Below are 55,483 nucleotides of genomic sequence, written 5' to 3' on the forward strand. Positions count from 1 at the left end.
AGTTGAAAGGCTTGCGTCGGCGGTTCGGCGGCGGCGTTCAGCGTGATGCGCCTGCCCTCGCGCAGATAGACCGGGCCGCTGCCCAGTTCGGCCAGCGTCACCTCGATCCCGCGCTCGGCCAGGGCCGCCAGGGCGCGGTCCAGCGGCCGCAGGTCGGGGCGCGAGCGGGCGAAATGTTCGGCGGCGCGGTCCACGGCGTCGATATAATTGTCGCAATAGTGAAAGAAGTCCCGCACCTCTTCCCAGGGCGAGGGGGTGGCGTTCTGCGCCCCCGCCCCCAGCGCCTCGTCCAGCGCCGCCAGCCGCTCTTGCCCCTCGCGATGGGCGCGGTAAAGGTCCAGAAAGGCGCGGGCCAGCGCCGGGGCATTGGTCGCGGCCAGCCGCAGGTCGGCGCGCGGCGGCGCGGCGTCGAACAGCGGATCGGCCAGCGCCTCGGCCATGTCCATCACCATGCGCTCGGCATCGCCCACGGCCATGGCGCCCAGATCGACCGAAAATTCCGACGCCAGCTTCAGCAGCACCCCGGCGGAAACCGGGCGGTGGTTGTTTTCCATCTGCGACAGATAGGGCAGCGACACGCCCAGCCGGTCGGCAAAGGCGCGCTGGGTCAGGCCGGCACGGGCGCGCGTCTCGCGCAGGGCGACGCCGGCATAGATCTTTTGTGTGGCCATGCGAGACCCCCTTTTTGCAAAGCAGCCATACGCTTTGCAAAGGTGGCGCGGCAAGGGGGATCAGCGCCCGGCGATGACCTGTCTTTCCCGGATGATCACCCAAAGCGCGAAGCCGATCGAGGCGATGGCCGAACTGGCCATGATGATCAGCAGCGGCGCCGCGCCCGATTCGGCGTCCAGCAACGCCCCGGCCAGGGCGGCCAGGCCCGCGCCGCCGGCCACCGCCATCGCGCCCCCCAGCCCGCTGGCGGTGCCGGCAAGTTCGGGGCGCACGCTCATCATCCCGGCATTGGCATTGGGCAGGACCATGCCGTTGCCCAGCCCCATCAGCCCGACCGCGCCGAAAAACACCAGCGGCGTCAGCCTGTCCATCAGGTCCACCGCCAGCGCCAGCAGCAGAAAGACCGAGCAGAGCATCGCGCCGATCAGGATCATCCGGTTCATGCCGATCCGGGTCGAAAAGCGCGCCGACAGGTAATTCCCCAGCGCATAGCCGATCGAGGGGCCGGCGAACCAATAGCCGACCTCGGCCGGGGACAGGTGCAGCACCACCTGGCCCACGAAAGGCGCGCCGCCCAGATAGGCATAGAACGACCCGGCGCTAAGCGTCGCCGCCAGCGCATAGCCCCAGAATCGCTGCGACCGGGCCAGCACCGGATAGGTGGCGATCTGCTGGCGCAGCGGCACGCCGCCGCCGCGCGCCGTCTCGTTCAGGTCAAAGGCGCAAAGCGCCATGACCGCCAGCCCGATCAGCCCCATGGCAACGAAACTGGCGCGCCAGCCCAGGGTCTCGTCCAGCACGCCGCCAAGCGTGGGCGCGATCATCGGCACCAGCGACATGCCCATGGTGACATAGCCGATCATGCTGGCCGCCTGTTCGGCCGGGACGATGTCGCGCACCACGGCACGGCTGATCACGAAGCCGGTGGTGGCCACCGCCTGGATCAGCCGGAAGACCATGAACCAGGCGGCATCCCTGGCCAGCAGCGCCCCCACCGTCGCCACCAGGAAGATGGCGAAAGAGCCCAGCACGACCGGCCGCCGCCCGAACCTGTCGCTGATCGGCCCGCAAAGCAGTTGCAGCACCGCGCTGACCCCCAGAAAGGCCGAGACCGAAAGCTGCATGAAGCTGTATTCCACGCCGAAATCCCGCGCCATCGCCGGCAGCGACGGCAGGAAGATGTTCATGGAAAGCGCCCCCGCCGCCGAGATCGAGACAAGGGTCACAATGCTGGGCCGGCGCGGCGCGGAAAGGGGGGGACTGTTCATGCAGGCAGTTTTGCCCGGCCCGCGTGCAAAGGCAATCGCTTGCCTGCGCCAGCATGCCGCATCAGTTCGGGCCGGTGCCAGGGCCCTGGAAGATCAGGAACGCGCCGAACCCGATGCAGGCAAAGCCCGCCGCGACGTTCCAGGTCAGCTTCTCGCCCAGCCAGGCCCAGGAAAACAGCACAAAGACCGACAGGCTGACCACCTCCTGGATGGTCTTGAGCTGGGCGGCGCTGAAATGGCCATAGCCCAAGCGGTTCGCCGGCACCTGCAACAGGTATTCGAAAAAGGCGATGCCCCAGCTTGCCAGGATGACCAGGAAAAGCGGCACCGCCTTGAACTTCAGATGCCCGTACCAGGCGACGGTCATGAACAGGTTCGACAGGATCAGCAGGCCGATGGTGACGAAAGGCACCGGCAGGTTCATTCAGGGCGATCCCAACTGCGATGTTTTTCCAGGTTGCCGAAGCGGGTAAAGCGGCCCTCGAAGGACAGCTCGACCGTGCCGATGGGGCCGTGGCGCTGCTTGCCGATGATGACCTCGGCCTTGCCGTGGCAGGATTCCATGATCTGCTGCCAGTTGGCCATCTTGTCCAGGTCGTGGTCGGCGGGCTTTTCCCGCTCGCGGTAATATTCCTCGCGAAAGACGAACATGACGATATCGGCGTCCTGCTCGATACTGCCGGATTCGCGCAGGTCCGAAAGCTGCGGGCGCTTGTCCTCGCGCGCCTCGACCTGGCGCGATAGCTGCGACAGCGCGACGACGGGGATGTCCAGTTCCTTGGCGATGGCTTTCAGGCCCTGGGTGATTTCGCTGACCTCGTTGACACGGCTGTCCTTGGCCGAGGCGGCGCGCAGAAGCTGGAGATAGTCCACGATCAGCAGGTCCAGCCCCATGGTGCGCTTGAGCTTGCGGGCCCGCGCCGCAAGCTGGTTGATCGGCAGGGCCGGCGTGTCGTCGATGTAAAGCGGGCAGTTCTGCAAGTCATGCGCCGCCTTGACGAAGCGGCGGAACTCGTCCTCGGTCATGTCGCCGCGGCGGATCGCCTCGCTGGGCACTTCGGCCGCCTCGGACAGGATGCGCGCGGCCAGTTGTTCGGCCGACATCTCCAGGCTGAAAAAGCCCACGACGCCGCCCGCCACCGTGCCATGGCTGCCATCGGGAAATTCGCCCAGGCGATGCACCTTGGCGACGTTGAAGGCGATGTTGGTGGCCAGCGAGGTCTTGCCCATGGACGGCCGCCCGGCCAGGATGATCAAGTCCGAACGGTTCAAGCCGCCCATCTTGCCGTCCAGGTCCACAAGCCCGGTCGAGATCCCCGACAGCCCGCCGCCGCGGCTGAAGGCGGCATTGGCGGCATTCAGCGCCCCGGTGACGGCGGCGAGGAAGCTTTGAAAGCCGCGCTCGGCCACGCCCTGCTCGCCCAGCTTGTAAAGGATCTGCTCGGCTTCCTTGATCTGCTCTTCGGCGGAATCGCTGACGGTGACGGTCGAGGCGCGTGCGGCGATGTCCTGCCCCAGCCCGATCAATTCGCGCCGCAGGGCGAATTCGCGGATCATCTGCGCATAGTCCCGCGCCGCATGGGACGAAATCGCCGCCCCCGCCAGCCGCGCCAGATAGGCCGGGCCGCCCAGTTCCTTCAGCCCGGCGTCATGTTCCATGAAGGCCTTGATCGTGACCGGGCTGGCCAGGGCGTTCCTGGCGATGCGCTCGGCGCAGATCTCGTAGATGCGGCGATGGACCGGGTCGTAGAAATGCCCGGCCTGGATGATGCGCGAGACGTGGTCGTAGACCTCGTTATTGGTCAGCAGCGCGCCCAGCAATTGCTGCTCGGCCTCGATCGAAAAGGGCACCGCCTGCGCGGCCGCGGCTTCGGCGATCTCGCCGGGTTTCCTGATTTCGACGGCGCGCAACTCGCTCATCCCCTGGTCTCCGACCTTCGACTCGGCTGGGGGTCGTTATCCACCTTATGCGCCCCGCGGTCCATCGGGATATGCTGTGGATAAGCTGTGGGCGGAATGCCGCGCCTGCGCCGGCGGCAAGGGCGGCATGGGTATTTGAAAAACGGAGAAAGACCAGGCGCGGCCTCCGGCCTTCACCGTTTCTTAAATACCCATGCGGCCGTGCTGCCGGGCGCTACGCCCGCAGGCCGGGCCGGATCAGGGATGGGCGGCCTGCCAGGCGCGGGGATCGGTCAGGAAGCTTTCGACCTCGGCCAGCGTCGCCTGATCGTAGAAACCCTGCGCCTTGGCCTCGGCCAGCACGTCCCACCAGGTGCAAAGATGGTGCAGCTTGACCCCGTGATCCGCCAGGCGCTGGGTGGTTTCCGGGAAGATGCCGTAATAAAAGATCACCGCCGTATGGCCGCAGGTCGCGCCGGTCTCGCGGATCGCGTCGACGAAGCTCAGCTTACTGCCGCCGTCGGTGGTCAGGTCTTCGACCAGCAGCACGCGCTGGCCCTCGGTCATCGTGCCCTCGATGCGGGCGTTGCGGCCGTAGCCCTTGGGCTTCTTGCGCACATAGGTCATCGGCAGTTCCAGCCGCTCGGCCACCCAGGCGGCAAAGGGGATGCCCGCCGTCTCGCCGCCGGCCACGTTGTCGAAGGCGGCGAAGCCCGCCTCGCGCAGCACGGTTGCGGCCAGGAAATCCATCAGCGTCGCGCGGATGCGCGGAAAGCTGATCAGCTTGCGGCAGTCGATATAGGTCGGCCCCTTCAGCCGCGAGGCATAGGTAAAGGGCTCGGCCGCGTTGAAATGCACCGCCTTGATTTCCAGCAGCATGCGCGCGGTCAGCCGGGCGATTTCCTCATGCGGGGGGAAGGGCAGGGTCATGCGGGATCCTCGACGTGCCAGTAAAGCGGGAAGCCGGGGTCGAAGACGGTGACGGTCTCGTCGCCGGCGGGGATATGGGTCGGATATGCGGCGGGCGTATCGCGCCGGACCAGGCGGATGCGGTCCTGGTTCGGCTTCATGCCGTAGAAAGCGGCGCCGTTGAGTGCGGTGAAGCCTTCGAGCCGGTCGAGCGCGCCTTCGTCCTCGAAAACCTGGGCCAGGATCGACATGGTGTTGGGCGCGGTGAAGCAGCCGGCGCAGCCGCAGGCCGATTCCTTGGCGTGGTCCGGGTGCGGCGCCGAATCGGTGCCCAGGAAGAAGCGCGCATCGCCCGAGACCGCGGCGCGGCGCAGCGCCAGCCGGTGCGTTTCGCGCTTGGCGACCGGCAGGCAATAATAATGCGGCCGGATGCCGCCCGCCAGGATGTGGTTGCGGTTGATGACCAGGTGATGGGTGGTGATGGTGGCGCCGATGTCGTCGTTGCCCGCGACGTAATCCACCCCGTCCGAGGTGGTGATATGTTCCATCACCACCCGCAGGCCGGGCGTGGCGCGGCGGATCGGGTCCAGCACCCGGTCGATGAACGCGGCCTCGCGGTCGAAGATGTCCACCGCCGGGTCCGTCACCTCGCCATGGAAGCAGAGCGGGATGCCGGCCTGGGCCATGGCCTCCAGCACGCCGCGCACCTTGTCGAAATCGCGCACGCCCGAGGCCGAATTGGTGGTCGCGCCGGCCGGGTACAGCTTGACCGCCGCGATGATGCCTGCCGCATGGGCGGCCAGCACATCGGCCGGGTCGGTGGTTTCGGTCAGGTAAAGCGTCATCAGCGGACGCAACGTCATTTTCGGCCCCAGGGCCGCGCGGATGCGGTCGCGATAGGCTGCGGCCTGCGCCCCGGTCACCACCGGCGGCACCAGGTTCGGCATGATGATCGCGCGGCCAAAATGGCTGGAAAATGAAGCCACTGCCTGCAACATGGCGCCATCGCGCAGGTGCAGGTGCCAGTCGTCGGGGCGTCGGAGCGTCACGGATTTGGTCATGGTTTTCCCTCTATACCGGGTGCTGCAACAACGCCATAGGGCAAAGAACCACCATAAGCCGGGCCTTGGCATTTCCTTGCCGCGGGGGCAGCCTGCTTCGCCTGTTCTTCGTTCAAGGGAATTCGTGATGAGTTTCGGTATGATGAATTTTTCGGCCATGCAGGCGCAGCTGCTTTTGTGGCAGCAGATGACGCGGCTGACCTGGGAATCGCAGATGGTAATCGCGCTGCGCACGGCGGGAATGATCGGGCTTTTGCGCCAGGACGCCGCCGAGCCGCAGCGCATGGTGATCGAAAAGGCCGATGCCGCGTCCGAGGCGCTGCATGCCGCGCTGCGCGCTGCCGGGCGGGGCGAGCGCGCCGACCGGGTCATGGCGGCGGCGCTGCGCCCCTATCGCAAGCGCACCCGCGCCAATGTGCGGCGGCTGTCGGGCAAGGGCTGAGGCGGGGCCAAAACGGAAAAACGCGCCCCGACGAGGGCGCGTTTTCGGTTTCATGGCAAGGCCTGGGGCTTAGATCAGCTTGCCCATGGCGACCGCGGTGTCGGACATGCGGTTCGAGAAGCCCCATTCGTTGTCATACCAGGTCAGGATGCGGCAAAGCTTGCCCTCCATCACCTTGGTCTGGTCCATGTGGAAGACCGAGCTGTGGCTGTCGTGGTTGAAGTCCGAGGAGACCAGCGGCTCGTCGGTATAGCCCAGGATGCCCTTGAGCGGGCCGTCGGCGGCGGCGCGGATGGCCTGGTTGATTTCCTCGACCGAGGTGTCGCGGGCGGCTTCGAAGACCAGGTCCACGACCGAGACGTTCGGGGTCGGCACGCGGATGGCCACGCCGTCCAGCCGGCCCTTGAGTTCGGGCAGCACCAGGCCCACGGCCTTGGCCGCGCCGGTCGAGGTCGGGATCATCGACAGCGCCGCGGCGCGGGCGCGATACAGGTCCTTGTGCATGGTGTCCAGCGTCGGCTGGTCGCCGGTATAGCTGTGGATCGTGGTCATGAAGCCGCGGGCGATGCCGATCGTATCGTTCAGCACCTTGGCGACCGGCGACAGGCAGTTGGTGGTGCAGCTTGCGTTCGAGACGACCCGGTCGTCCTTGGTCAGCGTGTCGTGGTTCACGCCGAAGACGATGGTCTTGTCGGCATTGTCGCCGGGGGCCGAGATCAGCACCCGCTTGGCGCCGGTCGACAGGTGCGGCTGCACCTTTTCCTTGGAGGCGAAGATGCCGGTGCATTCCATGATGACGTCGATGTCGCCCCAGGGCAGATCGGCCGGGTTGCGGATCGCCGTGACCTTGATCGGGCCGCGGCCGACGTCGATCGAATCGCCCGAGACCGTGACCTGAGCCGGGAAGCGGCCGTGGACCGAGTCGTAGCGCAGCAGATGCGCATTGGTTTCGACCGGGCCCAGGTCGTTGATCGCCACGACCTCGATATCATTGCGCCCCGATTCGATGATCGCGCGCAGCACGTTCCGACCGATCCGGCCAAAGCCGTTGATCGCTACCTTGACAGCCATAGGTTTCCTCCCGCCGCTGATGATGTTGCGTGCAGGAAATAGCCCGCATCTTTGGAGAAATGCAAATGCATGACGCCCGTCACGGCGAAAACTGGGCCCAAAGGGGGACCTGAGGGGGGCGAGTGCGGCGTATAGCCGCAACCGCGGGCCCGGCGCAGCGGCCGGGGCGGGGCGGATCCGCAAGGCGCGGCCCCGGCCGAATGTGCGGGCGAATCGCGCCACGGGCACCGCGATGCGCGGCGCAGCAAGGCCCAGAACGCGGCCTGCGGGCCAGAAACAGCAGGCCGCCGGACCGGCCGGAAACCCCTGATCCGCGCCGCGGCCGTCGGGGATTATCCCTGCTGGGAGGCTTTCGCGCGCATGGTCAGCGCCAGGTCCTCGATCATGTCCTCCTGGCCGCCGACCATGCCCTGCCGGCCCAGTTCGATCAGCAGATCGCGGGCGGGGATGCCATAGCGCTGTTCGGCGCGTTCGGCGAACAGCAGGAAAGAGGAATAGACCCCCGCATAGCCCAGGATCAGGGAACTGCGGTCCACCCGGATCGGGCGTTCCATCATCGGCACCACCAGGTCCTCGGCCGCGTCCTGCACCCCGAAAAGATCGACCCCGGTGGCGATGCCCATGCGGTTGAAAACCGCCACCAACTGCTCGGTCGCGGCATTGCCGGCGCCGGCGCCCAGCCCGGCAAGCGCCCCGTCGATCCGGCCCGCCCCCGCCTGAACCGCCGCAAGCGAATTGGCGATCGCCATGCCCAGATTGTTGTGGCCGTGGAACCCCACCCCGGTTTCGGGCCGCAAGGCGTCGCGCAGCGCGCCGATGCGGGCGGTCACGTCGGCGGGCAGCAGATAGCCGGCGGAATCGGTGCAATAGACCGTGCCCGCGCCATAGCTTTCCATCAGGCGTGCCTGCTCGGCCAGTTTTTCGGGCGATGCGCGATGCGCCATCATCAAAAAGCCGACCGTGTCGATCCCGGTTCCTGCGGCGTGGCGGATATGCTGCTCGGCGCAATCGGCCTCGGTGCAATGGGTGGCGATGCGCACGCCCGAGATGCCGCAATCCATCGCCTGTTTCAGCATGTCGACCGTGCCGATTCCGGGCAGAAGCAGGGCGGAAACCTTGGCCTGCTTCATCCTGGGGACGACGGCGCGCAGATAATCCAGATCGTCATGCGCGGCGAAGCCGTAATTCACCGACGAGCCGCCAAGCCCGTCTCCGTGGCTGACCTCGATCCAGGGGATGCCGGCTTCGTCGGCGGCGCAGGCCACCGCGACCATCTGTGCGGTCGACATCTGGTGGCGCAGGGGATGCATCCCGTCGCGCAGGCTCATTTCGTGCAGGATGACCTTGCGTTCGCCGGTGGTGTTCATGGCTTTCCCCCTTGGCCGCGTGCCGGCAAGGCGATGCGGCCTTCCGCGGCCTCGACCGCGAAAAGCTCGGCCGTGCGCAGGGCTGCTGCCGTCATGATGTCAAGATTGCCCGCATATTTGGGAAGGAAATCGCCCAGCCCCTCGACCTCCAGGAACAGCGACACCCGCCGGTCGTCGAAGACCGGCCCGTTCACCAGCCGGTAGCCGGGAACGTATTTCTGCACCTCGGCCAGCATGGCCTGGACGCTTTCGGTGATCTTCTGCTGGTCGGGCGCGCCTTGGGTCAGCACATGCACGGTGTCGCGCATGATCAGCGGCGGCTCGGCCGGGTTGACGATGATGATCGCCTTGCCCCTGCGCGCGCCGCCCACGGTTTCGACGGCGGCGGCGGTGGTGCGGGTGAACTCGTCGATATTGCGCCGCGTTCCCGGCCCGACCGAGCGCGAGGAGACCGAGGCGACGATTTCGCCGTAATCCACCGGCTGCACCCGGCTGACGGCGGCAACCATGGGGATCGTCGCCTGTCCGCCGCAAGTGACCATGTTCACGTTCATCCGCGCGGCGCGGACATGCTCGGCCAGGTTGACCGGGGGCACGCAGAACGGGCCGATCGCCGCCGGGGTCAGGTCGATCATCATCACGCCCAACTGGTTGAGAAGGCGCGCGTTTTCTGCATGCGCATAGGCCGAGGTCGCGTCGAAGGCGATGCGGATGTCGTCGTCAAGCACATGGGGCAGGGCGCCGGCCACCCCTTGGGCGCTGGTGCGCAGCCCCATTGCGGCCGCGCGTTTCAGCCCCTCTGATTGCGGTTCGATCCCCACCATCCAGCGCGGCTCGATCCATTCCGAACGCGCCATCTTCATCAGCAGGTCGGTTCCGATATTGCCGGGACCGATGATGAGGGCGCCGAGTTTGCGGCTCATTTTCCTGGTTCCTTCATGCAGGCGGCTTGTTCAGCGCGGCTGGCTGTCGCGGATGGTCTGGCGCTGCCGGCCAAGCCCTTCGATGCCCAGTTCCACCACGTCGCCGGGTTTCAGCCAGACCGGATCGGGTTTCATTCCCATGCCGACGCCGGGCGGCGTGCCGGTGGCGATCACGTCGCCGGGCATCAGGGTCATGAAGCGGCTGACGTAAGAGACGATGGTGGCGGGGTCGAAGATCATCGTGCCGGTATTGCCGGTCTGCCGACGCTCGCCATTCACATCCAGCCACATGTCCAGGTCGTTCACGTCCGCGATCTCGTCGCGCGTGACCAGCCAGGGGCCAAGCGGGCCGAACGTGTCGCAACCCTTGCCCTTGTCCCATTGCGGCGACTGCATCTGGAAGGCGCGTTCCGAGATGTCATTGGCCAGGCACCACCCCGCCACATGGTCAAGCGCGCTTTCGCGCGTGACGTTGCGGGCAATGGTGCCGATGACGATGGCCAGTTCGACCTCCCAGTCCAGCTTGCTGCCGCCTTGGGGCATGATGGTGTCGTCGTCGGGGCCGCAGATCGCGGTGACGGCCTTCATGAAGATGATCGGCTCGGGCGGAATCGGCAGGTTGGATTCGGCGGCATGGTCGGAATAGTTCAGGCCGATGCAGATATATTTGCCGATCCCCTCCAGCGGCGGGCCCAGCCGGGGATTGCCCTGGACCAGCGGCAGCCGGGAGGCATCGACTGCCGCAAGGGCCGAAAGCGCGGCAGGAGAGATATCCGCCCCCGTCAGCCGCGCCTTCAGGGCCGACAGGTCGCGCAATCCGCCCGCCGCGTCGATCATCCCCGGCCTTTCCTGGCCGGCGGGGCCAAATCTGCAAAGTTTCATCGGCTATCCTTTCTTTGTGGCGCCGCAGGTCGCACTGCGGCAGGGGTCAGATGGCAAGGAAACCGCCATCGACCGGCAGAACGTGGCCCGTGGTCATCGCCGCGCGCGGACCGGCCAGAAAGGCCACCGCTTCGGCAACGTCGCCGGGGCTGGCAAGGCGGCGCATGGGCGTGAACAGGCCGACCCTTTCGACAAAGCCGGGATCCGCCTTCAGCGGCGCGATCAGATCGGTATCGACCCAGGTCGGGGCCACCGCATTCACCCTGATGCCATGGCAGGCCCATTCCGCCGCCAGCGCGCGGGTCAGGTTGACCATCCCGCCCTTGCTGGCCTGATACGACAGATTGGCGTAAAGCCCGCCCGACAGGCCCATGATCGAGGCGACGTTGACGATATTGCCGCCTTTGCGGGGGATCATGATCCGCCCGGCCGCCTGCGCGCACAGGAAGCTGCCGGTCAGGTTGACGGCGATCACCCGGTCCCAGTCCTGGGGCCGGCAGTCCAGCGTCGGGCCGCGAATGGCGATTCCGGCATTGTTCACCAGCAGGTCCAGCCCCTCGCCGGCCTGGTCGATCTTGGCAAAGACCCGGCCCACCGCCTGCGGGTCCGCGACGTCCAGGGCCATGGCCGTGGCGCCGGTTTCGCCGCAAGCCATGTCGAGGGCATCTTCGTCATGGTCCAGCAGGATGACGCGGTAGCCTTCGCGCATCAGCGTCACGGCGCAGGCCCGGCCGATGCCGCCGGCGCCGCCGGTGATCGCCGCGACGGGCGCAATCTGGCCGGATTCGTCCTGCATGTGGCTGCTTTCCCTTCGTTAGGCCGGATGACCCGATCCGTTGCGGGCAGCCTAGCGGCAAGGTGGCGCTTGATCCTGACTTGTGGCGCTGGAAAACAGCAAATAAAACCGTTCATCAAATTAAACCGTCACAACTGTTCAGGATTCGCGCATGGTGCTGGATGAAATCGACCGCAGGATACTAGAGGCGCTGCGGCGTAACGCGCGGGCCAGCCATGTGGAACTGGCCGCGCAAGTAGGCCTGTCCGCCTCGGCCTGCGCGCGGCGGATCCGCATTCTTGAACATGAGGGCGTGATCCGCGGCTATACCACGATCCGCGACGTGTCCGCGGCCAAGGCGCGCCGGCCGGTCTTTATCCAGGTAAAACTGGCGACTCCCAACGCGGAATCGATGCGGAAATTCGAAAATGCCGCGCGAAAATGCGAAGAGGTGCGCGAGTGCTTCCTGATGACCGGAGAGGCCGACTACCTGCTGCGGATCGAGATCGACGGCCTTGACGACTTCGAATCCGTGCATGCCGAGGTGCTGTCGCGCCTGCCCGGCGTCTCGGGGATGCTCTCAAGCTTCACGATCCGCAGCGTCTTTTCCTATCTTTGAACGCCGGAGCCTCTGGCGGAACGGTGGGAATCACCCCCGGTGCGGGCGGTTGGCCCGACCCTGTTCCCCGAGAATAACGGTTCATCCAGGGGTAGAAATGTTCCGCCGGTAACGTCGGGCAGGGAACACCTGATTCAGGGAAAACCCCCCGAAGCTTTCCCAATTAATCGCTATATGGCTGTAAAACATGCGATTTATGCTGAGCAAAGCACCTTCTCCTAGCACCTTTCCCGCGCCTCGCTTTTTGATGAAACGTTTTATTGACAAGGCCGTTCTGCCCGCCTTAGGTTAACGGCGTGGCGGTAGTGATGGGCACTTCGGAAGGAGGGGTGTCTGCGGGGCCGCGGTTGCGGGCCGCCAAGCCACCAACAGGGGAGGATATGGAATGGCTTTGGGTTTTGGCCGTCTTTTGGGCGGGACTTTGCTTGCGTCCCTGGCCTTGGGCGGGACGGCTTTCGGTTGCGAACTGAAGATCGGCTCTCCGGCGGTTCTTTCGGGGCCTGCGGCGCAATGGGGCCTTGCCCTGCGCGGCGCGCTTGAATTTGTCGCCAAGGAAACCATGCAAGAAGAGCGGCTTGTCATCGACGGCACGCCCTGCACCGTCACGCCGGTGGTGATCGATTCCAAATATACCGCCGAAGGCGCCGCCTCGGCCATGAACGCCCTGGCGGCCGAGGGGGTCAAGGTCGTCGTCGGTGCGGTCGGATCGCCCGAAGTGACCGGGATGAAGCCGGTGGCGACGCGCAACCGCATGGTTGCCATGGTCAACAGCTTTGCCAAGGACGCCATCGGCCCGCAATGGCCCAACGTGTTTCATATCGGACCCGGACCGTCGGGCTGGGCCGGCCCGATCATCGACAAGGGGCTGGAGCTTTACGACTTCGACACGGTCGCCATCGTCGCGCCGAACGATCAGGGCGGCACCGATATCGCCAGCGTGAACGCCCAGGTCTTCAAGGAAAAGGGCGTCACGGCGGTCGAAGAATATTACCAGCGCGGAACGACCAATTTCGCGCCGATCATCACGCGGCTGATGGGGGCAAATCCCGGTGCCGTCGATCTGGCGTCCTCGCCCGCGGGCGATGCGGGGATCATCGTGAAGCAGTTGCGCCAGGCCGGCTTTACCGGGCCGATCTTCCGCCTTGGCGGGCCGGGCACCGAAGAGATCGGCCGCGTGGCCGGGGGCTATGGCGTGCTTCAGGACTTCATCTGGTTCGAGCCGGTCGCCATGGACGAAAACCTGCGCGCGCTTGAAGAAAAGCATCTCGAACTGATGGGCAGCCCGCGCCCCGAGAACGGCGACTATTTCCGCTGGGTCTATGCGGCGCGGATGATGATCAAGGCGGTCCAGGCGGCGCAAACGGTCGATGACGCCGAAAAGATCGCCGAGGCGATGCGCAGCCTGCCGGTGGATGACGAGAATATCGGCGCCGGTCACTGGATCGGCCAGGGCTTCTTCGGGATCAACCAGGAAATGTCCTATCCCTTTGCCATCGGCCTGATCCAGGGCGGCGAGCAAAAGGATTTCATCCGCGCTGAAGCTGTCAGCGAAGGCTGACAGGCCGGGGAGGAACCATGGAAGGCTTCATTGCAACGGGGCTGATCGGCATCAGCCTGGGGTCTCAATATACCCTGCTCGCGCTTGGGTTCACGCTGATCTTCGGCATCCTGGGCGTGGTGAATTTCGCGCATGGCGGCTTTTACGTAATGGGCGGCTATGTCGCCTATTACTGCACCGCCATGCTGGGCCTGCCCTATCCGGTCGCGCTGGTGATCGCGGTGGGCAGCACCGCGGCGCTGGGATGGCTGTTCGAGGTGCTGATCCTGGAACGGGTGATCGAGGATCACCAGGCCACCTTGATGGTCACGATGGGGTTCTACCTTGTCATGGCGACGGCGATCCTGGTCATCTTCGGGGCTGAATCGCCGGAATTCTCGTTCCCTCTTTCGGGGGTCTGGCGGGCGGGCGGGATCTATTTCCCCTATGCGAACATGGTGGTCCTTGGGGTCTGCCTCGCTGCAATCGCCTTGGTTTACTGGCTGGTCTATCGCACGAATGTCGGCCGCGCCATGCGCGCCATGGCCGAGGATCGTGCGGTGGCGGGCGCGCTGGGGATGCGGACGAAAGTCCTGTTTCCCCTGGCCTTCGCCCTGGCGACCGGCCTTGCCGGGCTGACCGGGGCGCTGGTGACGCCGATCCTGGCGCTGGCGCCGCATGTCGGCGACCCGGTCCTGGCGTTTTCATTCCTGACCGTGATCCTGGGCGGGCTGGGCAGCGTGACGGGCGCCACCGTCGCCGCCTTCATCGTCGGGCTGGTCGAGGCTTACGCCGCCGTCTACCTGGGCGGCTCCAAGGGCGCGCTGACGCTGTTCGTCCTGGTGCTGATCATCCTGGTGATCCGGCCGCAGGGCCTGCTGGGCAAGGAGGTTCGCCGGGCATGACCACCGCCACAGCAACAGTTTCCGGCTATCTGAAGCAGAAAGCCCCGTTTTTCAGCGGCCATGAATGGATCACGCTCGGGATCGTTCTTCTGGCCTTTGCCATCCCGACCCTGACCGCCAATCCGCAATTCCTGTCGCAGGCCAACCTGATCCTGATCGCGGCCACGGCGGCGCTTGGCGTCTATATCATGCTGCGGCTGGACCTGATGAGCTTTGCCGTCCCCTCTTTCATGGCGATCGGCGGCTATACCGTGGCCGTGCTGTCGCTGCGGCTTGGGGTGACGGATGTGATCGTGCTGGGGCTTGCGGCTTTCCTGGTGCCGGCGCTTTGCGCCATTCCGCTGGGCTGGCTGATCCTGCGGCTCAAGGGCGTCTATTTCGTGCTCGTGACCTTCGTGCTGACCGAGATCGTCCAGCTTCTGCTGTTCGAGGCAGCGCCGCTGACCGGGGGATCGAACGGCCTGGTGGGCATGCCGGCCGTCCGCTTCTTCGGCATCGAGCTGTGGGACAATTCCCATGTGCTGCTGACCACCACCGGGCTGGCCTTTGCGGGCTTTCTGATCACCGCGATCTTCACGCGGCGCTTTCGCTACGAATTCGCCGCCATCGAAAAGAACGACGTGCTTGCCGAAAGCCTGGGGCTGGCCTGCTGGAAATACAAGGCCATGGCTTTCGCGGTCGCCGCGGGTGTTTCGGGCCTTGCCGGCTTTGCGCTGGTCAACATGCTGATGACGGCGCATCCGACCTCTTTCGCGCCGATGTCCTCGGTCAATTACATCACCTATACGATCGTGGGCGGCAAAGGCTCGATCCTGGGCACGCTGGTCGGGGCGATCCTGTTGGTCTCGGCCACGGATTACTTCGCGCTGCGCGGCGAGCTGTCGCCGGGGCTGTTCGGCCTGCTCATCATCGTCGTGACCCTGCTGGCGCGGGGCGGCGTGATCGGCACCGTGACGACGCTGGTCCGGTCCTGGCGCGGCAAGGGGATGCGACCTCTGGCCGATGGTGCGGCCCGCAAGGCCCCGAAAGGGGGTGCCTGATGAACGCGGCTGCCGAAATCCAGGGCGAGGCGCTTTATGCCGAGCGGATGTCCAAGGCCTTTGGCGGGCTGAAGGTCTTTCACGACGTCAGCTTCACCCTGCCGCCGGGCGGACTTCTGGGGGTGATCGGGCCGAACGGCGCCGGCAAGACGACGATGATCAACATCATCTCGGGCCGCCTGGCCCCCAGTTCGGGCCAGGTCCGCCTGGGCGACACCCGCATCGACGGGCGCCCGGTCTATGACAATGCCGGCCGCGGCCTGGTGCGCAGCTTCCAGCAGACCGCCACGTTCAGCGGCTATACGGTCAGCGACAACCTGCGTTCGGCCCTGCGCTTTGCGCGCCGCGACCTGTCGGTGCTGGAGCGGCTGGCGCCGCTTCTGGACCAGTTCGGCCTGGTCGAGAACTGGAACCGCCATGCCGAGGTGCTGCCCTACGGCCTGCAAAAGATGCTGGGCCTGACCATGGCGCTGGCGACGCAACCGCGGATCCTGCTGCTCGACGAGCCGGCGGCGGGCCTGGAGAAATCCGAGCGCAGCAATATCGACGCCTATATCGGCTTCGCGCAGCGCGAGTTCGGCTGTGGCGTGCTGCTGGTCGAACATGACATGGAACTGATCCGCCGCTTGTGCCCCGACGTCATCGTGCTGGATGGCGGCAGGCTGATCGCGACCGGCTCCCCCGGCGAGGTGCTGAACCGCAAGGATGTGATCGACGCCTATCTGGGCGGCGGAGAGGAGGACGACGATGCTGAGCATTGAGGATCTTCACGTCGCCTATGGCGGAACCAGGGCGGTCGACGGCGTCACCCTGAAGGTCGAGACCGGCCAGACCGTGCTGCTGATCGGCGCGAACGGCGCCGGCAAGTCCAGCCTGATCAATTCGGTGATCGGCCTGGTGCGCCATTCGCGCGGACGGATCCATTTCGACGGGCGCGACATTTCCGCGATGTCCAGCGATGCGCGGGCCAGGGCGGGGATCGGATATTCCCCCGAAGGCCGGCGGGTCTTTGCCGCCATGTCGGTCAAGGACAACGTGCTGGCCGGCGCCGCGCGGCTTTCGGCGCGCGAACAGGCGGCGCGCTGGGACCGGATGGTCGCAGCCTTTCGGTTCCTGGGCGAACGCCAGTCGCAGCCGGCGGGCGAACTGAGCGGGGGCCAGCAGCAACTGGTCGCCATTGCGCGCGCCATGGGCGGCGCGCCCCGGCTTTTGCTGCTTGACGAGCCATTCCTTGGCCTTGCGCCGGTCTGGATCCAGCAGATTTCGGCCGCGGTGCGGCAGATGCAGGACGAAGGGATCGCGGTGCTGATGACCGAGCAGATGGCCCGGCCGGCGCTGAAGATTGCCCATTACGGACATGTCATGCGCTCGGGGCAGATCCGCCGCTCGGGCCTGACGTCAGAGATCAGGGGGGCGGCGCTGGCAGAGGAATATCTCTGATCCCCACCCGACCCTTAAAGGAGACAATGCTTTGACAAACACCGTACCGCTTGGCGGTCTGACCATTCTGGAACTGGGCCATTCCGTGGCCGGCCCCTATGCCGGGCTTATCCTGGCGGAACTGGGGGCCAGGGTCATCAAGGTCGAAAACCCCGCGACGGGCGATTATGCCCGCGGCTGGGGCCCGCCCTTCCTGGAAGACGACGCCACCGCCTTTCACGCGCTCAACCGGGGCAAGGAAAGCGTGACGCTGGATTTTTCCGATCCTGCGCAGCTTGCGCTGCTGCGCCGGCTGATCGCGCAAGCGGATGCGGTCATCCAGAACCTTCGCCCCGGCCTGCTGGCCAAGTTCGACATCGACGTGGCCCAGTTGCGGGCCGAACATCCTGACCTGATCTGGTGCGATATCGGCGCCTTCGGCAAATCGGGGCCGCTGGCGGGCAAGCCGGGCTATGATCCGCTGGCCCAGGCTTCCTCGGGGATCATGTCGATCACTGGCGAGGCAGACCGGCCGCCGGTGCGGGTCGGGGTGTCGCTGGTCGATATGGGCTCGGGGATGTGGACGGTGATCGGCCTGCTTTCGGCGCTGGTCGAGCGGCAGAAAAGCGGGCAGGGCGCGCATGTCGCCACCTCGCTTTTCGAAACGGGGCTGGCCTGGATGACCATCCCGCTGGCCGCCCATGCCGTGTCGGGCGAGGTGCGCAAGCCGCATGGTTCGGGCCTTGCCGAGATCGTGCCCTACCAGGCTTTCGAGGCCGCCGACGGGCATGTGATGGTCGCCGCCGGCAACGACCGGCTGTTCGCCCGGCTCTGCGCGGCGATCCCCGGCCTTGCCGGCTTGGGCAAGGACGAGCGTTTCCGCCAGAACCGCGGCCGCGTGACCCTGCGCGACGAATTGATCCCGCAGATCGCCGCCGCGATCCGGCCGCTGCGCATGGCCGAGGTCGGCGCGCTGCTTGATGCCGTGCAGGTGCCCAATTGCCCGCTTTTGCGCATCGACCAGGTCTGGACCCATCCCCAGACCAAGGCGGTGGGCATCCTGACCCAGGGCGGCGATCATCGCTGGGTCGGCTTGCCGTTTTCCATCGACGACCATCGCCCCTCGTCGGGGGGCGCCGCGCCGCGGCTGGGCGCGCAGGACCAGGCCATCAGGCAGGAATTCCAATGACACCCACCTATGAAACCCTCGCGCTTGAGCGCATCGACGACCATGTCCTGCTGCTTCGGCTGAACCGGCCCCAGGCGGCCAATGCGATGAATACCCGCATGGGCGAAGAGCTGATGGACCTGTTCGAGCGCTTTCAGCTAGATGCCGAAGGGCTGCGCGCCATCGTCGTGACCGGGACCGGCGAAAAGGCATTCTGTGCCGGCGGCGACCTGAAAGAACGCAACGGCATGAGCGATGCGCAATGGCTGCGCCAGCATGCCATGTTCGAGCGCATGCTGCGCGCCATCCTGGCCTGCCCGATCCCGGTGATCGGCGCGATCAACGGCGCGGCCTATGGCGGCGGCTGCGAGATCACCGCGGCCTTCGATTTCGCCTATGCCGCGGACAATGCCCGCTTCGCGCTGACCGAGGTCACGCTGGGCATCATGCCCGGCGCTGGCGGCACCCAGAACCTGCCCCGCGCCATGGGCGAGCGGCGCGCGAAAGAGGTCATCCTGACCGGGCTGCCCTTTACCGCCGCCGAGGCCCGCGACTGGGGGCTGGTCAACCGCGTCCTGCCGCAGGCGGAACTGCTGGAGGCGGCATTGGCCACCGCGCGCCGCATCGCCGGCAATGCGCCGATTTCGGTGCGCCAGGCCAAGCAGTCGATCACCCGCGGGATGCAGATGTCGCTGGCCGACGGGCTGGCCTTCGAGATCGAGTGCTATAACCGCATGGTCAGCACCGAGGACCGGCTGGAAGGCATCCGCGCCTTCAACGAAAAGCGCAAGCCGCAATTCCGGGGGGTCTGACATGGCAGAGCGGGTTACTTTGCGCGAGGTCGGCCTGCGCGACGGCATCCAGATGGCAGCCAGCTTCCTTGCCACCGACCGCAAGCGCGAATGGGCGTTCAGGCTGCGCGATGCCGGGCTGCGCGAGATCGAACTGACCTCTTTCGTGCCGGCCAAGGTGGTGCCGCAATTCGCCGACGCGGCCGAGCTTGCACGGATCGTCCCGGAACTGGACGGGGTGGTCGCCTCGGCGCTGGTCCCGAACCTGAAGGGCGCGGAAAACGCCCTGGCGGCGGGGATCCGGCATCTCAATTTCGTCCTGTCGATTTCCGAGGCGCACAGCCTGGCCAATGTGCGGCGCACCACAGACGAGGCCATTGCCGAATTCCATCGCATCGCCGCGCTGAAGGACACGCCGGCCGGGCGCGACATGGTGCTGGGCGTCGGGCTTGCCACCAGTTTCGGCTGCACCCTTCAGGGGGCGGTCGATCCCGAGCGCGTGTTCGAAGTCGCCCGGATCGTCGCCTCGGCGGGCGCGGACGAGTTGATCGTCGCGGATACGGTCGGCTACGGCAACCCGGCCCAGGTGCATCGCATCCTGCCGCCGATCATCGACATCGCTGCCGGCCGCCGGGTGATCTGCCATTTCCACGACACGCGGGGCCTGGGCCTGGCCAATGTCGCGGCCGCGCTGGAAACCGGAGTGCGGGCGTTCGACAGTTCGCTTGCCGGCCTGGGGGGCTGTCCCTTTGCCCCCGGCGCCACCGGCAACATCAATACCGAAGACACCGCCTTCATGCTGGAAAGCATGGGCTTTTCCACCGGGATCGACATTGGCGCGCTGCTGGAACTGCGCCGCGATGTCGAAAGCTGGCTGGGCGACGAGCGCTATAGCGGCGCCATCGCCCGCGCCGGATTGCCCAAGACCTATCAGCCCGTTGAATGAAAGATCCGCAAGAATGAGCCAGGACACCGTCAGCCTCGACCTCGGCGAAGACTATCCCGAACTTCGCGATTCGATCCGCCGCATCTGCGCCCGCTATCCGCTGGACTATTGGGCCAAGCTTGAGGAGACATCGGGCTACCCTTCGGAATTCGTGGCGGAACTGACCGAAGGCGGCTTCCTTGCGGCGCTGGTCCCCGAAGAATATGGCGGCGCCGGCCTGCCCCTGCGGGCGGCGGCGGTCATCCTGGAGGAAATCAACGCCAATGGCTGCCAGGCCAGCCCCGCCCATGCGCAGATGTATATCATGGGCACCCTGCTGCGCCACGGAACCGAGGAACAGAAGCAGAAATACCTGCCCGAGATCGCCGCGGGCACGCTGCGGCTTCAGGCCTTTGGCGTGACCGAACCGACCACCGGCTCGGACACGACCCAGCTTAAGACCCGCGCGGTGCGGGATGGCGACCATTACGTGATCGACGGGCAAAAGGTCTTTACCTCGCGCGCGCTTTATTCGGACCTGATGCTTTTGCTGGCGCGCACCACGCCGCTGGACCAGGTGGCGAAAAAGACCGACGGCATCTCGGTCTTCCTGATCGACCTGCGCGAGGCGCGGGGCAACGGCATCGATATCCGCCCGATCCGGGCGCTGATGAACCACAACACCACGGAAGTCTTCATCGAGAACCTGCGCGTGCCCGCCTCGGCGCTGGTGGGCCAAGAGGGCAAGGGCTTTCGCTACATCCTTGACGGCATGAATGCGGAACGCATCCTGGTCGCGTCGGAATGCGTGGGCGACGGGCGCTATATGGTCAAGCGCGCGGTGGAATATGCCGGCGAGCGGGTGGTGTTCGGCCGGCCCATCGGCGCGAACCAGGGCGTGCAATTCCCCATCGCCCGCGCCCATGTCGAGCTTGAGGCCGCCGACCTGATGGCGCGCAAGGCGGCGGCGCTGTTCGACGGCGGCCGGCCCTGCGGCGCCGAAGCGAACATGGCCAAGCACCTGGCGGCCGAGGCGACCTGGCAGGCCGCCGATACCGCGCTGCAAACCTTTGGCGGCTTCGGCTATGCCAGCGAATACGGGATCGAGCGCAAATGGCGCGAATGCCGGATCTATCAGACCGCGCCGATCTCGACCAACCTGGTATTGGCCTATGTGGGACAGCATGTCCTTGGCCTGCCGCGATCCTATTGAGGCAGGCCATGGACAGCATCACCCTGAAGGCTGCGCAATTCGTCACCGGCTTTGACGCGGGCCAGGCGCCGGAGGCCGCCCGCCACGCCGCCCGCATCGGCTTTGTCGATTGCATCGGCTGCATGCTGGCCGGTGCGGCCGAGCCTGCCGTGGCCCTTGCATCGGTGATCGCCACGCCGATGCCGGGCAGCAACGATGCCGCGCCCGCGGTCGATGGACGATCCTATGGCGCCGGGGATGCGGCGCTGGTCAACGGCGTGGCCGGGCATGTGCTGGATTTCGACGACGTGGCGCTGGCGGGCCATCCCAGCACCGTTCTGGTGCCGGCGATCCTGGCGCTGGGCCACGAACGGCACGCGACCGGCGCCGAGGCGCTGGCCGCCTGGCTGGCCGGCTATGAGCTTTGGGCGCATCTGAGCGAGATCGAGCCCGGCCACCTGCACGACCGCGGCTTTCACCCGACGGCGGTGATGGGCACGCTGGCCTGTGCGGCGGCCGCGGCCCGGCTCTTGGGGCTGGATGTCGGACAGACCCGCCACGCCCTGGCGATCGCCGCCTCGCTTGCGGCGGGGCTGGTGGCGAATTTCGGCTCGATGACCAAGTCGCTGCATGCCGGGCGGACGGCGCAATCGGGCATCCATGCCGCGCGCCTGGCGAGCGCCGGCTATACCGGCAGCGCCGATGTGTTCGAACACCGCACCGGCTTTCTGCGCGCCTTTTCGCCATCGGGCGCGCCGGACCTGGACCCGGCCGGCTTTCGGATCGGCGAGGTGTCGCTGGCCGAAAGGTTCGGGGTCAATGTCAAGCGCTACCCGACCTGCTATGCCACCCATCGCGCGCTGGATGCGATGCTGGACCTGGTCGGGGAACACGACCTGACGCCGGAAAAGATCGCGGCGATCCATGTCCATACCGGGGCCACGCAAAAGCTGATGCTGCGCAACAGCCGGCCGCAGACCGGGCTGGCGGCCAAGTTCTCGATGGAGTTCGCCATGGCGGGGGCGGTCGTGCAGCGCCGGCTGAGCCTGGACGAGCTGACCGACGGCTTCGTGCAGCGCGCCGATGTCCAGGCGCTGCTGGAACGGGTCGAGGTCACGGCCAGCGAGGACAAGGCCGGCGGCGACCTGCCGAATGCGCCCTTCGACCTGGTCTGGGTCGACACCACCGATGGCCGCGTCCTGCGCCACGAGCCGGTCGAACATGCGCGCGGTAGCTGGCAATTGCCGCTGGAGCGGGCGGAAATCCGGGCCAAGTTCCTGGACTGCGCCAGCCGGAAACTGTCGCAGCCGCGCGCGGCGCAGCTTTTCGATACGCTTTGGGCGCTGGAAAACATCGGCGATCTGCGTGAGATAGCATTGATATGATTTCGACACCCCGGCGCATCGGGCGGCGGGGGTTTCCTTTGGGTAAAGATGTGAAGGCCAAGATGAACGACCTGCCGACAAGACAGATCCCCGGCGTCTACCATCGTCGCTTCGGCGACGTGCTGGTGACGGCCTTGTCCGACGGCTTTGTCGAGATGGGCTATGACATCTTCCGCGAGTTTTCCCGCGACGAGGTGGACCGGATGATGGCGCGCGATCACCGCATCTCGCCGCCGCGCATCTCGGTCAATTGCTTCTTGCTGCGCGGCCCGATGGGGCGGGTGCTGATCGACACCGGCTCGCAGGACAATTTCGGCCCCACGGCGGGCAAGCTGTTTGAAAACCTGGCCGCGGCGGGGATCGACCCGGCCAGCATCGAGCATGTGCTGCTGACCCATTGCCACCCGGACCATTCCGCCGGGCTGACCGACGGCCAGGACGGCCGGCGCCTGTTTCCCAATGCGCGGCTGATCGTGAACCGCAAGGAAATCGCGCATTGGTTTTCCGACGAGGAACGCGACCGCGCGGATGAGCGCAAGCGTCTGCGCTATTTCGACTGGACGCGCCAGCAGGTCGGCCCCTATCGCGACGCGGGCCTGCTGCGCGAGGCCGAGGATGGCGAAGAGGTGCTGCCGGGCATCACCCTGGTGGAATGCGCCGGCCACACGCCCGGCCATTCCACCTGGGCGATCCGCTCGCAGGGGCGGCAGATGATCGTCTGGGGCGACCTGGCCCATGTGCCCGAGGTGCAGGTGGCGCGGCCCGGCGTCTCGATGAGCTTTGATCACGACCCCGACCTGGCGGCGCAGAACCGGATCGCGCTTTTGCAGCGCATCCATGACGAGGATATGCTGGTCGCGGGGATGCATATCCATTTTCCCGGCTTCGGGTGGCTTTTGCGCGATGGCGACGGCTGGCGCGTCGCGACCGAGCAATGGGCCTTTGAGATCTGAGCGGAGCGGGAGCAGGACATGGCAAGAACCCCCACCATCCGCGAGGTCGCGAAACTGGCGAAAGTGTCGATCGGCACGGTATCGCGGGTCATAAACGAGGCTGCGGACGTGACGCCCCATATCCGCAAGGCCGTCGAAAGCGCCATCGCGGAACTGGGCTATGTGCCCAATGCCGCGGCGAAATCCATGCGCATGGGACGCAGCCGCACGGTCGGATGCATCCTGCGCGAAATCAACATCGCCCAGTTGGGCGGCTTTGTCTCGACGGCGCAGAACGCGTTCATGGAGGCGGGATACGCCCTGATGATCGCCAATTCCGAAGGGCGCCGCCCGCGCGAGATCGAGCTTTTGCGCAGCTTTTCCTCGGGTCAGGTGGATGGGGTGCTGATGGGTCCCTATACCCCCATCGAGGGCGAGTTCGAGGAGATCCTGCGCGAATTGCCGGTGCCGCTGGTCATGATCGACCGCGACCAGCCGCTGTGGTGCGACGCGGTCTATACCGACCATGAAGGCGGCACCCACCAGGCCACCAGCCACCTGCTGCGCCTTGGCCATCGCCGCATCGCCATCCTGACCGGCCCGCCCCAGTTGCATCCGGGCGGCGCCCGCGTACGCGGGTTCCTGCGCGCCCATGCCGATATGGGGGTCGAGGCGGCGCCCGAACTGATCGTGGCCGAAAGCTTCCTGCGCGATCACGCCTATCGCGCCACATCCTCGCTTCTGGGGCTGTCGAAACCGCCCACGGCGATCATCGCCGGCGGCATCGACATGCTTTCGGGCGTGCTGCGCGCCATTCGGACGCGCGGCCTGACCATTCCCGACGATATTTCCGTGGTCGGCTCGGGTCGGAACGACCTGAGCGACCTGCACCAGCCCCCCATCGGGGTCGTAAGCTGGGATCAGAACGAAGTGGGGGCAACGGCGGCGTCGCTGCTGCTTGACCTTATCACCCACGGCAAGAGGGAGGAACCGCGCCGTGTCATCATACCGACAAGTTTCAATCCCCAGGGCTCTTGCATGCCCCCGCGCCAGGCGGAAAGCCGGGACTGAACGACCCGCCGGCGGTTCCTGAACCCCGGCGCAAGCCGAGATCTGCACAAGCCGAACGCCTTGCGGGCGCGCGGAACCGGACGGCGCCTTGCCGCCCGGAACGGATGACTGCGTTTGCGTGACGCAGCACTGAATGGAGAGAATGCAATGGCCAGCGAAGTCAGACTTTTCACCCCTTTCACCCTGCGCGGCGTGACGCTGAAGAATCGCGTCGTCATCTCGCCCATGGGCACCTATTGCGCCGAGAACGGCCGGCTCCAGCCCTTTCACCACACGCATTATCCGGGCTTTGCCATGGGCGGCGCGGGGCTGGTCATGGTCGAGCAGACTTCGATCACCCGGCGCGGCCGGATCACCAACGGCGATCTGGGCATGTGGGAGGACGGGCAGATCGAGGGGATGCGCGCCCTGGCCAGCCATGTAAAGGCCTATGGCGCCAAGATCGGCATCCAGTTGAACCACGGCGGCCGCAAAAGCGCGATGCAGCGGGCATTCCGCGGCAACGGCCCGCTGACCGAACGCGACCTGGCGGCGGGCGAAGAGATCTGGACCCCCATGGCGCCCTCGGCCCTGCCCTTGGGCGAGGGCTGGCAGATGCCCGAGGAAATCACCCCGGCGCAGCTTGACGGGCTGCGCGACGCCTGGGTGGCGGCGGCACGGCGGGCGGTGCTGGCCGGGTTCGACCTGATCGAAATCCACATGGCGCATGGCTATCTGCTTCAGAACTTCCTGTCGCCCTTGGCCAATCAGCGCCAGGACGACTATGGCGGCAGCCTGGAAAACCGGATGCGCTTTCCGCTGGAGGTGGTCCGCGCCGTGCGCGAGGTGGTGCCGCATTCCATGCCGCTTTTCGCCCGCATCTCGGCGACCGACTGGATCGAGGGCGGCTGGACCATCGACGACAGCGTCGTGCTGTCGCAGGCGCTGCAAAAGGCCGGGATCGACCTGGTCGATTGCTCGTCGGGCGGCAACCTGCGCACGGGGGCGACCAATTCCAGCCTGGGCCGCGGGCCGGGCTATCAGGTGCCCTTTGCCGACCGCATCCGCGCCGAGGTGGGCGTGGCCACCGCCGCGGTCGGCATGATCCGCACCCCGGAATTTGCCGAGCGGATCTTGCAGGCCGGCCAGGCGGACCTGATCTGCATCGCCCGCCAGGCGCTGTTCGACCCGTTCTGGGCGCATCACGCCGCCGAGGCGCTGGGCGTCAACCGGGGCTTTGCCGACTGGACCCCGCAATATGGCTGGTGGCTGGAGAAATGGGCCAAGGCGCTGGCCGCCAATGGCGAAACGCCGATGGGGCCCGAGGTGTTTCCCCAGGCGGCAAAGGCGGATGCGTGACATGCCCATCCGCATCTGGCACCAATCCGTCAACGAACTGACCCGCATCGCGGCCTATAAGCAGGGCATCGAGGACCATGCCGCCCGCTTTCTGGGCGACGAGGCCCAGGTTCACGTCCACGGCCTTGCCGAGGGCACCTATGGCGAACTCAGCCCCAGCGATGCGCTGGGCAACGCGCATCTTTACCACCGCGTCCTGGGCCCCATCGTCGAACAGGCCGTCGAGGCCGAGCGCCAGGGCTATGACGCCTTTGTCATGGGGTCCTTCAGCGAACCCTATCTGCGCGAGATGCGCACGGCGGTCGATATCCCCGTGGTCTCGCTGACCGAGGCGGCGCTGCTGACCGGCTGCGCGCTTGGCACAAGGATCGGGCTGATCTCGAACGCGCCCAACGTCGCCTACATGACCCGGCTTTCGGTGGCCAAGCATCACCTTGAGGCGCGGGTCAGCGCCGTCACCTCGCTGGTGCCGGGCATGGACGAATACGCGCTGATCGCGGCGCGCGACGAGCCCGCGGCGCTGATCGAGGCCTTTACCCGCACCGCCCGCGACCTGATCGCCGACGGCGCCGAGGTGATCGTGCCGGCCGAAGGCGTCATGGCCGAGATCCTGGCCGCCCGCGGCCTGACCCGGATCGACCATGCGGTCGTCCTGGATGTCTTTGCCGCCGCCTGGGTGCAGGCGCTGGGGCTGGTGCGGCTGCGGCGCGGGCTTTCCATCACCATCAGCCGCGCCTGGGCCTATGGCCGGGGCGGCAACTGAGAACCGAACACCGGGAGGAGGAACCCGAACATGGCATCTGCCGGAAAGATGATTGGCGACTATCTGGGGGATTTCGGTGGGCGCGAGATCGCGCCGCCGGTCCGCGACAAGGCGCTGATGTGCCTGCTGGATACGCTTGGCCTTGCGATCTCGGCCCGCGGCGAGCCGACGGCGCGGGCGGCCCTGGCCCTGTCCGGGCCGCTGCCCGAAGACAGTCCCGGCAGCGCCGCCGCCTGGATTTCGGGCGCGCGGCTTTCGCCGTCCGAGGCGGCTTTCACCAATGGCGTCGCCGCGCATGCCCATTTCCAGGACGATACCGACATGCCGTCCTGGACCCATCCCGGCTCGCTGGTGCCGCCCGCGGTGCTGGCCCTGGCCGAGCGCGAGGGCGCCAGCCTGGAAACCGCCTTGCGCGGCATCGTCGCCGGCTACAGCGTCATCAACTGGCTGGGCCGCGACGAGGTGGTGGCGCGCCGGCTGATCGCCCGCGGCTTTCGCACCAGCCCCAGTTTCGGGACCATAGCCGCGGCCGCCGGGGCGGCGGTGGTGCTGGGGCTTGACCCGGCGCAGGCGGCCTCGGCGGTTTCCATCGCCGCCTCGACCACCGGCGGCACGCTGGAGCCGGTGCGGGCGGGCGCCGACGAATGGCGCGTCCAGAACGGCCGGGCCGCCCAGGGCGGGCTGATCGCGGCGCTCTTGGCGCAGGCCGGCGTGCAGGGCGCCCCCCAGGCGCTGGACGGGCCCAAGGGCTTTCTGGCCACGCTGGCCGGGATGGATACCCGCCCCGATGTCTGGGAAAGCCCGCCCGATCCCGCCATCATGCTGGAAATCCTGTGCAAGCCCTATGCCACGCTGGGCGACAACATGCCGGCGGCCATGGCGGCGCAGAAGCATTTCCAGGATGGCGTCGATCCACAGATGATCGAGGCGGTCGAGGTCACGCTGTGGAAGCCCTTCACCGAATATCCCGGCACCAATTACAAGGGCCCGTTCGAGCGGCTGGTGCAATGCCAGGCCAGCACCGCCTTTGCGGTCGCGACCATGCTGACTCAGGGCGACATCACCTATGAGATGGGCAACAGCCTGCGCGCCGATCCGGCGATCCTGAACCTCGTCTCGCGCACCACCGTCATCCCTGACGACCCGATAGGCCCGCTGGATGCCAAGGTGGTGCTGGCGATGAAGGATGGCAGCCGCCGCCAAGCGGTGACGGCGGATGTCCCGCGCGAGCTGATCCTTCTGACCCGTGAACGCGCGCTTGCGGTCTTTGACGCGCGGCTTGCGGCGGCGGGGGCACGGCCGGGCGCGGCCAGGGCGCTTGGCGAGACGTTGTTTGCCGGCGGCGGTGCCGAGGTGCCGGCGGCCCAGGCGCTGGCCGGGATCCGGGGGCTTTGGGCATGAACATGGTCCCCCGGTCCGAGATGCCGCTGCTGTTCCGCCCCTGGACGGTGCGCGGCGTGACCTTGAAGAACCGCATCGTCGTCTCGCCCATGGGCACCTATAGCGCCGAGGACGGCCGGCTGACGCCGTTCCAGTTCGCGCATTACCAGCGCATGGCGATGGGCGGCGCCGGCCTGGTCATCATGGAGCAGACCTTCGTCACGCGGGCGGGGCGGGTCTCGAACGGCGATCCGGGGCTTTGGGCCGACAGCCATATCGAGCCGATGGCGCGGCTGGTCAGCGAGATGAAGCGCTATGGCGCGAAAACCGCCATCCAGATCAGCCATGGCGGCCGCAAGGGCGGCCAGCAGCGCGCGCATGAGGGCAACGGCCCGATCGGCGAGCGCGATCTGGCCGCCGGAAGCGAGCGGCTATTCCCGATGGGTCCCTCGGCCCTGCCGCTGGCCGAAGGCTGGCTGATGCCCGTCGCGATGACCGAGGCGCAGATCGAGGGGGTGATCGACGCCTTTGTCGCCGGGGCGCGCCGCGCCATCCTGGCCGGCTTCGACCTGCTGGAGCTGCATCTGGCGCATGGCTACCTGTTGCAAAGCTTCCTGTCGCCGCTGGCCAACCAGCGCCAGGATCGCTGGGGCGGCAGCCTGGAAAACCGCATGCGCCTGCCGCTGGCGGTGGTGCGGGCGCTGCGCGGGGTCATGCCGGATTCGATGCCGCTTATCGCCCGGCTTTCGGTGACGGACTGGATCGACGGCGGCTGGACCGAGGACGACAGCATCGTGCTGGCGCGCGAATTGCGGGCGGCGGGGGTGGACCTGATCGACTGTTCCTCGGGCGGGAACATGCGGGCGGGGGCCACCAATTCCAACCTTGCGCGCGGACCGGGCTATCAGGTGGCGCTGTCCGACCGGCTGCGGCGCGAAACCGGGATGCCGACCGCGGCGGTCGGGATGATCCGCAGCGCCGGCCATGCCGAGCGGTTGCTGCAAGAGGGCAGGGCGGACCTGATCTGCATCGGTCGCCAGATGCTGTTCAACCCGTTCTGGGTGCGCCACGCCGCCTGGCAGATGGGCGTCGATCCCGGCTTTGCCGATTGGCCCGAACCCTATGGCTGGTGGCTGGACAAATGGGCGCGCTCGCTTGCCGCGGCCGGAGAGGATCCGCTGGGCCCCGAGCGTTTCCCGCCGGAGGAGTCGTGATGATGAACTGGGGCGAGGAATTCGCGCCTTTGCGGCAACGCCATGGCGAACGCATCGGCATCGTCGACGATGAAGGCCAGCACCGCATCGCCGAGGTGCTGGACCGGGCGGCCGGCATCGCGGACGAACTGCGCCGCCAGGGGCTGGGACCGGGCGATTTCGTCGCGACGGTGTTTCACAACTCGGCCCTGGCCGCCGCCGCCAGCTATGGGGTCGCATTGGCGGGCATCACCGAAGTGCCCGCCAATCCCGCGCTAAGCGAGGCGGAACTGGCGCATGTGCTGGCTTGCAGCACGGCGCGCCTTGCGCTGGTGGACGGGTCGGACCAAAGCTTGCCCGCCATGTCGGTGCGGCTGCTGGACGTGCGCGCCATCGCGCCGCGGCCCCTGACCGCGCGGGGCTGGCCGGATGTCGCGCCGGACGCGCCGTCGCGGATCGTCTTCACCAGCGGCACCACCGGCCCCGCCAAGGGGGCGATCCACAGCCATCGCGGACGCTGGACCGGCGCCTTGATGCTGCGCGCGGCGCTGCCGCTGCTGCCGGACGGCGCGAACCGCATCCTGCTGATGACGCCGTTTTCGCATGGCAGTTCGCTGCTGACCTTTGCCTTCCTGGCCCACGGGGCCAGCGTGCATCTGCTGCGCGGCGTCGATCCCGAAACGGTGCTGCCGCTGCTCGCCTCGGGGTCGATTACCGAGATTTTTGCGCCGCCCACCGTGCTGGCAAAGCTGACCGCCGCCGCCGCCGGGCCGGACCATGCCGGGCGGCGCTGGCCCCTGCGCACCATCCTGACCGGCACGGCGCCGCTGACGCCGCTGATCTATCGGCGCGCGGTCGAATGCTTTGGCCCGATCATCCGCGTCACCTATGGCAAAAGCGAGATCTTCAACCCGATCACCGTCCTTGATCCGGCCGAGACCGCCGAGGTCTATGCCGAGGGCCAGGCGGCGGGTGAGGGGCTTTGCGTCGGCTGGCCGGCCAGCGGGGTGCGCATCGCCATCCGCGACGAGACGGGGCGCGCCCTGCCGCCGGGTGAAACCGGCCGCATCCACCTGCTCAGCCCGCATCTGTCGCAGGGCTACATGACGCTTGACGGCCCGCGCATGCTGGCGCCGGGCGAATATCACGATACCGGCGATCTTGGCCGCATCGACGCGCGCGGGCGGCTGTTCCTGGTCTCGCGCCAGTCGGACATGATGAAGACCGGCGGCTACAAGGTCTCGCCCGACGAGGTCGAGCGCGCGCTGGCCCCGCATCTGCCGGAAAGCGAGCTGATCGTGCTGGGCTATCCTTCGGATTACTGGGGCGAAATCGTCACGCTGGTGGCCGCAAGCCCGCCAGCGGACTGGCTGGACCGGCTGGAACCGGCGTTGAGGGAGCTGACCGGCTACAAGCGGCCGCGGCTTTTCGTCGCGATGGGGGAATTGCCGCGCAACAGCATCGGCAAGATCGCCCGCGCCCAGCTTCGCCGCTGGATCGGCGCGCATTACGATCTGGTGGAACAGCCGCGGCCGCAACTGCGTCCCCGCCATGCCGGAGCCGAGCAATGACCGGGTTCGAGCAGGTCCCCGCCGTCTATCACCGCCTGGTCGGCGATTGCCTCGTGACCACGATCTGCGACGGCTACATGGCCTATGACACGCTGGAAATCATGCGCGACGCCGATCACGCCAAGCTGCGCCGCTTCCTTGAGGCCGAGACCCGCGTCTGCCCGCCGGTTGTCTCGATCAACACCTTCCTGATCCGCGACGGGGCGCGGGTCATCCTGGTCGATTGCGGCTCGGGCGCGATCATGGGGCCGACCTGCGGCCTGCTGCCGGAACTGATGGCGCATCTGGGCCTGGCCCCTGGGGCGGTCACGGATATCCTGCTGACGCATGTTCATCCCGATCATTCCTGCGGGCTGACCGATCCCGAAAGCGGGCGCAAGCTTTTTCCGAATGCGCGCCTGCACCTGCACCAGGCCGAGATCGACCACTGGTTCGACGATGCGGCGCGGGCCCGCGCCACCGAACGGCAGAAGCGGGTCTATTTCGACGCGGCGCGCGTCCAGCTTGAGCCCTGGCTTGCCGACGGTTCGGCCCGGCCTTTCACGGCCGAGCATGAAGTGCTGGCCGGGATCACCGCCTTGCCCTCGACCGGGCATACGCCGGGGCATTGCTGCTATGTCCTGCGCTCGCGGGGCGAGGCGATGATCGTCTGGGGCGATACCGTCCATATCCCCGAGGTCCAGTTGGGCGATCCCGATGTCGGGATGATCTTCGACAGCGACAGCCCCGCGGCGGCGCGGTCCCGGCGGCGGATCTTGCAGCTTTGCGTCGACCAGGACCTGCTGGTCGCGGGAATGCATATCCATTTTCCCGGCTTTGCCCGGATCCGCAAAGGCCATGAGGGTGCGTTCCGCTTTGTCCAGGAACAATGGTTCCACGCGCCCAATCACGGGCACGACCCCGCGATCTGGCAACCGCCCCGCGCGAAGGAGGAAGAATGACCACGATGCAGATCTGCCACGCGCCCCAGCCGGGCGGCCCGGACGCCCTGCGCTTTCTGGCGGTGCCGCGCCCGGAACCCGGCCCCGGCCAGGTGCTGATCCGGGTCGGCGCGGTGGGCGTGAACCGGCTTGATGCGATGCAGCGCGCCGGGAACTATCCGCTGCCGCCCGGCGTCAACCCGGTCCTGGGGGTCGAGGTCGGCGGCGAGGTGGTCGCGACCGGCCCCGAGGTCCATGGGATCGCCGTGGGCATGCGGGTCGCGGCGCTGCTCGAAGGCGGCGGCTATGCCGAATTCGCCTGCGCCGACCACCGCCATGTCGCCCCGGTGCCGCAGGACTGGGACGACATCCGCGCCGCCGCGGTCATCGAGACCTTCTGCACCGCCCATGAAACCCTGTTCGAACTTTCGCGCCTGGCCCCCGGCGAGCGGGTGCTGATCCATGCCGGCGGCTCGGCCGTCGGCAGCACCGCGATCCGCATGGCCCAGGCGGTCGGGGCCGAGATCGCCACCACCACCGGCCGCGAGGACAAGGCCGATCGGTTGCGGGCGATGGGCGTGCCGCATGTGCTGAACTATCGCCAGGGCGATTTCGCGGCCGCCCTGCGCGAGATCTGGCCCGAAGGGCTGGACGTGGTCGAGGATTTCGTCGGCCCGGCCAATCTGGCGCGCCATATCGACCTGCTGCGCTGGCGCGGGCGGATCGCCCTTGTCGGATTGCTGAGCCAGGGCATGGCCGAATTCGACGTCGCCAAGGTGCTGACCCGGATGATCCAGTTGCGGGGCTTTACCCTGCGGCCGCATTCGGCGGCGGAAAAGGCGGCGGTGGTGGCGCGGTTCCGCCAGCGCTGGCTGCCCGAGCTTGCCGCCGGCCGCATCGCCCCGGACATCCATGCCGTGCTGCCCTTTGGCGATGCCGTCCAGGCGCACCGCATCCTCGAAGCTGCCGACAATTTCGGCAAGATCATCCTGCGGATGTAATCCACCGATAGGAAAGGCCACCACGATGCTGCTGTCACAGATAAGATCCGCCGATGGAGCCGTCCGGGTCCTGGCGCGCGAAGAGGGCGAGCCCGCCCGCGAACTGCCCCAGGCCGAAAGCCTTTATGCCCTTGCCATGCAGGCCATCGTCCAGGACATCCCGCTGGCCGGGCTGATCGCCGGCCTGGCCAGGGGCGCGGCCCACGATCTCCAGGAGCTTGCGCGCGCCGGCCGCTACCTGCCGCCGCTGACCCATCCCGATCCGGCGCATCTGCATCTGACCGGCACCGGGCTGACCCATCTGGGCTCGGCCGCGACCCGCGCCGCGATGCATGGCAAGATGCAGGACGAAACGGAGTTGACCGATTCCATGCGCATGTTCCGCATGGGGCTTGAAGGCGGCAAGCCGGCTGCCGGAGAGGTGGGGGCGCAGCCCGAATGGTTCTACAAGGGCAACGGCCATAACCTGGTGGCGCCGGGTGCCGCGCTGGTGGCGCCCGCCTTCGGCGAGGATCTGGGCGAAGAGCCGGAAATCGCCGGCATCTACCTGATCGGCCCGGACCGCCGGCCCTGGCGGCTGGGATTTGCGCTGGCCAACGAATTTTCGGATCACGTGACCGAAAGGGTGAACTACCTGTGGCTGGCCCATTCCAAGCTGCGCCCGGCCAGTTTCGGCCCCGAAATCCGGCTGGGCGAATGCCCGGCGGATGTGCGCGGCACCAGCAGGATCTGGCGCGACGACCGGCCGGTCTGGGAAAAGCCGTTCCTGACCGGCGAGGCCAATATGTCCCACAGCCTGGCCAATCTGGAACATCACCATTTCAAATATGACCTGTTCCGCCAGCCGGGCGACGTGCATGTGCATTTCTTCGGCACCGCCACGCTTTCCTTTGCCGACGGGATCAAGGTGGCGCCGGGCGATGTCTTTGAAATCTCGGCCCCCGGCTTCGGCCTGGCCCTGCGCAACGGCGTGGCCAAAGCCCCGGCGGCCGGGCCGGCCCAGATCGCGCCAAGAGCCCTGTGAAACCGCGGCCCGCATGACGCCCGTGCCGGTCCAGATTTTCTTCAGCGAAGATGGGGATGAAATGATCGACGACCTTTCCGGGCTATGGCTTGGACGCGTCTGGCTGCCCGAGGCGGGCGGCCCGGCGGTGGTGACGCTGCGCGGGGGCGAGGTGATCGACATCACCGCCAAAGGCGCGGCGACCGTCTCGGATATTTGCGAAATGGACGATCCGGCCGCATTCGTCCGCGCGGCCCCAGGGCGGGCGCTTGGCGATCATGCCGAGATCGGCAGCGCGGCGGTGGGCGACCTTTCCGTCACGCATTTTCTGGCGCCCTGCGACCTTCAGGCCATCAAGGCGTGCGGCGTCACCTTCGCCCGTTCGATGGTCGAGCGGGTGATCGAGGAAAAGGCCGGCGGCGATCCCGCCCGCGCCGCCCAGATCCGCACCCGCATCGGCCGGGTGATCGGCGACAGCCTGCGCAATCTGCAAGCTGGCTCGGACCAGGCGATGCGCGTCAAGCAGGCCCTGATCGCCGAAGGCATGTGGTCGCAATACCTGGAAGTGGGCATCGGCCCCGATGCCGAGGTGTTTTCCAAGGCGCAGGTCCTGTCCTCGGTCGGCACGGGGGCCGAGATCGGCCTGCATCCGGTCTCGACCTGGAACAATCCCGAACCCGAGATCGTGCTGGCGGTGTCGTCCAGCGGCCGCATCGTCGGCGCCACGCTGGGCAATGACGTGAACCTGCGCGATGTCGAGGGGCGCTCGGCCCTGCTGCTGTCCAAGGCCAAGGACAACAACGCCTCCTCGGCCATCGGGCCGATGATCCGGCTGTTCGATGCCGGCTATGCGCTGGACGACATCCGCCGGGCGGAACTGGCGCTGAAGGTCGAGGGAGAGGACGGCTTTGTCCTGAACGGGCATTCTTCCATGTCGCAGATCAGCCGCGACCCCCAGGAACTGGTCCGCCAGACCGTCGGGCGCCACCATCAATATCCCGATGGCTTCATGCTTTACCTGGGCACGCTGTTCGCCCCGACCGAAGACCGCGACGTCAAGGGCGAGGGCTTTACCCACAAGATCGGCGATGTCGTCACCATCTCGGCCCCCGGCCTTGGCGCGCTGCGCAACACCGTGCGGCTTTCGACCCAATGCGCGCCCTGGACCTATGGCGTCTCGGCGCTGATGAGGAACCTGGCCGGCCGCGGCCTGATCTAAGGAAAGACCCATGACCCATACGCTTGAACTGCATGGCCGCCATATCATCGCCGGCCGCCGGGTTGGCGGGGAACGGACCTTCCGGTCCGTGCCCGCCACCGGCCCGGCGCGCGACTTTTGCGCCGGAACCCCGGAACTGGTGGCCGAGGCCTGCGCGGCCGCCGCGGCCGGTTTTGCGGCCTATGCCGCCACCAGCCGCGACGCGCGTGCCGCCTTCCTCGAAGCCATTGCCGAGGAAATCGAGGCCCGCGGCCACCAGATCACCGAGATCGGGACCCAGGAAACCGGCCTGCCCGCCGGCCGGCTGGAGGGCGAGCGCGGCCGCACCACCGGCCAGCTACGCCTCTTTGCCGATCATATCCGCCAGGGCGGCTATCTCGACCGCCGGCATGACCCCGCCCTGCCGGACCGCAAGCCTGCGCCGCGGCCCGAGCTTTTCATCATGCAGCGCCCGGTCGGACCCGTGGCGGTGTTCGGGGCCTCGAACTTTCCGCTCGCCTTTTCGGTTGCGGGGGGCGATACGGCGGCGGCGCTGGCGGCGGGCTGCCCGGTCGTGGTCAAGGGCCATTCCGCCCATCCCGGCACCGGCGAGGTGGTGGGCGAGGCGATCCTGGCCGCCATCGCCCGCAGCGGCATGCCCGCCGGCGTCTTCAGCCTGATCCAGGGCGGCAACCGCCAGGTGGGCGAGGCTTTGGTCACGCATCCGGCCATCAAGGCGGTGGGCTTTACCGGCTCGCTGGCGGGCGGACGGGCGCTTTTCGACCTCTGCGCCGCCCGGCCCGAGCCGATTCCGTTCTTCGGCGAACTGGGCAGCGTGAACCCCGTCTTCGTCCTGCCGCAGGCGGCCCGGACGCGCGCCGGCTCCATCGCCCGCGACTGGGCGGATTCGCTTGCGCTGGGGGCGGGGCAGTTCTGCACCAATCCGGGCGTGGTGGTGCTGCCGCAGGAAAGTGCCGAGACCTTCGCCCGCGCAGCCCAGGCCGCGCTGGCCAAAGTCGCGCCGCAGGTCATGCTGACGGATGGCATTGCCCAAGCCTATCGCGGGGGTGCGGCAAGGTTCACCGCCAACAACAAGGTGGAAACCCTGCTGGCCGGCCAGGACGAAGGGCGCAAGGCCGCGCCGAACCTGTTTCGCGTTACCGCCGCGGATTGGCTGGCCGACGAGGATCTGTCGCAAGAGGTCTTCGGTCCCCTGGGGGTGCTGGTCACGGTCTCGGACGAGGACGAGATGCTGGCCGTGGCGTCGGCGCTGCATGGCCAACTGACCTGCACCCTTCAGCTTGACGACGGCGATCTGGCGCTTGGGCGCAGGCTGCTGCCGCTTCTGGCCGACAAGGCGGGCCGGGTGCTGGCCAACGGTTTTCCCACGGGGGTCGAGGTCGCCGATGCGATGGTCCATGGCGGGCCCTATCCGGCATCGACCAATTTCGGTGCAACCTCGGTCGGCACGCTGTCGATCCGCCGCTTTCTGCGCCCGGTCTGCTACCAGAACCTGCCGGCCGGCCTGTTGCCGGCGGATCTGGCCGGCTAATGCGCTTACGCCGAATGCCGGCGGCCGATGCTGGGGACGGGGCGTCCGGTCAAGGGCGCATGTCCCCTTCGCGCCTTGCGGCCGGCGTGGACCGGCTGTGGTGAATTGCCGCATCCCTTCGCAAGGTGCCGGCCCAGGGGCGGCCCCTGCACAGGCCGGGCCGGACCAGCAACGGCCGGGACGGGCGGGGTGATTGGCCGCGGGGGGCATGCCGGCCGCGCCCGGCTGGGCGGGGGGGCATGTCCCTGGGCGCGGCGCTGGCCCTGCGGTTGCGATGTTGCCAGTCCGCCCAACCGCGTCTATCCAGCAGGCTGGTAGAGTTGTTGCGGAGTAGACGATATGGCGGCACCCCACGCGATCCACGAGGAATTTCCCCAGGACACGGCGCTGATCCACGAGTTGAAGGTTTCGAACACGCGTTTTGCGCGCCTGCTTGAAGAATATGACGCGGTGAACGACGAGGTCGCGGCGGCGGAAAGCCGCCATGTCCCGATGTCGCAAGAGGCCGAAACCGACCTGCGCAAGAAGCGCGCCGCGCTGAAGGACGAGATCGCCCGCATGCTGGGCGCGGCGCAAAGCTGAACGCGGGCCGCGCAGGGCCAGGGCGGCAACGCCGCCCGGCCCCCTTTGCAAGCCTTGAAACACGCCCGCCGCATTCCCATCTTTGCGCAGTCGGAAGGCCCTTGCGGCGCCGACGGACCTGCCCGCCCGAACGGGGGGCAAGCCTTTGTATCGCTTGAGAAAGGATGCGAAAATGCGCAACTTTGACCTGACCCCGCTTTACCGCGCCTCGGTCGGCTTCGACCGGATGGCCGATGTCATGGACCGGGCGCTTTCGGCCGATATCGCCACCTACCCACCCTATAACATCGAGAAGACCGGCGAGAATGCCTATCGCATCTCGATCGCCGTCGCCGGCTTTTCCGCCGACGAACTGAGCGTCGAGGTCAAGGACGGCGCCGTCATCGTCTCGGGCAAGAAGGCCGCCGAGGACGAAGGGCGCAGCTACCTGCACCGCGGCATCGCCACCCGCGCCTTTGAGCGCCGCTTCACCCTGGCCGATCACGTCCGGGTGCAGGGCGCCAGCCACGAGGACGGCATGCTGAACATCGACCTGGTGCGCGAGATCCCCGAGGCGCTGAAGCCGCGCCGGATCGAGATCGCCAAGCCCGCCAAGGCGGTGGAAAAGCTGGACGCCTGAGCTTCGGCTAACGGACGCGGGGGCGCTGCCCCCGCACCCCGGAGTATTTGCAAAACGGTGAAAGCCAAGGGGCCCGGTTTCGGAGCCCCTTTCGTCATGCGCAGCATGGGTCCGTTTCCCGCGTCTTTCTCCGTTTCAAAAATACTCCGGGGTCCGGGGCAGAGCCCCGGCCCTGCGGGCGCCGCTAGAACTTGCGGCGGGCGCGCAGCGCGGCGGTGATGGTGCCGTCGTCCAGATAATCCAGTTCGCCCCCGATCGGCACGCCCTGGGCAAGGCCGGTCACGGCAACGCCGGTGGGCGCCAGGGCTTCGGCGATGTAATGCGCGGTGGTCTGGCCCTCGACCGTGGCGGAAAGGGCCAGGATGACTTCGGCGATGTTTTCTTCGGCGATGCGGGCCAGAAGCTGCGGGATGCGCAGGTCTTCGGGGCCGATCTCGTCCAGGGCCGAAAGGCTGCCGCCCAGCACGTGATAGCGGCCGTGAAAGGCGCGGCCGCGTTCCAGCGCCCAAAGATCGGCCACGTCGGTCACGACGCAGATCTCGCCGGTGGCGCGGCCGGGGTCCTGGCAGATCGGGCAGATATCGGCCGGCGTGACATTGCCGCAGACCAGGCATTCGCGGGCGTTTTCCGCGACGGTGGCCATCAGCCCGGCCAGCTGGGCCATCTGCCCGGCGCGCTTGCGGATCAGATGCAGCACGATGCGCCGCGCCGAGCGGGGGCCAAGCCCCGGCAGGCGCGCCATGGTGGCGATCAGCGTCTCGATCTCGTCGCCGGATGCGGCCATTCAGAACGGCATCTTCATGTCGCCCGGCAGGCCCAGTTCGCGGGTCAGGCGGGCCATTTCCTCGGCCGCCTTGTCCTGCGCGCGGCGCTGCGCGTCCTTGATCGCGGCCAGGATCAGGTCCTCGACCACCTCCTTGTCTTCAGAGCGGAAGATCGAGGGGTCGATATCCAGCGCCGTCAGCTCTCCCTTGGCCGTGGCGGTAGCCTTGACCAGGCCCGCCCCCGACTCGCCGGTGACGGTCAGGCGAGCCAGCCCCTCCTGCATCTCGGCCATCTTGGTCTGCATCGCTTCGGCGGCTTCCATCATCTTCGACAGATCGCCCATGTCGCCAAGCCCCTTGAACATCGCTTAATCCTCGTCCTCGAAGGGATCCCATTCCTCGACCTCGGCCACCGGGCCGTCGGTCAACCCATGCGGGGATGTATCCTCGCCGGCGGTATTTTCAACCGGGGCCGGCACCGGCGCCGGGCGGATCTGCGTGATCCTGGCGCCGGGAAAGGTGGCGAAGATCGCCTGGACCACCGGGTTTTCCATGGCGCGGGCGCGGGCCGCCGCCTGCTGCGCGGCGCGCCGTTCGCTGATCGTGGGCTGCCCCCCTTCCGAGGCGACGCTGACCGCCCAGCGTTGGCCGCCGCTCCAGCCGCGCAGCCGTTCCGCCAGCCGCTGCGCCAGGTCGCGCGGCGCGTCGTCGGTGGGTTGGAACTCGATCCGGCCGGGGGAATAGCGCACGAGCCGCAGGTGATCCTCGACATCGAGCAACAGTTTCATGTCGCGCATCCGCCGGATCAGGTCGATCACCGCTTCGAAATCGGGAAAGCCCGCCAGCGCATCGGGCGAAACGGCAAGCGCCGCGGCGCTGCCGTCCTGGCGCACCGCCACGGGGGCGCGGGACGGCGCGGCCGCGCGGGGCGCATCGCTGCGTGCGGCGGGCGGCGCGGCGTTGCGGGCGAATTCGCCGGCCGCGGCGCTGGCCTGGACCTTGCGGATCAGCGCCTCGGGGTCGGGCAGGTCGGCGACATGGGTCAGGCGGATGATCGCCATTTCCGCCGCCATCATCGCGTTCGGGGCCTGGCCCACCTCTTCCAGCGCCTTGAGCAGCATCTGCCACAGCCGCGTCAGCGCCCGCATCGGCACTTTGTCCGCGATCTGCCGGCCGCGGGCGCGTTCGTCGGGACCGATGGTCGGGTCCTCCAGCGCCTCGGGGGTGATCTTCACGATACTGACCCAATGCGTGATCTCGGCCAGGTCGCGCAGCACCGCCAGGGGGTCGGCGCCGTCGGCATATTGCGCCTGCAACTCGGCCAAAGCCTCGGCCGCGGCGCCGCGCAGGATCATGTCGAACAGGTCCAGCACCCGGCCGCGGTCGGCCAGGCCCAGCATGGCGCGAACCTGGGCCGCGCTTGTCTCGCCCGCGCCATGGCTGATCGCCTGGTCCAGCAGGCTGGTTGCGTCGCGGGCCGAGCCTTCGGCGGCCCGCGTGATCAGCGCCAAGGCGTCGTCGGTGATCTGCGCGCCCTCGCGCCCGGCAATGCGGCGCAGCAGCGCGATCATCACCTCGGGCTCGATGCGGCGCAGGTCGAAGCGCTGGCAGCGCGACAGCACCGTCACCGGCACCTTGCGGATTTCGGTGGTGGCGAAGATGAACTTCACATGCGGCGGCGGTTCTTCCAGCGTTTTCAGCAGCGCGTTGAAGGCGCTGGTCGACAACATGTGGACTTCGTCGATGATATAGATCTTGTAGCGCGCCGAGGCGGCGCGATAGTGGACCGATTCAATGATTTCGCGGATGTCGTTCACGCCGGTCCGGGATGCGGCGTCCATTTCCATCACGTCGACATGCCGGCCCTCGCTGATCGCCACGCAATGCTCGCAGGTGCCGCAGGGCTCGGTCGTCGGGCCGCCCTGGCCGTCGGGGCCGGTGCAGTTCAGCCCCTTGGCGATGATGCGGGCAGTGGTGGTCTTGCCGGTGCCGCGGATGCCGGTCATGATGAAGGCCTGCGCGATGCGGTCCGCCGCGAAGGCGTTCTTCAGCGTCCGCACCATCGCGTCCTGGCCGACAAGATCGGCAAAGGTCTCGGGGCGGTATTTCCGCGCCAGCACCTGGTAGTTCCGTTCTTCGCTCATCCACCGGCCTTTCGTGACCGGCGCAGATTAGCGGCGCGGGCGCAGGGCGGCAACCGCCCTTAGGCCGGCTGCCAGTCGAAGGCCAGCTCTTCGCGAAAGGCGAAGCGGGCGACATGGCTGTCGACGATATGGCGCATATGGGCGGTGGTGTCCTCGGGCGCCTCCAGCCGGATGTCCAGCGCCTCGGGCGTGGCGGCCAGGGTGATGGTGCGGTCCTCGGGCATGGCGATGCGGCCGCGGGTCGGGTCGAACTCGACCTCGAACTTGTGCGCCCAATGCTTGCAGAGCTGTTGCAGATAGCGGCTGGCATTCGGGGTCGCCACGCGGCAGGTCGAAACGATCACGGTCTGGGACATGGGCTTTCCTGTCTTGCGGGTCCGGCTGGCGGCGGCTGGCGGACATGAAAGGGTCACGAACGGGCCAAGCCTGCTTGGGCCGGACCCGGTCTTTCCACATATACCCGGACCGGGCGGCATTCAATCCCGCCGGCCGCCGCAACCGGCGATGGCGGGCGTGGCGCCGGGGCGGCGGCGCGCCCCGTTGACCGCCGCCGCCCCGCGGCATATCTGCGGGACCATGGCACGCGCACCGCTTTTGCAACTTACCGATATTTCCCTGACCTTCGGCGGCAATCCCGTTTTCGAAGGGCTGAACCTGACCGTCCAGCAAGGCGACCGGCTGGCGCTGGTCGGCCGCAACGGTTCGGGAAAATCCACGCTGATGAAGGTCATGGCCGGGCTGGTCGAGCCCGATGCCGGCCAGGTCATCACCCCGGCCGGCATCCATGTCGGCTATATGGAGCAGGATCCCGACCTGTCGGGCTTTGCCACCTTGGGCGATTTCGCCCGCGCCGGCCTGGCCGAGGGCGAGGATTACCGCGTCGAGATGGCGGCCGAGGGGTTGAAATTCGACCCCGACCGCGCCGTTGCCACCGCCTCGGGCGGCGAGCGGCGGCGGGCGGCGCTGGCCCGGCTTCTGGCCGAGGCGCCCGAGCTGATGCTGCTGGACGAGCCGACGAACCATCTGGACATCGAGGCCATCGGCTGGCTGGAGGAACAGCTTTCCACAAGCAAGACGGGTTTCGTGCTGATCTCGCACGACCGGGCATTTCTGCGGGCGCTGACGCGCGGCACGCTGTGGATCGACCGGGGCGAGATGCGAAGGCAGGATCGCGGTTTCGAACATTTCGAAGAGTGGCGCGAAACCGTCTGGGCCGCCGAGGACGAGGCCCGCCACAAGCTGGACCGCAAGATCAAGGCCGAGGCCCGCTGGGCGGTCGAGGGGATTTCCGCGCGCAGGAAGCGCAACCAGGGCCGCCTGCGCGCCCTGGCCGGGCTGCGCGAGGAACGTGCCGGCCAGATCCGCCGCCAGGGCACCGCGGCGTTGGAACTGGACGCGGGTCCGCAATCGGGCAAGCGGGTGATCGACGCCAAGGGCATTTCCAAGTCCTTCGGCGACCGGGTGATCCTGAAGCCCTTTGACCTGCGGGTGCTGCGCGGCGACCGGGTGGCCTTTGTCGGCCCGAACGGCGCCGGCAAGACCACGCTGATCAAGATGCTGACCGGCGAGATCGCGCCCGATACCGGCGAGGTCAGGCACGGCACCAACCTGGAGATCGCGGTTTTCGACCAGGCGCGCAGCGCCATCGACGAGACGGTGACGTTGTGGGATGCGCTGGCGGGCGATGCGGCGATGCGCGTCTCGGGCCGTTCGGACCAGGTGATGGTGCGCGGCAATCCCCGCCATGTCGTCGCCTATCTCAAGGATTTCCTGTTCGACGATGCGCAGGCCCGCGCGCCCGTCGGCAGCCTGTCGGGCGGCGAAAAGGCGCGGCTCTTGCTGGCGCGGATCATGGCGCGCCCCTCGAACCTCTTGGTGCTGGACGAACCGACCAACGACCTGGATGTCGAGACGCTGGACCTGCTGCAAGACATCCTGGGCGATTATGACGGCACGGTGCTGCTGGTCAGCCACGACCGCGACTTCATCGACCGCGTGGCCACCGCCACCGTGGCGATGGAGGGGGACGGCCATGCCACGATCTATCCCGGCGGCTGGTCGGATTATCGCGCCCAGCGGCCGCAGGCCGCGGCCGTCCCGCAGGCATCAAGGCCCGCGCCCACCGCTGCCAGACCCCCGCCCGCCAAGCCCGCACCGGGGCCGATGGCCGGGCGCACGGGCCTGAACTTCAGCGAAAGAAAGCGGCTGGAGGCATTGCCCGCGATCATCGAGCGGCTGGAGGCCGAGATCGGCAAGCTGACCGAGTTCCTGGCCAGCCCCGACCTGTTCCAGACCGCCCCGGCAAAATTCGCCAAGGCCAGCGAAGGGCTGGTCGAACGCCAGGCGGCCCTGGCCGCCGCCGAGGAAGAATGGCTGACCCTGGCCGAGCGGGGCGAGGGCTAAGGCCGGCGGCGCCGGCCGGATCAGGCCGCCATGGCCCCCTGTCCGCTGCGGCACACGCAACGGGCTTGCAATTTGCGGCCGGATCGCCCATGTTGAGCGGGCTAGGTTATTTCTTCCGCATCCTGTCTCCTTACCGGCTTCAGACTATGCTTTCGATCTGACTAAGCCGGGTCGCCGCAATATCGCGGGCGACGCTATCTTAAGGAGATATCACGATGGCCAATGGCACCGTGAAATGGTTCAATGCTACCAAAGGCTTCGGCTTCATCGCCCCCGCGAATGGCGGCAAGGACGTGTTCGTCCACATCTCGGCCCTGGAACGGGCCAATATCAGCCACCTGGCTGACGGCCAAGCCGTGACCTTCGAAATCGAAAGCGGCCGCGACGGCCGCGAATCGGCTCGGGACCTGAAACTGGCCTGATTGTGACGATTGGTCCGGCCGATCCTGGCCGGACCTTCTCTTCCAGAGGTCACCATGGCACCCAAGGACAGACTGAAGGAACTTTTCCGCGCGCCGGCACCGCTGACCGCGATGGACCGAACCACCCAGGAAGCCAGGCAGATCGTCAGCGAACAGACGGAACGCCGTCAGGAACTGACCGCCAGCTTGCGCGCCGCGCGGCTGGCCAAGGAAGCGGCCGACGCCGCCGCCCCTGCAAAGCCCCCGCGTAAACCCAAGAAATAGACGCGTGGCGCCCGCCGCTGGCCTTGCCGGCCGGGTGGCGGAGTTTCCCATATCATGGTTTGCCCTTGCGACCTTCCCCTTGGCAAAGCCGGGAGGAGGCCGGGCAGGGCTGCCCAATAACTCAAAAAAGGCAATGAAAATGGCAAGAACACCCAACAGACGTGCGACCCGTCGTCGGATTACGCAAAAGCATCAGGACCGGCGCCGGCTGGCGATCATGTTCATGAACAAGCAGATCGAAGGGGCAGCGATGGCTGCGACCGGGTCGGATCGCAAGGAAGCCGCGGGATCCTGAGGACCTGCGCCGCGCCTTGGCCGGGTCCTTGGTCCCGGTCGGCATGGGCCGGCGGCTGACCGCCTGCGGGCGAGGGCGCGGCAAAACCGTCTTTCCCTTTCCAGTCCAGCCCCGTCAACCACCGGGAATCGGACAAAAAAGGCCGCTCCTTTCGGAGCGGCCTTTCCTTTTCCTGCCTGGCAGGCGGGCAGATTACATCATGCCGCCCATGCCGCCCATGTCGGGCATGCCGCCGCCGGCCGGAGCTTTCGGCTCGGGCTTCTCGGCGATCATGGCTTCGGTGGTGATCAGCAGACCGGCGACCGAAGCGGCATCCTCCAGCGCGGTGCGCACGACTTTCGCCGGGTCGATGACGCCGAACTTGAACATGTCGCCATATTCTTCGGTCTGGGCGTTGAAGCCAAAGGCCTTGTCCGAGGATTCGCGGACCTTGCCGGCCACGACAGCGCCATCGACGCCGGCGTTTTCAGCGATCTGGCGCATCGGGGCTTCCAGCGCGCGGCGCACCAGGGCGATGCCCGCATCCTGATCCGAGTTCGCACCGGCCAGCCCTTCCAGGGCCTTGGCGCCCTGGACCAGGGCCACGCCGCCGCCGACGACGATGCCTTCCTGAACCGCGGCGCGGGTCGCGTTCAGCGCGTCATCGACGCGGTCCTTGCGCTCCTTGACCTCGATTTCAGTCATGCCGCCGACGCGGATGACGGCGACGCCGCCGGCCAGCTTGGCAACACGCTCTTGCAGCTTCTCGCGGTCGTAGTCCGAGGTGGTTTCCTCGATCTGCTGGCGGATCTGCGTGACGCGGGCTTCGATCTCGGCCTTTTCACCGGCGCCGTCGACGACGGTGGTGTTGTCCTTGTTGATCGAGACCTTCTTGGCGCGGCCGAGCATGTCGATGGTGACATTCTCCAGCTTCATGCCCAAGTCTTCCGAGATCACCTGGCCGCCGGTCAGGATGGCGATGTCTTGCAGCATCGCCTTGCGGCGGTCGCCGAAGCCAGGGGCCTTGACGGCGGCGATCTTCAGGCCGCCGCGCAGCTTGTTGACGACCAGGGTGGCCAGCGCCTCGCCCTCGACGTCCTCGGCGATGATCAGCAGCGGCTTTTGCGACTGGATCACGGCCTCCAGCAGCGGGACCATCGGTTGCAGCGACGACAGTTTCCTTTCGTGCAGCAGGATATAGGCATCCTCCAGCTCGGCGATCATCTTGTCGGCGTTGGTCACGAAATAGGGCGACAGGTAGCCGCGGTCGAACTGCATGCCTTCGACGACCTCGACCTCGGTCTCCATGCCCTTGTTTTCTTCGACGGTGATCACGCCTTCGTTGCCGACGCGCTGCATGGCTTCGGCGATCTGCTGGCCGATGAAGGCTTCGCCGTTGGCCGAGATGGTGCCGACCTGGGCCACTTCCGAGGAATCGTTGACGGGACGGGCGGCGGCCTTGATCGATTCGACGACCTTGGCGGTGGCCATGTCGATGCCACGCTTGAGGTCCATCGGGTTCAGGCCGGCGGCGACCGATTTCAGGCCCTCGCGCACGATGGCCTGGGCCAGCACGGTGGCGGTGGTGGTGCCGTCGCCGGCTTCGTCATTGGTGCGCGACGCGACTTCGCGGACCATCTGGGCGCCCATGTTTTCGAACTTGTCGGACAGTTCGATCTCTTTGGCGACGGTCACGCCGTCCTTGGTGATGCGCGGCGCGCCAAAGGACTTGTCGATCACCACGTTGCGGCCTTTCGGGCCCAGCGTCACCTTGACCGCATCGGCCAGGATGTTCACGCCTTTCAGCATGCGGTCGCGCGCGTCGCTGTTGAACTTGACTTCTTTCGCAGCCATTTGCTCTGCTCCTTGAATGGGTTATCGGAAGGGGACGATCAGGCGAGGACGCCCAGGATGTCGCTTTCCTTCATGATCAGCAGCTCTTCGCCGTCGACCGTGACCTCGGTGCCCGACCATTTGCCGAACAGCACGCGATCGCCGGCCTTGACCGCGGGCGCGATCAGTTCGCCCGAATCCTTGCGCGCGCCCTCGCCAACGGCGATGATTTCGCCTTCGGCCGGTTTTTCCTTGGCGCTGTCGGGAATGATCAGGCCGCCCTTGGTCTTTTCGTCCGACTCGACGCGACGGACCAGAACGCGGTCATGCAGCGGTTTGAAAGCCATTGTAGAACACTCCGGTGTTTCAGGTTGCAGTGTTGCAGCTGTTGGCACTCGGGTTGAGTGAGTGCCAATGCCGAACCATCTAGGACCCGCCCGACGACCTGTCAACGGTTCCCGTCCAGGAAATTGCGCCCAGAAATCCGCTTGACGGGCTTTCGCGCCCCCGGCTAGGCCAAGGGGAAAGCAGCATGGGCGGAACCGATGGTGGAACGGCGTCTGAAGGCCCTGGTCATCGCCGAGGCGGCGAACCCCGAATGGGTCTCGGTGCCCTTGGTGGGCTGGTCGCTGGCCCATGCGCTGCGCGACGTCGCCGATGTCCATATCGTCACCCAGGTCCGCAACCGCGAGGCGATCCTGCGCGCCGGCCTGGTCGAGGGGCGCGACTTCACCGCCATCGACAGCGAAAGGCTGGCCGCGCCGATGTGGCGGCTGGCCGAAAGGCTCAGCATGGGCAAGGGCGTCGGCTGGACGATGAAGACCGCGGTTTCGACGCTTGGCTACGGCTATTTCGAGCGGCTGGTCTGGCGCGCCTTCGGCCCGGCGATCCGTGCCGGGCATTATGATGTCGTGCATCGGGTGACGCCGCTGACGCCGACGGCCAACAGCCGCATCGCCCCGCTTTGCGCACGGGCGGGCGTGCCCTTCGTGCTGGGGCCGCTGAACGGCGGCGTGCCCTGGCCCGCCGGCTTCGATGGCGAGCGGCGGCGGGAAAAGGAATGGCTGTCCTATGTCCGCGGCGCCTACAAGGCGCTGCCGGGCCGCGGCGCGATGCTGCGCCATGCCGCGGCCATCATCTGCGGCTCGATGCATACGCTGGGCGAGATCCCGGCGCGCTACCGGGCCAAGACCGTCTGGCTGCCGGAAAACGCCATCGAGCCGGCGCGCTTCAGCCTGACCGCGCCGCAGCCCGGCACCTTGCCGCTGCGCGGCTGCTTCATCGGCCGCCTGGTGCCCTATAAGGGCGCCGACATGGCGATCGAGGCGGCGCTGCCCCTGCTGCGCGACGGCCGGCTGGTGCTGGACATCGTCGGCGACGGTCCGCAGGCCGGGCCGCTGCGCGACCTGGTCGGGCGCGAAGGCGTGGCGCAGGCGGTGCGCTTCCACGGCTGGCTGCCGCACGAGGCGGTGCAGGGCGTGGCGGCGCAGGCGCAATTACTGGTGTTCCCGTCGGTGCGGGAATTCGGCGGCGGCGTGGTGCTGGAGGCGATGGCGCTTGGCGTGGTGCCGGTGGTGGCCGATTATGCCGGGCCGGGCGAGTTGGTCGATGACGCGACCGGCTTTCGCATCCCCATGGGCCGCCGGGCCGCGCTGGTCGCCGGGCTGCGCGCGCGGCTGGAAGCCATCGCCGCCGATCCGGCAATGCTGCCCGGCATGGCAAGGGCGGGTCAGGCCCGCGTCATGCGCGATTTCACCTGGGCCGCCAAGGCCGCGCAGGTCGAACGCATCTGGCGCGGCGCGATCGCCCGCGCGCCGCTGCCGCAGGACCTGCCGCGGCCGCGCTAGGCGCCAGGCCGGGCCTGCGACGCCCCCTCGGCTGGCGCCAGCCCCGTGGCCGTGCCATGCTGCGCGCCATGAACCGAACCGGAACGAACCCATGCGCCTCAAGCCGATCCTGACCGCGCTGCTTGCCGCAGCGACCCTGGCGATGCCCGCCGCCGCGCAGGATTGCGTGGGCCAGAACCTGTTCGAGACCATGCCGCCCAAGCGCCTGGCCGAACTGCATGCCGCCGCCGAAAGCGTACCCTATCGCCACGGCCTGTTCTGGCGGGCGGAAAAGGGCGACCAGCGGATCATCCTGCTGGGCACCTATCATTTTGCCGACCCCCGCCACGACCTGGCCATGGACCGCTTTGGCCCCGAGATCGCCGCCGCCGCCGCCCTGCTGGTCGAGGCCGGCCCCCAGGAAGAGGCGCGGCTGGCCCAGGCCATGGCGGCGGACCCGAGCTTGCTGGTCGATCCCGACGGCCCGACCCTGCCCGAGCGACTGACCGACGATGAGTGGAAATCGCTTTCCGCCGCGCTGGAGGAACGCGGCCTGCCGGCGGTGATCGCCAGCCGGCTGCGGCCCTGGTATGTGGCGGTGATGCTGGGCATCTCTCCCTGCATGATGCGGGTGATCGAAACGCGGGGCGATCCCGGCGGGCTGGACCACCTGCTGGTGGAACGCGCCCAGGCGGCGGCGGTGCCGGTCCGGGCGCTGGAGCCGTGGGATACCGTCTTCACCCTGTTCCAGGGCATGACCCCGGCCGAGGAAGAGGACATGATCCGCGCCGCCATGCCCGCCGCCGCCCATGCCGATGATTACGCGGTGACGCTGGCCGACGCCTATTTCGCCGGCGATAGCTGGCTGATCTGGGAATTTGGCCGTTTCGACGCCTATGACCGTTCCGGCCTGACCCGGTCCCAGGTCGATGCCCAGATGCGCCTGGCACAGGAAAAGCTGATGGACCAGCGGAACAAAAGCTGGGTCCAACCCATTGAACAGGCAGCGGCCCAGGCGGCCGGGCAGGGCAAGGGCGTGGTGGCGGGCTTTGGCGCGCTGCATCTGCCGGGCAAGGCGGGCGTGCTGCGATTGCTGGAAAACCGGGGCTGGACCCTCAGCCCCATCACGGTAAAGGGAACAGGCGATGGCGGATGAACTGTGGCGCGAGGAACGCGAATTCTGGCTGGCCGGCGTGGCCGAGGCGGTGCGCAAGCTTGACGGTTCCTGCCTGATGGCGTTCCAGCCCACGGGGATCATGGACCGCGCCGGGGTCATCGCCGCGCTGCAAGCCGCACCGCGCTGGCAGGAAGTCACCATGGCCGAACGCGCCAGCATCGAAACCGACGAGGTCAGCGTGCTGGCCTATCACGCCACCGCCCGCCGTGCCGGGGCCGAAACCTATCGCGCGCTTTGCACGACGACCTGGATCCGCCGCGCCGGCGACTGGCGCATCCTGCAACACCAGCAGACCCCCTTGTGACGCGCTTGTGATCCGCTTCCGGCCAGACCCTGGGCCGGTTCGGGTCAGGCGGCGGCCGCACCGGCTTGATAGACATTGCCCGGCCGCACCCCTATAACCCCGGCGAATTTTCCGCCCAAGCTTCAGGGGATCCCCATGATCAAGGTTTTCGGCCACAAGGCACCCGACACCGATTCGACCGGCTCGCCCATCATCTGGGCCTGGTATCTGTCCGAAGTCCGCAAGACCCCGACCCAGGCCGTCTTGCAGGGCGAGCCCAATACCGAGGCCGCCTGGATGCTGGCGAAATGGGGCCTCGACATGCCCGCGATCATCGACGATGTCGCGCCGGGCGAGCAATGCGTGGTCGTGGACACCAACAATCCTGCCGAACTGCCCGCCTCGCTGGGGCAGGCCGATGTGATCGAGATCATCGACCACCACCTGCTGGCCGGCGGCATCCGCACCCGGCTGCCGATCAACATCACCATCCGCCCGCTGGCCTGCACCGCGACGATCATGCACGACCTGATCGGCGACGAGGACCTGGCCCGCGCGCCGCGCGCCATCAAGGGCGCCATGCTGACCTGCATCCTGTCGGACACGCTGGAGTTCCGCAGCCCGACGACCACCGCCCATGACCGTTTCGTGGCCGAGAAGCTGGCAAAGGATCTGGGCGTCTCGATCCCCGAATACGCGGCCGAGATGTTCGCGGCCAAGTCCGACGTGTCGGCCTTTACCGAAGAAGCCCTGCTGCGCATGGACAGCAAGGAATACGAACTTGCCGGCAAGCAGCTTCGCGTCTCGGTGCTGGAGACGACGGCGCCGCAGGTCCTGCTGGACCGCAAGGCGGCGCTGATGGCCGCCATGCCCGCCGTGGCGGCTGCCGACGGCGCCGACGAGGTGCTGCTGTTCATCGTGGACATCCTGAACGAGCGCGCGACCCTGCTGGTGCCCAATGACTTCGTCCGGCAGGTGGCCGAGAAAAGCTTCAACGCCACCGTCTTGGGCGACAGCGTGGTGCTGCCCGGCATCATGTCGCGCAAAAAGCAGATCATCCCGGCCCTGGCCGTCTGACCCAAAGGGCCTTGACCATGACGCAGATCATCCGCTCGCTTGACGAGATTGCGCTGAATTACGACGTTCTGTTCTGTGATCTCTGGGGCTGCCTGCATAATGGCATCGCGGCCTTTCCGGCCGCCGTCGCCGCCTTGCAGGGCTTTCGCGCCAAGGGCGGGCGGGTGGTGCTGCTGACCAACGCCCCGCGCCCGCGCCACTATGTGGCCGAGCAGTTGCAGGCCATGGGTGTGCCGCAGGACGCCTGGGACGCCATCGTCAGTTCCGGCGATGCGGCGCAGGACGCGATGTTCGCCGGCGCGGTCGGCCGCCGGGTCTGGGCCATCGCCCAGCCCAAGGACGAGGGCTTCTTTGCCGATATTCCCGAAGAATGGCAGGACGCCCCCGCCATCCAGCGGGTGGAGCTGCCCGAGGCCGAGGGCATCGTCTGCTGCGGGCTCTTCGACGATCTGGTCGAGGTCCCCGAGGATTACCGGGCCCGGCTGATGCTGGCGCGCGAACGCGGCCTGCCGCTGCTTTGCGCCAATCCCGACGTGGTCGTGGACATGGGCGAACAGCGGCTTTACTGCGCTGGCGCCCTGGCCCAGCTTTACGAGGATCTGGGCGGCACCTCGCTTTATTTCGGCAAGCCGCACCCGCCGATCTATGACCTGGCGCGCCGCCGGCTGGGCCTGGACGACAGCGCCCGCATCCTGGCCATCGGCGACGGCATCGCCACCGACATCGCCGGCGCCGTGGCCGAGGGGCTGGACGCGCTGTTCATCACCGGCGGCCTGGCCTTTGACCAGTTCGGCCCTGACGTGGAAAACCCCGAGCCGGCGCGGCTGGAGGAATGGCTGGCGCTTCGCTCGCAGAATCCGGCCTATGCCATCGGCCGGCTGCGCTGAACGGTTCGTAACAATCGGTCCCCCAAGCCGGTCCCGGCGTTATTTTCTTGCTTCCCCGGCTTTGTGCTGCTATGCAGCATGAAGCCATTCTTCGGGAGCATTGAATGATGCTGGACAACCTGCCGCGCGGCACGATCGTCATCGAGGATCTTGAGGTCGGGATGATGCGCTATCTTCAAAAGGTAGTCACCGACGAGGATATCGAGATGTTTGCCCAGGTCTCGACCGACCGCAATCCGGTCCACCTGGACGAGGCCTATGCCCAGGACACCATCTTCGAAGGGCGCATCGCCCATGGCATGCTGACCGCGGGGCTGATCTCGGCCGTGATCGGGGAACAGTTGCCCGGCCATGGCACGGTCTATCTGGGCCAGACGCTGAAATTCATGGCCCCCGTCCGGCCCGGCGACCTGGTGCGCGCCGAGGTCGCGGTCGAGGCGATCGACCATGCAAAGCGGCGCGTGACACTTGCAACCCGCTGCCTCGTCGGCGATACGGTCGTTCTGAAAGGCGAGGCCGTCGTTCTGGCGCCAAGCCGCAAATTCGACTGACGGGCCGGCCGGCGGCCCAGCGGGGGCCAATGCGCATCCATCACGACTGGAAGGCTCTGCCGCCCGATGCCCGCGGGGCAAGCGTCGCCATGGGCAATTTCGACGGCGTCCACCTAGGCCACCGTTCGGTGATCGACGCCGCCCGCGCCGCCTGCCAAGCCCCCCTGGGCGTCATCACCTTCGAGCCGCATCCGCGCGAATTCTTCGCCCCCGACGCGCCGGCCTTTCGGCTGATGAACGCGGAATCGCGGGCGAACCGCCTGGCGCGGCTGGGGGTCGAGCATCTTTACGAACTGCCCTTTGACGCGGTGCTGGCCGGACTTGCGCCCGAAGCCTTTGCCCGCGAGGTGCTGGCCGACGGGCTGGGGGTGCGCCATGTCACTGTCGGGGCCGATTTCTGCTTTGGCCGCCAGCGGTCGGGCGATGCGCGGATGCTGGCGCAGTTGGGGCGCGATCTGGGCTTCGAGGTGACGGTCGCGCCGCTGATCGGCGATGGTGGGCTGCAATACAGTTCGACCGCGATCCGCCAGGCCCTGGCCCAGGGCCGCACCCGCGACGCCGAACGGATGCTGGGCCATTGGCAGCGCATCGACGGCGCGGTGCTGCATGGTGACAAGCGCGGCCGCGACCTGGGCTATCCCACCGCGAACATGGCGGTCGAGGGGCTGCACCTGCCGGCACTTGGCATCTATGCGGTGCTGGTCGATGTGCTGACCGGGCCGGACCGCGGCAGCTACAAGGGCGTGGCCAGCCTGGGCGTGCGCCCGATGTTCGGCGAGAACCGGCCCAACCTGGAAGTGCATGTCTTTGACTTCACGGCCGATCTTTATGGCCAGCACCTGTCGGTCGCGCTGGTCGAATACCTGCGCCCCGAGGCCAAGTTCGACACGCTCGACGCGCTGGTCGCGCAGATGGACCGCGACAGCGCCCAGGCGCGCGAGATCCTGGCGACCCGCTGATGCGCGAACGGTTCTGGGAATTGCCGCTTGCCAGCCTTGACCAAGAGGAATGGGAGGCGCTGTGCGACGGCTGCGGCAAGTGCTGCCTGAACAAGATCGAATACGAGGATACGGGCGAACTGGCCTTTACCCGCGTCGCCTGCCGGCTGCTGGACGGCGAGACCTGCCAATGTTCCAGCTATCAGAACCGCCACGACTATGTGCCCGACTGCGTCGTCCTGTCGCGCAAGAAGCTGAAGCAGATCGGCTGGTGGCTGCCCTCGACCTGCGCCTATCGGTTGCGCGCCGAGGGCAAGCCGCTTTACGACTGGCATTACCTGATCTCGGGTGATCGCGAATCGGTGCATCGCGCCGGCGCCTCGGTGCGGGGCTGGACCGTCAGCGAGCTTTCCGTGACCGAAGACGACTGGGACGAGCATATCATCGAGGATCTTTCATGAATTTCGCCTCGGACAATGCGGGCGGCGTGCATCCCCGCATCATGGCGGCGCTTGCCGCCGCGAACGAAGGCCATGTGCCCTCCTACGGCGAGGACAGCATCACCCGCGCCGCCCAGGACCGCTTGCGCGAACTTTTCGACGCGCCCCAGGCGGCGGTGCATTTCGTGGCCACCGGCACCGCGGCCAATGCGCTGTCGCTGTCGCTCTTGGCGCCGGGCTGGGGCAAGGTCTTTTGCCATGCCGACGCCCATGTCCAGACCAGCGAGACCGGCGCGCCCGAATTCATGACCGGCGGCGCCAAGCTGGTGCCGGTGCCGGGCGCCGGCGGCAAGATCACCCCCGAGACGCTGGCCGAGGCGCTGGTGGTCCATGGCCGCGATTCGGTCCATGCCGGGCGGAACGCCGCGCTGACCCTGACCAATGCGACCGAATGGGGCACGGTCTACACCCCGGCCGAGGTCGAGGCGCTGGCCGCCGTCGCCCGCGACGCCGGGCTGGGCCTGCACATGGACGGGGCGCGCTTCGCCAATGCGCTGGCCGGGCTGGACGTGGCGCCCGCAGACCTGACCTGGCGGGCGGGGGTGGATATCCTGTCGCTGGGCGGCACCAAGAACGGCTGCATGGCGGTCGAGGCGGTGGTGATCTTCGACCCTGCCAAATCCGAGGAATTCCAGTTCCGCCGCAAGCGCGCCGGGGCGCTTTTGTCCAAGCACCGCTTTCTGGCGGCGCAGGTGCTGGCCTGGCTGGAGGGCGACCTGTGGCTGCAACTGGCCCGCCACGCCAATGCCATGGCGCATGAGCTGGCGCTGGGTCTGGCGCGGCTGCCGGGCGTGCGCATCGACCAGCGCGTCGAATCGAACGCGGTCTTTGCCACCATCCCGGCCGATCTGCACCGCCGCGCCGGTGCCAGCGGCATCTGCTATCACCTGTGGCCGCATACCCAGCAGCCGGCCGAGGACGAGCCGGTGGGCATCCGCCTGGTCTGCGGCTGGGATACGCGGCTGGAAGATGTCACCGCGACCTTGCGGGCCTTGGCTTAGGCAAAGCCCGGCGAGGCTAGGCCAGTGCGGCCTTCAGCAGCGCCAGCGCATGTTCGACGGTGGCGGCGCGCACCGCGGCGCGGCCGCGCGGGCCGAAATCCACCGTTTCGGTCCTGACGCCGCGGCCATCGGCGATGCCGAAGCAGACCCGGCCCTCGGGCTTCCTTTCGGACCCGCCCGGCCCGGCGATGCCGGTGACGGAGACCGCGACGCCGGCTTGCGAACGGGCCAGCGCGCCCAAGGCCATCTCGGCCGCGATTTCCTCGCTGACCGCGCCATGGGTCTCCAGCGTTTGGGGGCGGATGCCCAGCATCTCGACCTTGGCGGCGTTGGAATAGGTGATAAAGCCCCGGTCCACCGCGTCCGATGAACCCGGCACATCGGTCAGCCGCCCGGCGATCAGCCCGCCGGTGCAGCTTTCGGCGGTGGCGATCATCAGCCCGCGCCTGCGCGCCAGGTCCAGGACTTCGGCGGGGTCGGTCACAGCATCGGCTCCAGCACGGCGTGGTAAAGCCCGGCCAGGATGACCGAGACGACGCCGGCGAACAAGCCCGCCCACAGGTCGTCCGCCATGACGCCCAAGGTGCCGCCGCGCCGGTCGGCGCGCCCGACCAGCCAGGGCTTCCAGATGTCGAACAGCCGAAACAGCAGGAAGGGCGCGACAAAGCCCGGCCAGGCCGCCATGATCGAGACGTCCCTTTGCGCCAGCGGGATCACGGTAAAGCACATGGCCAGCCATTGCCCGGCCACCTCGTCGATAACGACCCAGGACGGGTCGCCATCGGCGCTGTCCGCCAGCACCCGCGGCATCGCCCAGAAGCCCAGCAGCGTCGCCAGCACGAAACCCGCCGGCACCAGCATCGGGTGCAGCCATTCATAGGCCGCGACCCCCAGCACCACGGCGGCGGCCGAGCCCCAGGTGCCGGGGGCCGGGCGCAGATGGCCGATGCCGAAAAACGTCGCGATCAGCTTGTCCATGAAGACCCCCGATTATCCCTTGACCAATGTGGCGGTGGCGATGGCGGCGATGCCTTCCTCGCGCCCGGTAAAGCCCAGCCGTTCCGAGGTAGAGGCCTTGACGCCGACCCGGTCGGGCTCGACGCTCATGATCTCGGACAGGCGCAGCGCCATGGCGCCGGCATGCGGGCCGATCTTGGGCCGTTCGCAGATCAGCGTCACGTCGGCGTTGGAAATTTCATAGCCCATCTGCCGCGCCAGCGTCGCGGCATGGCGCAAAAAGATATGGCTTTCCGCCCCCTTCCATTGCGGGTCCGAGGGCGGGAAATGCCGGCCGATATCGCCCTGGGCCAGCGCCCCATAGATCGCGTCGGTCAGGGCATGCATCCCCACATCGGCGTCGGAATGGCCCAGAAGCGCCCGATCATGCGCGATCCTGACCCCGCAAAGCCAGACATGGTCGCCCGCGGTAAAGGCATGCACGTCGAACCCGTTGCCAAGGCGAATATCCATCGCGTCCCCCAGGATACGTTCGGCCCGCGCAAAATCGCCGGGCCAGGTCAGTTTCAGATTGTCCTCGTCGCCGGCCGTCACGGTGACGGGCAGGCCGGCGCGGATCGCCAGCTCCACGTCATCCGCCGCGCCCTCGGGATGGGCGCGATGCGCGGCCAGGATGGCGTCCAGCGCAAAGCCCTGCGGGGTCTGGGCGCGAAACAGCCCCTCGCGGCTGGCGGTGCCGGTGACGCGCCCCTCCGCGGCCCGCCACAGCGCATCGGTGACGGGCAGGGCGGGCGCGGCGGCGGGCGCGC

58 protein-coding genes (2 of these 58 only partly in view) are annotated in these 55,483 nt (G+C 67.5%); 38 read left to right on the forward strand and 20 right to left on the reverse strand.

The features are described 5' to 3' along the window. The 6 genes from F3H32_RS03650 to pyrC form a co-directional block, all read right to left on the reverse strand. On the reverse strand, positions 1–671 hold the 5' end (the start) of the coding sequence (locus F3H32_RS03650; protein ID WP_115754317.1) for a helix-turn-helix domain-containing protein. 724 nt of this gene lie to the left of the window's left edge; only the first 671 of its 1,395 coding nucleotides appear in the window; the start codon lies at positions 669–671; its stop codon lies off the left edge, out of view. Between the two features lie 60 nt (positions 672–731). After that, on the reverse strand, positions 732–1,940 hold the full coding sequence (locus F3H32_RS03655) for a multidrug effflux MFS transporter (protein WP_149764493.1): 1,209 nt from the start codon (positions 1,938–1,940) through the stop codon (positions 732–734). 61 nt (positions 1,941–2,001) lie between these two features. Continuing rightward, positions 2,002–2,364 carry a DMT family protein gene (locus F3H32_RS03660; RefSeq protein WP_149764495.1) on the reverse strand — a complete coding sequence of 121 codons (363 nt, stop codon included), beginning with the start codon at positions 2,362–2,364 and terminating at the stop codon, positions 2,002–2,004. Further along, a complete protein-coding gene (locus F3H32_RS03665; RefSeq protein WP_149764497.1) occupies positions 2,361–3,860 on the reverse strand; it encodes a replicative DNA helicase in 1,500 nt (499 codons plus the stop codon). Before F3H32_RS03665 ends, F3H32_RS03660 begins: the two co-directional genes overlap by 4 nt. Before the next feature lie 237 nt (positions 3,861–4,097). After that, on the reverse strand, positions 4,098–4,769 hold the full coding sequence (locus F3H32_RS03670) for an orotate phosphoribosyltransferase (protein ID WP_149764498.1): 672 nt from the start codon (positions 4,767–4,769) through the stop codon (positions 4,098–4,100). Beyond that, the gene (gene pyrC / locus F3H32_RS03675; protein WP_149764500.1) at positions 4,766–5,809 is read right to left on the reverse strand and encodes a dihydroorotase; all 1,044 of its coding nucleotides are present in this window, start codon (positions 5,807–5,809) and stop codon (positions 4,766–4,768) included. Before pyrC ends, F3H32_RS03670 begins: the two co-directional genes overlap by 4 nt. Positions 5,810–5,936: 127 nt before the next feature. Here pyrC and F3H32_RS03680 point away from each other — a divergent pair, with 127 nt between their 5' ends. Further along, positions 5,937–6,251: an antibiotic ABC transporter gene (locus F3H32_RS03680; RefSeq protein ID WP_115754323.1), complete on the forward strand. Its 315-nt coding sequence runs from the start codon at positions 5,937–5,939 to the stop codon at positions 6,249–6,251. Between the two features lie 69 nt (positions 6,252–6,320). Here the strand turns inward: F3H32_RS03680 and gap are convergent, their stop codons facing one another. The 5 genes from gap to F3H32_RS03705 all read right to left on the reverse strand — a co-directional run bounded on the left by gap (position 6,321) and on the right by F3H32_RS03705 (position 11,290). Next, entirely contained in the window at positions 6,321–7,322 is a 1,002-nt protein-coding gene (gene gap / locus F3H32_RS03685) for a type I glyceraldehyde-3-phosphate dehydrogenase (RefSeq protein WP_149764501.1), read from the reverse strand. 332 nt (positions 7,323–7,654) lie between these two features. Continuing rightward, positions 7,655–8,689: a 4-hydroxy-2-oxovalerate aldolase gene (gene dmpG, locus F3H32_RS03690; protein WP_149764503.1), complete on the reverse strand. Its 1,035-nt coding sequence runs from the start codon at positions 8,687–8,689 to the stop codon at positions 7,655–7,657. After that, positions 8,686–9,612: an acetaldehyde dehydrogenase (acetylating) gene (locus F3H32_RS03695; protein WP_149764505.1), complete on the reverse strand. Its 927-nt coding sequence runs from the start codon at positions 9,610–9,612 to the stop codon at positions 8,686–8,688. Before F3H32_RS03695 ends, dmpG begins: the two co-directional genes overlap by 4 nt. Before the next feature lie 30 nt (positions 9,613–9,642). Next, positions 9,643–10,494 carry a fumarylacetoacetate hydrolase family protein gene (locus tag F3H32_RS03700; RefSeq protein WP_149764507.1) on the reverse strand — a complete coding sequence of 284 codons (852 nt, stop codon included), beginning with the start codon at positions 10,492–10,494 and terminating at the stop codon, positions 9,643–9,645. A 46-nt stretch (positions 10,495–10,540) separates the two neighbouring features. Continuing rightward, complete coding sequence (locus tag F3H32_RS03705; RefSeq protein WP_149764509.1) at positions 10,541–11,290, reverse strand: SDR family NAD(P)-dependent oxidoreductase; 750 nt, start codon at positions 11,288–11,290, stop codon at positions 10,541–10,543. 151 nt (positions 11,291–11,441) lie between these two features. Between F3H32_RS03705 and F3H32_RS03710 the strand changes: the two genes are divergently transcribed. The 25 genes from F3H32_RS03710 (at position 11,442) to F3H32_RS03830 (ending at position 37,373) form a co-directional block, all read left to right on the forward strand. Next, positions 11,442–11,888, forward strand: coding sequence for an Lrp/AsnC family transcriptional regulator (locus F3H32_RS03710; RefSeq protein ID WP_115754329.1), 447 nt, complete (start codon positions 11,442–11,444; stop codon positions 11,886–11,888). A gap of 385 nt (positions 11,889–12,273) precedes the next feature. Beyond that, the gene (locus F3H32_RS03715) at positions 12,274–13,446 is read left to right on the forward strand and encodes an ABC transporter substrate-binding protein (RefSeq protein WP_149764511.1); all 1,173 of its coding nucleotides are present in this window, start codon (positions 12,274–12,276) and stop codon (positions 13,444–13,446) included. A gap of 17 nt (positions 13,447–13,463) precedes the next feature. Further along, a complete protein-coding gene (locus F3H32_RS03720; RefSeq protein WP_149764513.1) occupies positions 13,464–14,330 on the forward strand; it encodes a branched-chain amino acid ABC transporter permease in 867 nt (288 codons plus the stop codon). Continuing rightward, on the forward strand, positions 14,327–15,370 hold the full coding sequence (locus tag F3H32_RS03725) for a branched-chain amino acid ABC transporter permease (protein WP_115754331.1): 1,044 nt from the start codon (positions 14,327–14,329) through the stop codon (positions 15,368–15,370). Before F3H32_RS03720 ends, F3H32_RS03725 begins: the two co-directional genes overlap by 4 nt. Next, entirely contained in the window at positions 15,370–16,131 is a 762-nt protein-coding gene (locus F3H32_RS03730) for an ABC transporter ATP-binding protein (RefSeq protein ID WP_149764515.1), read from the forward strand. Before F3H32_RS03725 ends, F3H32_RS03730 begins: the two co-directional genes overlap by 1 nt. Beyond that, on the forward strand, positions 16,118–16,810 hold the full coding sequence (locus tag F3H32_RS03735) for an ABC transporter ATP-binding protein (RefSeq protein ID WP_149764517.1): 693 nt from the start codon (positions 16,118–16,120) through the stop codon (positions 16,808–16,810). The genes F3H32_RS03730 and F3H32_RS03735 overlap by 14 nt, the downstream gene beginning before the upstream one ends. A gap of 31 nt (positions 16,811–16,841) precedes the next feature. After that, positions 16,842–17,978 (forward strand): CaiB/BaiF CoA transferase family protein, encoded by a 1,137-nt coding sequence (locus tag F3H32_RS03740; RefSeq protein WP_149764519.1) that lies wholly within the window; start codon positions 16,842–16,844, stop codon positions 17,976–17,978. After that, on the forward strand, positions 17,975–18,769 hold the full coding sequence (locus tag F3H32_RS03745) for an enoyl-CoA hydratase/isomerase family protein (RefSeq protein WP_149764521.1): 795 nt from the start codon (positions 17,975–17,977) through the stop codon (positions 18,767–18,769). Before F3H32_RS03740 ends, F3H32_RS03745 begins: the two co-directional genes overlap by 4 nt. Position 18,770: 1 nt before the next feature. After that, positions 18,771–19,694, forward strand: coding sequence for a hydroxymethylglutaryl-CoA lyase (locus tag F3H32_RS03750; RefSeq protein ID WP_149764523.1), 924 nt, complete (start codon positions 18,771–18,773; stop codon positions 19,692–19,694). Between the two features lie 13 nt (positions 19,695–19,707). After that, positions 19,708–20,886, forward strand: coding sequence for an acyl-CoA dehydrogenase family protein (locus F3H32_RS03755; protein ID WP_149764525.1), 1,179 nt, complete (start codon positions 19,708–19,710; stop codon positions 20,884–20,886). An 8-nt stretch (positions 20,887–20,894) separates the two neighbouring features. Continuing rightward, on the forward strand, positions 20,895–22,250 hold the full coding sequence (locus tag F3H32_RS03760; RefSeq protein ID WP_149764527.1) for an MmgE/PrpD family protein: 1,356 nt from the start codon (positions 20,895–20,897) through the stop codon (positions 22,248–22,250). A 38-nt stretch (positions 22,251–22,288) separates the two neighbouring features. Then, positions 22,289–23,203, forward strand: a complete 915-nt coding sequence (locus F3H32_RS03765) for an MBL fold metallo-hydrolase (protein ID WP_223191333.1) — start codon at positions 22,289–22,291, stop codon at positions 23,201–23,203. Positions 23,204–23,221: 18 nt separating this feature from the next. After that, positions 23,222–24,253, forward strand: a complete 1,032-nt coding sequence (locus tag F3H32_RS03770) for a LacI family DNA-binding transcriptional regulator (RefSeq protein ID WP_149764529.1) — start codon at positions 23,222–23,224, stop codon at positions 24,251–24,253. 147 nt (positions 24,254–24,400) lie between these two features. After that, entirely contained in the window at positions 24,401–25,591 is a 1,191-nt protein-coding gene (locus F3H32_RS03775) for an NADH:flavin oxidoreductase/NADH oxidase (RefSeq protein WP_149764531.1), read from the forward strand. Position 25,592: 1 nt separating this feature from the next. Beyond that, complete coding sequence (locus F3H32_RS03780) at positions 25,593–26,354, forward strand: aspartate/glutamate racemase family protein (RefSeq protein ID WP_188128577.1); 762 nt, start codon at positions 25,593–25,595, stop codon at positions 26,352–26,354. 30 nt (positions 26,355–26,384) lie between these two features. Next, the gene (locus F3H32_RS03785) at positions 26,385–27,755 is read left to right on the forward strand and encodes an MmgE/PrpD family protein (protein WP_149764535.1); all 1,371 of its coding nucleotides are present in this window, start codon (positions 26,385–26,387) and stop codon (positions 27,753–27,755) included. After that, the gene (locus F3H32_RS03790) at positions 27,752–28,948 is read left to right on the forward strand and encodes an NADH:flavin oxidoreductase/NADH oxidase (protein WP_223191334.1); all 1,197 of its coding nucleotides are present in this window, start codon (positions 27,752–27,754) and stop codon (positions 28,946–28,948) included. Before F3H32_RS03785 ends, F3H32_RS03790 begins: the two co-directional genes overlap by 4 nt. Further along, the gene (locus F3H32_RS03795; protein WP_149764537.1) at positions 28,948–30,498 is read left to right on the forward strand and encodes a class I adenylate-forming enzyme family protein; all 1,551 of its coding nucleotides are present in this window, start codon (positions 28,948–28,950) and stop codon (positions 30,496–30,498) included. Before F3H32_RS03790 ends, F3H32_RS03795 begins: the two co-directional genes overlap by 1 nt. Further along, a complete protein-coding gene (locus F3H32_RS03800; RefSeq protein WP_149764539.1) occupies positions 30,495–31,439 on the forward strand; it encodes an MBL fold metallo-hydrolase in 945 nt (314 codons plus the stop codon). Before F3H32_RS03795 ends, F3H32_RS03800 begins: the two co-directional genes overlap by 4 nt. Then, on the forward strand, positions 31,436–32,419 hold the full coding sequence (locus F3H32_RS03805) for an NAD(P)H-quinone oxidoreductase (protein WP_188128578.1): 984 nt from the start codon (positions 31,436–31,438) through the stop codon (positions 32,417–32,419). The genes F3H32_RS03800 and F3H32_RS03805 overlap by 4 nt, the downstream gene beginning before the upstream one ends. 25 nt (positions 32,420–32,444) lie before the next feature. Continuing rightward, positions 32,445–33,443, forward strand: coding sequence for an AraD1 family protein (gene araD1, locus F3H32_RS03810; protein ID WP_149764543.1), 999 nt, complete (start codon positions 32,445–32,447; stop codon positions 33,441–33,443). A 61-nt stretch (positions 33,444–33,504) separates the two neighbouring features. Further along, positions 33,505–34,641, forward strand: coding sequence for a fumarylacetoacetate hydrolase family protein (locus F3H32_RS03815; RefSeq protein ID WP_149764545.1), 1,137 nt, complete (start codon positions 33,505–33,507; stop codon positions 34,639–34,641). A 10-nt stretch (positions 34,642–34,651) separates the two neighbouring features. After that, complete coding sequence (locus F3H32_RS03820) at positions 34,652–36,172, forward strand: aldehyde dehydrogenase (NADP(+)) (RefSeq protein WP_149764547.1); 1,521 nt, start codon at positions 34,652–34,654, stop codon at positions 36,170–36,172. A 339-nt stretch (positions 36,173–36,511) separates the two neighbouring features. Further along, positions 36,512–36,754, forward strand: coding sequence for a YdcH family protein (locus F3H32_RS03825; protein ID WP_149764549.1), 243 nt, complete (start codon positions 36,512–36,514; stop codon positions 36,752–36,754). Between the two features lie 172 nt (positions 36,755–36,926). After that, complete coding sequence (locus tag F3H32_RS03830; RefSeq protein ID WP_115754348.1) at positions 36,927–37,373, forward strand: Hsp20 family protein; 447 nt, start codon at positions 36,927–36,929, stop codon at positions 37,371–37,373. A gap of 184 nt (positions 37,374–37,557) precedes the next feature. Here F3H32_RS03830 and recR read toward each other — a convergent pair whose 3' ends face one another. Genes recR through F3H32_RS03850 form a run of 4 tightly spaced genes read right to left on the reverse strand, consistent with a single transcriptional unit; the run spans position 37,558 to position 40,637 of the window. After that, a complete protein-coding gene (recR, locus tag F3H32_RS03835; RefSeq protein WP_115754349.1) occupies positions 37,558–38,157 on the reverse strand; it encodes a recombination mediator RecR in 600 nt (199 codons plus the stop codon). After that, positions 38,158–38,502, reverse strand: coding sequence for a YbaB/EbfC family nucleoid-associated protein (locus F3H32_RS03840; protein ID WP_115754350.1), 345 nt, complete (start codon positions 38,500–38,502; stop codon positions 38,158–38,160). A gap of 3 nt (positions 38,503–38,505) precedes the next feature. Further along, positions 38,506–40,281: a DNA polymerase III subunit gamma/tau gene (locus tag F3H32_RS03845; protein ID WP_149764551.1), complete on the reverse strand. Its 1,776-nt coding sequence runs from the start codon at positions 40,279–40,281 to the stop codon at positions 38,506–38,508. 59 nt (positions 40,282–40,340) lie between these two features. Beyond that, on the reverse strand, positions 40,341–40,637 hold the full coding sequence (locus F3H32_RS03850; protein WP_115754351.1) for a DUF2218 domain-containing protein: 297 nt from the start codon (positions 40,635–40,637) through the stop codon (positions 40,341–40,343). 220 nt (positions 40,638–40,857) lie between these two features. Here F3H32_RS03850 and F3H32_RS03855 point away from each other — a divergent pair, with 220 nt between their 5' ends. The 3 genes from F3H32_RS03855 (at position 40,858) to F3H32_RS03865 (ending at position 43,370) form a co-directional block, all read left to right on the forward strand. After that, positions 40,858–42,684 (forward strand): ABC-F family ATP-binding cassette domain-containing protein, encoded by a 1,827-nt coding sequence (locus F3H32_RS03855; protein WP_149764553.1) that lies wholly within the window; start codon positions 40,858–40,860, stop codon positions 42,682–42,684. A gap of 215 nt (positions 42,685–42,899) precedes the next feature. Next, positions 42,900–43,106, forward strand: a complete 207-nt coding sequence (locus F3H32_RS03860) for a cold-shock protein (protein WP_115754352.1) — start codon at positions 42,900–42,902, stop codon at positions 43,104–43,106. A gap of 9 nt (positions 43,107–43,115) precedes the next feature. Further along, positions 43,116–43,370 (forward strand): hypothetical protein, encoded by a 255-nt coding sequence (locus tag F3H32_RS03865; protein ID WP_223191335.1) that lies wholly within the window; start codon positions 43,116–43,118, stop codon positions 43,368–43,370. Between the two features lie 487 nt (positions 43,371–43,857). Here F3H32_RS03865 and groL read toward each other — a convergent pair whose 3' ends face one another. After that, positions 43,858–45,498, reverse strand: a complete 1,641-nt coding sequence (gene groL / locus F3H32_RS03870; protein WP_149764555.1) for a chaperonin GroEL — start codon at positions 45,496–45,498, stop codon at positions 43,858–43,860. A 38-nt stretch (positions 45,499–45,536) separates the two neighbouring features. Further along, a complete protein-coding gene (locus F3H32_RS03875) occupies positions 45,537–45,824 on the reverse strand; it encodes a co-chaperone GroES (protein ID WP_149764557.1) in 288 nt (95 codons plus the stop codon). 198 nt (positions 45,825–46,022) lie between these two features. Between F3H32_RS03875 and F3H32_RS03880 the strand changes: the two genes are divergently transcribed. From F3H32_RS03880 to F3H32_RS03920, 9 genes are all read left to right on the forward strand, one after another. Next, positions 46,023–47,324, forward strand: a complete 1,302-nt coding sequence (locus F3H32_RS03880) for a glycosyltransferase family 4 protein (RefSeq protein ID WP_149764559.1) — start codon at positions 46,023–46,025, stop codon at positions 47,322–47,324. Between the two features lie 91 nt (positions 47,325–47,415). Then, a complete protein-coding gene (locus F3H32_RS03885) occupies positions 47,416–48,459 on the forward strand; it encodes a TraB/GumN family protein (RefSeq protein ID WP_149764561.1) in 1,044 nt (347 codons plus the stop codon). After that, positions 48,449–48,784 (forward strand): DUF4440 domain-containing protein, encoded by a 336-nt coding sequence (locus F3H32_RS03890; RefSeq protein WP_149764562.1) that lies wholly within the window; start codon positions 48,449–48,451, stop codon positions 48,782–48,784. The genes F3H32_RS03885 and F3H32_RS03890 overlap by 11 nt, the downstream gene beginning before the upstream one ends. A 135-nt stretch (positions 48,785–48,919) precedes the next feature. Continuing rightward, positions 48,920–49,840, forward strand: a complete 921-nt coding sequence (locus F3H32_RS03895) for a manganese-dependent inorganic pyrophosphatase (RefSeq protein WP_149764564.1) — start codon at positions 48,920–48,922, stop codon at positions 49,838–49,840. Between the two features lie 17 nt (positions 49,841–49,857). Beyond that, on the forward strand, positions 49,858–50,727 hold the full coding sequence (locus tag F3H32_RS03900; RefSeq protein WP_149764565.1) for a TIGR01459 family HAD-type hydrolase: 870 nt from the start codon (positions 49,858–49,860) through the stop codon (positions 50,725–50,727). A gap of 107 nt (positions 50,728–50,834) precedes the next feature. Then, on the forward strand, positions 50,835–51,278 hold the full coding sequence (locus tag F3H32_RS03905; RefSeq protein WP_115754375.1) for a MaoC family dehydratase: 444 nt from the start codon (positions 50,835–50,837) through the stop codon (positions 51,276–51,278). A 29-nt stretch (positions 51,279–51,307) separates the two neighbouring features. Continuing rightward, a complete protein-coding gene (locus F3H32_RS03910; protein ID WP_149764567.1) occupies positions 51,308–52,237 on the forward strand; it encodes a bifunctional riboflavin kinase/FAD synthetase in 930 nt (309 codons plus the stop codon). Then, entirely contained in the window at positions 52,237–52,677 is a 441-nt protein-coding gene (locus F3H32_RS03915; RefSeq protein ID WP_149764569.1) for a YcgN family cysteine cluster protein, read from the forward strand. The genes F3H32_RS03910 and F3H32_RS03915 overlap by 1 nt, the downstream gene beginning before the upstream one ends. Continuing rightward, the gene (locus F3H32_RS03920; protein ID WP_149764571.1) at positions 52,674–53,717 is read left to right on the forward strand and encodes a threonine aldolase family protein; all 1,044 of its coding nucleotides are present in this window, start codon (positions 52,674–52,676) and stop codon (positions 53,715–53,717) included. Before F3H32_RS03915 ends, F3H32_RS03920 begins: the two co-directional genes overlap by 4 nt. Positions 53,718–53,733: 16 nt before the next feature. Here the strand turns inward: F3H32_RS03920 and F3H32_RS03925 are convergent, their stop codons facing one another. The 3 genes in view from F3H32_RS03925 to F3H32_RS03935 are tightly spaced (at most 12 nt apart) and all read right to left on the reverse strand, a layout consistent with a single transcriptional unit that may run on beyond the window. Beyond that, the gene (locus F3H32_RS03925; protein WP_149764573.1) at positions 53,734–54,201 is read right to left on the reverse strand and encodes a CinA family protein; all 468 of its coding nucleotides are present in this window, start codon (positions 54,199–54,201) and stop codon (positions 53,734–53,736) included. Continuing rightward, complete coding sequence (locus F3H32_RS03930; RefSeq protein WP_149764575.1) at positions 54,198–54,695, reverse strand: phosphatidylglycerophosphatase A family protein; 498 nt, start codon at positions 54,693–54,695, stop codon at positions 54,198–54,200. The genes F3H32_RS03925 and F3H32_RS03930 overlap by 4 nt, the downstream gene beginning before the upstream one ends. A 12-nt stretch (positions 54,696–54,707) precedes the next feature. Continuing rightward, on the reverse strand, positions 54,708–55,483 hold the 3' portion of the coding sequence (locus F3H32_RS03935; RefSeq protein ID WP_149764576.1) for a bifunctional 2-C-methyl-D-erythritol 4-phosphate cytidylyltransferase/2-C-methyl-D-erythritol 2,4-cyclodiphosphate synthase. 367 nt of this gene lie beyond the right edge of the window; 776 of the gene's 1,143 nt are visible here — the last part of the coding sequence; the start codon falls outside the window, past its right edge; it ends in the stop codon at positions 54,708–54,710.

Source organism: Paracoccus thiocyanatus, from assembly GCF_900156255.1.
In the GTDB taxonomy this organism is placed as follows: Bacteria; Pseudomonadota; Alphaproteobacteria; order Rhodobacterales; family Rhodobacteraceae; genus Paracoccus; species Paracoccus thiocyanatus.

Coding starts and splice junctions, on each gene's coding strand:
- F3H32_RS03905 (WP_115754375.1), top strand. CDS start 50,835: ATGCTGGACAACCTGCCGCGCGGCACGATCGTCATCGAGGATCTTGAG.
- F3H32_RS03820 (WP_149764547.1), top strand. CDS start 34,652: ATGACCCATACGCTTGAACTGCATGGCCGCCATATCATCGCCGGCCGC.
- F3H32_RS03860 (WP_115754352.1), top strand. CDS start 42,900: ATGGCCAATGGCACCGTGAAATGGTTCAATGCTACCAAAGGCTTCGGC.
- F3H32_RS03700 (WP_149764507.1), bottom strand. CDS start 10,494: ATGAAACTTTGCAGATTTGGCCCCGCCGGCCAGGAAAGGCCGGGGATG.
- F3H32_RS03710 (WP_115754329.1), top strand. CDS start 11,442: ATGGTGCTGGATGAAATCGACCGCAGGATACTAGAGGCGCTGCGGCGT.
- F3H32_RS03880 (WP_149764559.1), top strand. CDS start 46,023: ATGGTGGAACGGCGTCTGAAGGCCCTGGTCATCGCCGAGGCGGCGAAC.
- F3H32_RS03770 (WP_149764529.1), top strand. CDS start 23,222: ATGGCAAGAACCCCCACCATCCGCGAGGTCGCGAAACTGGCGAAAGTG.
- F3H32_RS03755 (WP_149764525.1), top strand. CDS start 19,708: ATGAGCCAGGACACCGTCAGCCTCGACCTCGGCGAAGACTATCCCGAA.
- F3H32_RS03800 (WP_149764539.1), top strand. CDS start 30,495: ATGACCGGGTTCGAGCAGGTCCCCGCCGTCTATCACCGCCTGGTCGGC.
- F3H32_RS03775 (WP_149764531.1), top strand. CDS start 24,401: ATGGCCAGCGAAGTCAGACTTTTCACCCCTTTCACCCTGCGCGGCGTG.
- gap (WP_149764501.1), bottom strand. CDS start 7,322: ATGGCTGTCAAGGTAGCGATCAACGGCTTTGGCCGGATCGGTCGGAAC.
- F3H32_RS03845 (WP_149764551.1), bottom strand. CDS start 40,281: ATGAGCGAAGAACGGAACTACCAGGTGCTGGCGCGGAAATACCGCCCC.
- F3H32_RS03855 (WP_149764553.1), top strand. CDS start 40,858: ATGGCACGCGCACCGCTTTTGCAACTTACCGATATTTCCCTGACCTTC.
- F3H32_RS03660 (WP_149764495.1), bottom strand. CDS start 2,364: ATGAACCTGCCGGTGCCTTTCGTCACCATCGGCCTGCTGATCCTGTCG.
- F3H32_RS03875 (WP_149764557.1), bottom strand. CDS start 45,824: ATGGCTTTCAAACCGCTGCATGACCGCGTTCTGGTCCGTCGCGTCGAG.
- F3H32_RS03895 (WP_149764564.1), top strand. CDS start 48,920: ATGATCAAGGTTTTCGGCCACAAGGCACCCGACACCGATTCGACCGGC.
- F3H32_RS03910 (WP_149764567.1), top strand. CDS start 51,308: ATGCGCATCCATCACGACTGGAAGGCTCTGCCGCCCGATGCCCGCGGG.
- recR (WP_115754349.1), bottom strand. CDS start 38,157: ATGGCCGCATCCGGCGACGAGATCGAGACGCTGATCGCCACCATGGCG.
- F3H32_RS03720 (WP_149764513.1), top strand. CDS start 13,464: ATGGAAGGCTTCATTGCAACGGGGCTGATCGGCATCAGCCTGGGGTCT.
- F3H32_RS03670 (WP_149764498.1), bottom strand. CDS start 4,769: ATGACCCTGCCCTTCCCCCCGCATGAGGAAATCGCCCGGCTGACCGCG.
- F3H32_RS03930 (WP_149764575.1), bottom strand. CDS start 54,695: ATGGACAAGCTGATCGCGACGTTTTTCGGCATCGGCCATCTGCGCCCG.
- F3H32_RS03915 (WP_149764569.1), top strand. CDS start 52,237: ATGCGCGAACGGTTCTGGGAATTGCCGCTTGCCAGCCTTGACCAAGAG.
- groL (WP_149764555.1), bottom strand. CDS start 45,498: ATGGCTGCGAAAGAAGTCAAGTTCAACAGCGACGCGCGCGACCGCATG.
- F3H32_RS03805 (WP_188128578.1), top strand. CDS start 31,436: ATGACCACGATGCAGATCTGCCACGCGCCCCAGCCGGGCGGCCCGGAC.
- F3H32_RS03680 (WP_115754323.1), top strand. CDS start 5,937: ATGAGTTTCGGTATGATGAATTTTTCGGCCATGCAGGCGCAGCTGCTT.
- F3H32_RS03795 (WP_149764537.1), top strand. CDS start 28,948: ATGATGAACTGGGGCGAGGAATTCGCGCCTTTGCGGCAACGCCATGGC.
- F3H32_RS03730 (WP_149764515.1), top strand. CDS start 15,370: ATGAACGCGGCTGCCGAAATCCAGGGCGAGGCGCTTTATGCCGAGCGG.
- F3H32_RS03900 (WP_149764565.1), top strand. CDS start 49,858: ATGACGCAGATCATCCGCTCGCTTGACGAGATTGCGCTGAATTACGAC.
- F3H32_RS03750 (WP_149764523.1), top strand. CDS start 18,771: ATGGCAGAGCGGGTTACTTTGCGCGAGGTCGGCCTGCGCGACGGCATC.
- F3H32_RS03760 (WP_149764527.1), top strand. CDS start 20,895: ATGGACAGCATCACCCTGAAGGCTGCGCAATTCGTCACCGGCTTTGAC.
- F3H32_RS03735 (WP_149764517.1), top strand. CDS start 16,118: ATGCTGAGCATTGAGGATCTTCACGTCGCCTATGGCGGAACCAGGGCG.
- F3H32_RS03890 (WP_149764562.1), top strand. CDS start 48,449: ATGGCGGATGAACTGTGGCGCGAGGAACGCGAATTCTGGCTGGCCGGC.
- araD1 (WP_149764543.1), top strand. CDS start 32,445: ATGCTGCTGTCACAGATAAGATCCGCCGATGGAGCCGTCCGGGTCCTG.
- F3H32_RS03695 (WP_149764505.1), bottom strand. CDS start 9,612: ATGAGCCGCAAACTCGGCGCCCTCATCATCGGTCCCGGCAATATCGGA.
- F3H32_RS03780 (WP_188128577.1), top strand. CDS start 25,593: ATGCCCATCCGCATCTGGCACCAATCCGTCAACGAACTGACCCGCATC.
- F3H32_RS03920 (WP_149764571.1), top strand. CDS start 52,674: ATGAATTTCGCCTCGGACAATGCGGGCGGCGTGCATCCCCGCATCATG.
- F3H32_RS03825 (WP_149764549.1), top strand. CDS start 36,512: ATGGCGGCACCCCACGCGATCCACGAGGAATTTCCCCAGGACACGGCG.
- F3H32_RS03850 (WP_115754351.1), bottom strand. CDS start 40,637: ATGTCCCAGACCGTGATCGTTTCGACCTGCCGCGTGGCGACCCCGAAT.
- F3H32_RS03830 (WP_115754348.1), top strand. CDS start 36,927: ATGCGCAACTTTGACCTGACCCCGCTTTACCGCGCCTCGGTCGGCTTC.
- F3H32_RS03715 (WP_149764511.1), top strand. CDS start 12,274: ATGGCTTTGGGTTTTGGCCGTCTTTTGGGCGGGACTTTGCTTGCGTCC.
- F3H32_RS03745 (WP_149764521.1), top strand. CDS start 17,975: ATGACACCCACCTATGAAACCCTCGCGCTTGAGCGCATCGACGACCAT.
- F3H32_RS03885 (WP_149764561.1), top strand. CDS start 47,416: ATGCGCCTCAAGCCGATCCTGACCGCGCTGCTTGCCGCAGCGACCCTG.
- F3H32_RS03655 (WP_149764493.1), bottom strand. CDS start 1,940: ATGAACAGTCCCCCCCTTTCCGCGCCGCGCCGGCCCAGCATTGTGACC.
- F3H32_RS03790 (WP_223191334.1), top strand. CDS start 27,752: ATGAACATGGTCCCCCGGTCCGAGATGCCGCTGCTGTTCCGCCCCTGG.
- dmpG (WP_149764503.1), bottom strand. CDS start 8,689: ATGAACACCACCGGCGAACGCAAGGTCATCCTGCACGAAATGAGCCTG.
- F3H32_RS03725 (WP_115754331.1), top strand. CDS start 14,327: ATGACCACCGCCACAGCAACAGTTTCCGGCTATCTGAAGCAGAAAGCC.
- pyrC (WP_149764500.1), bottom strand. CDS start 5,809: ATGACCAAATCCGTGACGCTCCGACGCCCCGACGACTGGCACCTGCAC.
- F3H32_RS03785 (WP_149764535.1), top strand. CDS start 26,385: ATGGCATCTGCCGGAAAGATGATTGGCGACTATCTGGGGGATTTCGGT.
- F3H32_RS03840 (WP_115754350.1), bottom strand. CDS start 38,502: ATGTTCAAGGGGCTTGGCGACATGGGCGATCTGTCGAAGATGATGGAA.
- F3H32_RS03665 (WP_149764497.1), bottom strand. CDS start 3,860: ATGAGCGAGTTGCGCGCCGTCGAAATCAGGAAACCCGGCGAGATCGCC.
- F3H32_RS03815 (WP_149764545.1), top strand. CDS start 33,505: ATGATCGACGACCTTTCCGGGCTATGGCTTGGACGCGTCTGGCTGCCC.
- F3H32_RS03705 (WP_149764509.1), bottom strand. CDS start 11,290: ATGCAGGACGAATCCGGCCAGATTGCGCCCGTCGCGGCGATCACCGGC.